The organism is Pseudoalteromonas sp. NEC-BIFX-2020_015, from assembly GCF_012952265.1.
Classification (GTDB): domain Bacteria; phylum Pseudomonadota; class Gammaproteobacteria; order Enterobacterales; family Alteromonadaceae; genus Pseudoalteromonas; species Pseudoalteromonas neustonica.
Genome location: NZ_JABCJL010000021.1, coordinates 1 through 57,671, shown reverse-complemented (window position 1 = coordinate 57,671; position 57,671 = coordinate 1). Strand labels below are relative to the sequence as shown.

Sequence of the window (57,671 nt, the reverse complement as noted above, 5' to 3'; positions counted from 1 at the left end):
GTTGTTCCTTCGGATAAAATTGAACTACATGCTGGGGCCCATGTATTACATTATTCAAGTACATGTTTTGAGGGCTTAAAAGCCTTTCGCCATGAAGATGGCTCAGTGTATATTTTTCGTATGGATGCCAATATAGCCCGTATGATACAAAGCTCGCATTTATTAAGCTTACCTGAGGTCGATGGACCCATGCTTGAAAAAATGATCATTGATATTGTACGTCAATATGCAGATGAAACACCTTTACCACCTGGCTCTATGTATATCCGCCCAACACACATTGGTACTGAGGCGGCAATAGGCAAAGCAGCGGTGCCGTCACTCAATTCGTTATTATATGTATTGTTATCGCCTGTAGGGGATTACTTTGCGGGTGGCGCGACTGCGCTGCGCGTTTTACTTGAAGAAGACGGAATGCGTTGTGCACCACATATGGGCATGATCAAAAGTGGTGGTAACTACGCGAGTGCATTAGCACCAATTACTGCCGCACGGGTTAAGTACAAAGCAGATCAAATATTGTTCTGTCCAGGCGGTGATGTACAAGAAACTGGTGCAGCAAATTTTATTTTAATTGATGGCAACGAAATCATCACTAAAGCGCTAGACAGTACTTTTTTACACGGTGTTACGCGCAGCAGTATTTTAACGATTGCAAAAGATTTAGGTATGACGGTATCTGAACGCAATTTCACTGTAACAGAGCTACTAGAGCGTGCTGCAAAACCAGGCACAGAGGCTGCGCTTTCTGGCACTGCAGCTGTATTAACGCCAGTAGGTACTTTTATCCATAATGATATAGAGTACAAAGTAGGTAGCGGTGAGCCTGGTCCAACAACCATGCGTTTGCGCCAAGCTCTTAACGATATTCAGTGGGGCAAAGCACAAGACACTCACGGTTGGTTAACTAAAATAGACGTGTAAACTCTAGGGCAAGTTGACCTTTCGTGATTAATTTTACAGCAGTGTGTTTGGTATTTAGGCAAGGGGCTTGAGCAGGACGCACAAGCTTTGCTCGGTTTTAACTTAGCCCGCTCGATTACAAACCTCGCGCCGTGATTAAATCGCCCCTAGATTGAACAAATTTCAATCCACAAAGGTCAACACGCCCTAGCTACTTGTTTTACATTAAGCCTAGACTATTTATTAGCCTAGGCTTTTTTATGACCTATTTAATGTAAATAAGTAACACGAGTATGAATATATGACTAATATTAATAAAGTAACAGCAAGGTATTTGATTTTAACTACATAATAAAAAACAATTTTTTTAGCTGCATGATTCTTGCAAAGTAATTTCATAATTATGAGATTAATATTCGATATTAAAACGGACACTTAAAAGGAGCATGTATGTGGGCGGCAATAAGTTATTTACTGTTAGCAATCGTTTTTATAATAATGGGGTGGCAAGTTAGCCCAAGTTATTTTTCGGTTCTGTTTTACTGGACAGCCTTATCATTAACGCTGGTCGGTTGTGCATATGTTTTTAATATAGCAAAAATTTTTCGTAAACGTGAAAACGGCGTTATTCCATTTTATATACGCTGGGCATTCATTCCCTTTTTACTCGGCGCGCAGGTTTATAATGCGTGGAGTCGTAAGCACGATAAAGTGCCACCACTGCAACAAATAAATGAGCATTTGTTTTTAGCCTGTCGTTTGTTTCCCTCAGATATAGATACGCTAAAAGATAATGGCATTACGGCTATTTTAGACGTTACGTGTGAGTTTGATGGTCTTGAGTGGAGTTCAACGCAAGAAAGCATCAAGTACCTCAATATTCCTGTACTTGATCATCGAGCACCTACACGCTCTCAGCTAAATCAAGCAATTAACTGGATTGCACATCATGTTAAAGAAAATCGTCGCATTGTAGTTCATTGTGCGCTGGGAAGAGGGCGTTCGGTATTTGTCATGGCAGCATATTTGTTAAGCCAAAATAAATATGCAGATGCACATCAGGTTTTAGCGCAAATAAAAGAGACTCGCTCTACAGCAAACTTGAACAAACATCAGCTACGTCAATTATTAAAAAGCCACAAAAAAGGGGAGCTATTAATTAAAAATAAAGCAATTTTGATTGCTAACCCAGTCTCTGGCACCAAGCTGTGGGAGCAAAAAGAGCATGCAATTATTGCTCGTTTATCAGCGTATTATGATTTGAAAGTGATGACAACAAGCGCTGAACACAATGGTACTTTGCTTGCGAAGCAAGCAATCAAAGAAAATCCTGATATGATCATCGCGTGTGGTGGAGATGGAACCGTTGCTGAAGTAGCCAGTGTGCTCGTTAATCAAGACTGTAAGTTAGGGATTATTCCCTTAGGTACGGCTAATGCGTTGGCACATGTATTAATGGGAATACAATCGAAATTGATTCCGGTTGAGGTCGCGTGTGATTTGATTATTGATGGTCAAACTAAACAGATGGATACCGCATATTGTAACGGCGAACTAATGTTGTTACTTGCAGGAATTGGTTTTGAACAGCGTATGATTGAAAAAGCCGATAGAGATACAAAAAATGCAGTAGGTCAATTTGCCTATTTACAAGGGTTTTGGCAAGCACTGGGTACACAAAAAGCACAAGATTATAGTGTGCAACTAGATGACAACGCACCTCAAGTTATTAATACAAACAGTCTCGTTGTTGCTAATGCTGCACCCTTTACAACGTTGCTCGCGCAAGGAGGAGGGCAACCAAATCATTATGATGGTTTATTAGATGTGAATTGGCTAACCCCTAATCAAGATGCATCAGCAAATGCACTCAGTATTGCTGAACTAGTGTTTAGCAGTGTTACTCAAGCCCATTTAGCGCTTAACTCACATCATACAAATGCTAGGCGTGTGGAAATATCCGCCACTGATACTATAAAATACGTGATTGACGGTGAGGTAAAAGAAGCTGATAAGCTCATAATTGAAATTGAGCCGAAGTCATTAGCGGTAGTGTGTGCAGAGTAAGAGGTTGTCATTAACATGGGCGCACCGAGTGTGATTAAACCCAAGCCATCTCAAGATGCAGAATTCAGCGGTTCACAGGGGGCTCTTTGTAATAATGGCAGTCCATTTTAAGAAGTACAGCGATGAGAATAGGTTTCTGTAAAACGCCCAGCGGGTTGGTTTTAAAGCAATTTATACAGTGTTTTATAAGAGATTGATTTTAATAATAGAACTACTATTACTTGCAATCAATGCCTCGCCTAAATCGCTTTAAATTCCAATGACGCTCGGCATCTTGAGGTGGTATATGTTTATTTCTTTTTAATACTTGGCCATACAAAACCGCTATTTTGTGGTTCTGTTTCTACACAGTTATCAAGATATAACTGCTCTACTTTTGTACGGGCCCAAGGTGTTTTACGCAAAAATTTAAGGCTGGATTTTACACTTGGGTCTGATTTAAAACAGCGAATATCAACGTGTTCTCCCATCGTTCTCCACCCGAGTGTTTGCTCAAGTTTCGTCACGATCTGCTCTAGGGTTAGGCCATGTAATGGATTGTTTGGTTGTTGATTCATAATTCACTGTTTGTCGTTTAAAGTCAGCACTATTGTAACGTAACTACTGCTCGATACCAATGTGTTATAACCCAACACCGTGAATATATACCCAAGCCACCTCAAGATGCGAGTTTCAGTTGGAGTTAAAAGCGATTTAGACGAGGCATTGATTGCAAATAATGGTTGCTCCCTTGTTAAAATCAATAACGCAGTATAAATCGCTTTTAAACCAACCCCCTGGGCGTTTCACAGGCGCTTACTCTCTACGTTGTTACTTCTTAAAAGGGACGCCATTATTGCAAAGTAACGCCTTGATATTAAGCCCCTGTGGAACGCTGAATTCTGCATCTTGAGGTGGCTTGGGTATAGGTGTCGGACTAGGCAGTTAAAGTTAATTAATGCTAATTTTGTTAACTTTCTTAGGGTAAATAACGTTGCCTTTTTCATCAAGCATTAACCAACTAAGGGTGCTGTTACTCTGGCTAGAGTTTTTAGGTGTACAGATAACGCGGGTATCAGACATATATATGATTGCCCCTTCACTGTATCGCTTATCATCAAACCAACATATATTTTGGTTGCTTGTTAATGCATTGGGGTTGATAAGTAAGGTCGCTTTTTGATTATTACCCATACTATTTGTTGAGTAAATTACACTGATAAAACAGAGGCCTATCACAGTTAAAATTCGCATTTTATACCTTTGCATTTAGAAATAACTACACTAAGCTTAAAACGTGTTAGGGTAAATAACCAATAAAAGAATAACAGATAGTAATTTTATTAAATCACAGTGCATTTAAATGATCTAAATCACTTTTGTAAATCAGTTATTTAATACAATTAGCTCAACAAAACAATAACAAGGTGAACACATGCAATTTAACCAAACAATGATTGACGAATTTACACTTTTAGCTAAATTTCCTCTAAGCACTAAGATGCAAGGCCTTAAACTTCATAGTGACGCAGAGGAAAGTTTAAAGCAAGCCGCACAGCGTTTATTTGAAAAAGGGGTTATTGATAGCCCTGACGGGGGGTATTTAACAGAACTGGGTTTAGATTTAATAGAGCACGTTACCGTGCTCCATAGCGCATTAGGCAGTTAAACTTAGGATTTGGTTAAGCTGCATCTGGTTGGTTTTGTGGTGCAGCATCAATAAACGCATCAAGCTTATTACAGCGTTCATAAATGGCTGCTATCTTTGGATATGCGGTCATATCGACTTTGAAGCGATAAGCATTAAATACTTGTGGAATTAAACAGACATCAGCAAGGCTTGGTGTGTTACCTACACAATAGTCGTTATTGCCATCAAGTGATTTTTCAATTTTTTCAAAACCGATTTCTACCCAATGACGATACCATGTATTTTTAGCATCATCGTCAGCACCAAGTTCGCTGCTCAAGTATTTTAGTACACGTAAGTTATCGATAGGGTGAATATCGCACGCGACGGCATAACATAAGTTACGAATTTGCGCTTTTTGCCAAGCGTTACCAAACAGTAATGGTGTTTGTGGGTGTGTTTCTTCTAGGTATTCTAAAATAGCCATTGATTGTGCAAGCACACCTTCATCGGTTTCAAGTGCAGGTAGTAAACCTTGTGGGTTTTTATCAAGGTACTCTGCGCCTTGTTGTTCTGACTTTAATAAATTAACGGTCACTAACTCATGGCTAATATTTTTTAAATTAAGCGCAATGCGCACTCGGTATGCGGCAGATGAACGAAAGTAAGTATACAGTTTCATTATTCTATTATCCTTGTGGGGCCGTGAAGAGTTTTTTAATTGTACGCCAGCAATCAGTGTAATTTGGTTGGCGTTCTTTGCCTTCAAGGGCATATTTAGTTGGTGAAATAACATAACGAGATTCGAACATAAACGCGAGTGTATTGTCGTAACGTTGCGGCTCAAGCTCTGCGTTAGAGGCTTTTTCAAACACATCAGCTTCTGGACCATGCGGTGACATACAGTTGTGCAAGCTCATGCCACCGGGCACAAAACCATGTTCTTTAGCATCGTATACACCTTCAATTAAGCCCATAAATTCACTCATAATATTACGGTGATAATACGGCGGGCGGAAAGTGTTCTCTGCAACCATCCAGCGTGGTGGGAAGATGGCAAAATCAATGTTTGCCACGCCTTCTGTGCCTGATGGTGAGGTTAAAACAGTAAATATAGAAGGATCTGGGTGATCAAAACTCACTGTATTCATCACATTAAAGCGTGCTAAGTCGTATTTATACGGAGCACTATTTCCAGTCCATGCGACTACATCTAATGGTGAATGACCGATATCACAACGGAACATATTACCGTTAAATTTAGCAATCAATTCAAAGTCGCCTTCTTTATCTTCAAAGGCTGCGACAGGGTATTGAAAATCTCGGTCGTTGGCATATCCGTTAGCACCGACTGGACCGCGCTCAGCTAAAACATACGCATGGCCGTAGTTTTCACAAATAAAACCACGCGCTGAATCAGTTAATAATTCAACTTGAAACTTAATGCCGCGAGGGATCACTGCAATTTCGCCTGCTTTAATTGTTAAATTACCGCACTCTGTTTTTAACAGCAATTCACCTTGTTGCGGTACAAATAACATTTCGCCGTCGGCATTATAAAAATAGCGGTCAGTCATTGATTTATTAGCGACGTAAACATGGATACCAATACCCGTTTGAGCGTTGGCACTGCCGTTTGCAGCCATAGTGATCAAACCGTCAATAAAATCGGTTGGTGTAGCTGGAATATCAATTGGGTTCCAACGCAGCATCGTTGGTGGAGTCGGCACTTCAGTGATGGGGGCTGTACGAATTAGCCCATTATCAATCGATGTGTAATCACCCTGTACAACAGATGGGCGAATGCGATACATCCAAGTACGACGATTATCAGCACGCGGCGCTGTGAACGCGGTTGTACTAAATTGCTCTGCATATAAATCGTATTTTACTTTTTGAGGACTAAACTGCCCAATAGGTAGAGCACCCGGTAAAGCTTCGGTTTCAAACTCATTACCAAACCCTGTCATGTATTTTAATTCGCTTGTCATCACTCGACTCCTTTGTGTTTTACTGTAAGATACTCTCAAGTGAGAGTAAATTCAATCATCAAGCTTTTTATAAGTGTACATATTTATGAACAGTTAAAACATGGTTGTAAATTAATAGGAGATGCAGATTAATGGCGCTCGATTTAGAAACCTTTTTACCCTACAGATTAGCTAATATAGCCAGTAAAATGAGTGAGGAGTTTGCATGTGTTTACCAACAGCAAAGTAATTTAACTATACCCCAGTGGCGTATTTTATTTAACTTAGCTCAACTTGGCCAAAGTCATGCAAAAGAGTTATGTATGCAAGCTTCTATGGATAAATCGACTGTATCTCGTGCGATAAAGGCACTCATTGATAAGCAATATATAATCAGTATTTTAAACCCTGAGGATAAACGCGCGAGTCTATTAGAGTTAACATCAGATGGGCATGAATTATATAAACAGCTAGCACCAGATGCATTAGCATGGGAGCAACAGTTATTAGTAGTATTAGATGAGCAAGAATATCAGGTGTTACAACAATGCTTAGATAAGTTAAGTATTAAGCTAAACACGCCTTAATCATGAGTAAATAAAAAGCCCATCAAAGATGGGCTTTAGTTAATTTAGAGTAATATCACTTTAAATTAGAAAGTGTATTTAACACCAATACGTACTTCCCACAATGACGGTTTAACGTCTACAGTTGCACCTGATGGGTTATTAAAGCTATTAAAAACATATTTACCATCTACAACTTCAGCTGTCACTGCGCTTTGAAGTGAGCTACCAGTCTCTAGTACGCCCCAATCATCATTAAGCATGTTGCCGATGTTTTTAACCACAAAGTAAGCAGAACCTTTTTGATCTGCAGTAATACCTGGGAATTCTTGTTCAACTTTAAAGTCTAACGTCACCCACCAATCACCATCAATGCTGTTACGGTTTTGAATTTTACCGCGTGTTAAGCCTTCGCTTTCAACCCACTTGTTAAAGTCTTCCTGATTGAAGCCATCGGCATATACAACTTGGCTATCATCAAGTGTCGGCACGTATAAAAGTTGACGACTGTTATCATTGAAGCCTAACCCGTTTGTATCTCTATCAAACGTGTACGAGTAAGGGCTTGTTTGTGATGCTTGTCCAAATAGATTGAACTTAGTATCGTAGCCATCAAAAAATTCATGGCTGTATGACAAGCTCATGGTAAAGCGATGTGGGATTTCATAATTTGATGGCGCAAGACCAGGATTTTGAGGGTCAGATACCGCGATACCGTGATAGTTAGAAAACGCAACAGAGCTAGTCATCGGGTGAATATCTTTTGCCATTGTATAAGCATAAGAAAGCGATAAATCAATACCGTTATCAAACGATTTACTCATAGCTAATGATAAAACTTGCGAATAGGCATCAGTGCCTTTTACATTTGTAAGCATTAAATCTGAATTACGAGAGTGTAATTTATCGCTATACACAGGACGGCCATCAGGCGCTACAGATGTTTTAACGTCCGCAAGGTTACGAATAACAGCTGAGTTTTGCTTGTCTGTATATAGGTAATCAACATTAAAGACATACTCATTTTCAGTGATATACGTACCACCTAGAGAAAGCTTCCACTCTGAAGGAATTTTAAAGTTAGGATCTGTCACATTTGTGCTTGCGTCTGCGCTGCCACTTCCAACATCATCATAAAGTTCTTGAGGAATATCAAAACCAGGTTGGCCAGTGCCGTTGAACGCTACTGCATCAGGGCCAAGTAACTGCATATTCTTTTGATTAATTTGAATATTACGTACGCCATCATTTGAATAGCTGTTTGATACCCAAACGTTAGGATTGCCACCAGAGTACAAGCCAATACCACCACGAAGTTCTAATTGGTCGTTATAAATCCAATTAACACCTAAGCGAGGCTGTAATAAATCAATACCATCTAAGTTTTGGCTATTTGAGAATCCAAAGCGGTCTTCAAAATTTTGGTTATGTGTTGGTAGGTCATTACTGGTGTAAAAATCATAACGAAGGCCCACAGTAAATGACAAATCGTAGTCAATTAAATCAAATTTATCTTGAGCGTATAACGTATTTAATGCGTACTTAAACTCACCTGCTGCGTCACTTGTATTATGGCTTGCTGCATTGCCGTAATAAACACGGGCTACACCCTTTTCAAAGTCTTCAATAGAACTAAAGCGGTATTCACCTTCATTATGCTGTACAAATAAGTTAAAAACGTCTAATTCTTCACGTTCATAGCCAAATGAAAGTTCATGATCTCCTAGGTAATAAGTACCTGCAAATTTAAGTGATAAATTGTCGTACTTAAGTTTATTTGCTTGGCGAGAATCATCAGGACCTAAATAGACGTTAACGTCACCAACATCAACATTAAACTCACCAAATCCAGATGCAGCATCGAGTGAATTTTGACGATTATCTAATTTCGAATAACCTACACGGATTTCAGTTGAAAAGTTGTCGCTCCAATCAGAATAAAAAGATGTTACATAAGACTGTAGTTCAGCGCCGCGCTCATAAAAATGGTTTGAAAGTGATAAACGGCTAGAGCCCGTATCTGATTGAGCAAGTGAAAAACCATCGTTGTAGTTATATACAAAGCTTGCTCGGTGAGCATCGCTAATATTCCAATCTAGCTTGATTAAGATTTTTTCATCTTCAACAGGCATACTTGGTACCATATTGCCTGGGTCATAGTTGTATTTATCTTTTGAAATTTGGATAACGCGGTCGATAGTAGCTTGATCTATACGCTCATTAGCGAACGGGCTATAAGAGAAAATTTCTGCGCCTTCAAGTTTTTCATATGAAGTAAACAAAAATAATGTGTCTTCAATTAGTGGTAGACCAACGTTGAAGCCATAACGTTTTTCAGAGTAGTTACCAATGGGTTCATTTTTGCCTTTAATAGAGTCACCAGACATTGAGTCATTGGTATAATCGTAAAAGAAGCCACCAGTGAGATCGTTTGTGCCTGATTTTGTTACAGCGTTGATGTTACATGACGTAAAGCCACCATAGTGTACATCAAAAGGTGCCAGTTCTACGGCAACCTGTGCAATTGAATCAAAAGAGAAAGGCATTCTTTCAGTCGGGTAGCCACTTGAATTTAGGCCAAAGTTGTCGTTCATACGAACGCCATCTACGGTAAGGCTATTAAAGCGAGGATTGCCACCACCACAGTTAATCGCACCTGCGTTTGTCTCATCAATATAAATACGCGGGTCGGCACGGATTATATCTTTTAAGTCGCGGTTGATAGCAGGTTTACTTTCTAAGTCATCTAATGAAAAATGAGATGCAGGGCCTGTGCTACCTGATTGTGAGCTTATTGGCGCGCCGCTAACAACAATTTGTTCCATTTGCTGTGAACGAAGTGCAACTGATACAGGGTAAGTTTGACCTAGAGTTAAATAAATGTCATCAAGTTGAGTATCTTGATATGTATCAGAATCAACTATTATTTTATACGGGCCGCCAACACGTAGGCCTTTAGTTGAAAAGTTACCTTGGTTATTCACAGTTGCTGTTTTAGTTGAGCCAGACGGCACGTGAATAATCGTTATTTGCGTGCCAGCAGCTGGGTTGCCATTAGGTCCCGTTATTTGGCCTTTTACAGATGATGCAGTTTCATTTGCAAAAGCGGCACCACTGGCACCAACACATGCAGCTATCGCAAGCGATATAGCTGTTTTGCGTAATTGAATTTTCATTATTAATTTCCCGTGTAAGGTTATATATTTTATATTTTTTTTGAACTTTATTTGCTCAGGTCAGACCAAGCAAATGAATTGTACTCTATTTTTTGATTACATTTAAATTACAAAGCACATAAATTTGTAATAAAAAGTATTTTAGAACACATTTTCATTTTATCGAGCTTAAATAAAGTTATGATATAAATTAATAGTTAAATATGACAATGATATGAAATAGCAGGCAATGGGCATAAAAAAGCCCGTTAAAAACGGGCTTTTAGCATGTTGATACAAAATGTTGGGGATTAGAACTTATAGCTAACGCCAATTTTAGCTTGCCAAGCTGATGATGACGTTGAGATTTTACTATAATTACGTACATCAGCACCATTATAGCGAGGAGCTATAATGTAGCGACCTTCGTCATCTAAGCCTTTAAAGTCATAGACTGCTTGATCAGAAAAACCTAAACGCTTTTCAATTCCCCAGTCGCTATTTAATAGATTAGCGAAGTTATCTATCATGAAATAAACTTCTCCGCTATGACCTTCTGCGAATCCTGGGATTTCTTGTTTAATACTAATATCCATTGTTGTAACCCATGGTTGAGTGCCACTGTTACGGTTAAGGATTTGTCCTCGCTCAGAGATTCCAGCGCGATTAAGTAAACCTTCAAGTTCGTTCCAGCTCATATCTGACTTTTCCCAATTGACATTTGTATCATCTGCACCGGTTGGGATATAAGCTAAATAAGCTGAACTTGAGTTAAAGTCACGAGAATCACCTAAACTTCCTTCTTTAAACATGCCCATTGTGTAGCTAAATGGACGGCCAGAGCGACGTTCAAAATACATGTTAAACTTGGTTTTATAACCTGCAAATAGTTCAGTGTTATAACTAAGATTAACTTTAAAGCTGTGTTCAACTTCATATGAACCGCGTTGCGCTAAATCTTGATTACGGTTTTGGGTAATATTATATTGGTAATTACTTTGCGCACGTGAAGATGAGCCTGAAGCTGCTTCAGTTATATTTTGGTGTGCATAGCTAGTTGAGATGTATAAGCCATTATCCCATTCCTTTGCAAGTGCTGTCGAAAATACCACTGAACGGCCATTGTCCGATGAGTTGGTCATAGCAATATCAAAATTATCTTTTAAGTCGCCTGTGTAGATACTTTCTTGAATTAATCGCTCGCCGTCAGCCGCTGTGCCAACAGGGCGAATCGCGGTGTTATGCCAAACAGCTTCGTTTTCTTTTTTATGGTAACCAATTTCAGCTTGCCATTTGAAGCCATTACCTAGTAAGTCTGAGTTAAAATCGTACTCAAAACCAAGCTGGGCTCTAATACTTGACGGAAGTTTAAAGTTAGGGTCAACATAGTTGGTACTACCAGCGCCTTGTACTAATGTGCCTTGGATTTCGTCAGGCACTTTTGTAATATCAGCTGGGTTATTTGCAAAATAAGCGTCTATCGCTTCTTGCGGAGCTGCTACAAAAGTAATACCGTCATTTTGGTATGAGTTATTATACCAAACGTTAGGTATACCACCTTGGAAACGACCCACTCCACCGTTTATAGTCAGAGCTTCTGTTGCATAATATTTAAAACCAACACGTGGTAAGATGATGTCTAATCCATCTAAGTTTTCTTGATTAGTAAACCCGTAAGTGTTGGCAAAATTTGTATTGAGTGTAGGCTTATCATCTGACGAAAGGCGCTCATAACGAATACCTGCAGTCATTTCTAAATCATCACCGATATAGAAAGTATCTTCGATATAAAGTGCTAACTGGCTGCGAGTCGCATCGTATGCAGTATCTGCTGGGTTATTTGTATATGCGTTGCCGTATGAAAAATCATATTCGCCTTTGTAGTTACCTACTTCGCGATTTTCAAATCCCTCAAAGGTATCAAACTCCCAAGAACCTAATGAGTTAGCGGCAAATAAATTGTATAAGTTTAATGATTCATAGTGGGCACCAAAACTGATCTCATGCTCATCCATAAGGTATGTCGCATCGAGAGTCAGAATTAGGTTTTCTGTTGATGAAGAGTTAGCATGACGAAATTCATCAGTACCAAACTTAAACGCAGGTCCACGAAAACGTTCTTCAACTTTAACACTACCAATATTTGAATTAGTAATACTATTAGAGCTTACGTCTTTATATGAAACACCAATCTCAGTCGAAAAATCTTCATTCCAATCAGAATAAAGCTTTGTAGAAAAGTTGTTGAACTTAGTTGCATAGGTATAGCGTGATGAGGCCAAGTTAACTGTACTACCACCGGTGCCAAAATTTTTCTCAGCTTGGTCATCTTGCCATTGGTATGTAAAATCTAAACGGTGATCATTACTAACGTTCCAGCTTAATTTAACTAATAATGAGTCATTGGTGTCTTCTGGGTCACCACCAAGAGAGTCTTGCATGCCGTAAACAGAATCTAAAATTGAGATGAATTTATCATAACTTTCTTTAGAAACATCATACTCGTTTACGGTACCTGAGTCTTCAAAGCCGTAATCTAGGCCCAGCTCACTTCTCCAACTATTGTAATTAACAAAGTAAAATAACTTATCTTCAATTAATGGGCCACCAATGTTAAAGCCAAAACGCTCTTCTGTTTGTATTGGAGCAACTTTATTAATCTTATATGTTCTATATCCATCTTCGTCTAAAACTGGGCGACCATCTTCCGTTATTTGTGAAATCTTATCAACATCACCAGCAATATCTGGAGTTGATGTTTCGTAAAAGCCAGAAAACTTAAATTCATTAGTACCTGATTTTGTTACTGCATTAATAGTACCGCCACCGAAGTTACCTTTTGAAGCTGAAAATGGTGAAATATCGACAGAAATTTGTTCAATAGCATCAAGGGCGATCGGTGGTTGCTCGGTAGGGTAGCCACCATAATTCAAACCAAAGTCATCGTTTTGGCCAATGCCATCTACAGTTAAGCTGTTGCTTCGAGGGTTACTGCCCGCAAAAGTTAGTTCGCCATTACCATTGATACTTGCAAGCGGGTTAAGACGTGCAATATCTTTAATGTCACGGTTAAAGCTTGGCATATTGTCTATAGTGTCTTCACCAAACACACTGCTAGAACCACCTGACTGCTGTACAATTTTAAAGCCAGACACTTCGATTTTTTCCATATTCAACGGCGTTAGCTGTGAATTTAAACGATATGTGTCGCCAAGCTGTAAGTAGATGTTATCTAACGTTGTATCGTTAAAAGTATCTGAATCGACAACCACGGTGTAAGGGCCACCGACGCGAAGACCGTTGGCGATGAAAGTACCGCTTTCGTTGGTTGTTAACTCACTAATAGTACCAGTAGGCTGGTGAATTACTTTAATCTTAACGTTGGCAGCAGCGCCACCTGATGGTGTTGTAATTTTACCACGCATTGCTGATGATGTGTCTGCAGCCATAGCACTCGTTGAAACGCCTAGAGCAAGTATTACTGCCCCAGTTAATTTCGAAAGACGAAGCTTGTTCATTTTGTTGATTCCCGTGTGAAGGTTATTTAAGGTTTATATTTAATTAATGTTAGCTGGCATCTTAAGTGCCTTTTCTAACGGTTTTGCCGTATTGTCAAATAGGTTATTTAACAATCCAGCGAGTCTGATCCCAGCCTGTTGTAAGCGCATTTTAATAATGGGAGTATTTTGGTAAATATAGCTATATCCAATTTCGTCACTTTTAAGTTTATATAATTCAGATGCAAAGTTATGTGACTCTGTTAACCATTGCTCCGGTGAGCTTGCAAGATACTCGGAAATTATTTCAGCGTTGTTACTATCTATAAATTGTGCAAACTCAGTGAACGATAAATTTTCATTTTCGATTAACTTCGTGTCCCACAGTGAGTGTAGGTTGGTATTTTGGCCAAAAAAAGTGACTTTAATTTTGTTTCCGCCTCTGTCTTCTTTACGACCGGCATGAAATGGTTGGTGGCTATCGCCCACTAGATGGACAAGAAACCGCAAGCTGAAACGTTTCGCTTCAAGTGAACTTTTATCATCTTTTAATGTGTTAATTGCGAAGTACATGCCATCAAGTATATTTTTAACGTTCTCTTTATTTAATGTATGAGAATGATCGTGCGTAAAGTGATTACTATTACTTGGGGCGTTTATATAGTGCCAACGTGAGGATTTTTTTTGCCAAAACTCACTCGGGTCTGAGCGCATTTCATCTGCCCAAGTTGAAATTTGCGGTAAACTTTGATTTTCTAACAATGGCGTTAATGCAAGTCTTGTTTGCTCAGTTAAATGATTTTCAGCAATTTGGCCGATAATCCTATGACCATTTTGACCCCAAGCAAGTGCATTGTTAGTGATTAAAAGTAGAGTTATGGCTAAGAAGTAACTTGTTCCGTTTACTATTTTGCTTAACATTTTCATTTTCCTAAAAATAATTTATCAGCTAAGAACAATATAATTAGAAGTGGATTGTCCTGATTTTCAGCGAAATAGGAAGGACTCAATAAGATTCATAATTTCTTATTTAATAATATTAAAAATCAAACGCTTAGTTCTTTTGAGTAAAATTACCTATTGTAATGAGTAATTAAAATTGGTCAAATAGAGATACTTTTAGTTTTGGATTGTTGAACTTTTGAAAATTAAGCATCTTGCCTTGCAGCAAAGTACCTTTGTTACTGTTTTGTTACTGTTTTTTTTACTTACTTGGCTTAGTGGGCAAATAAATACGAATGCATTGGTAGGAACGTTAAAGCCGTTGATTGAGACTTCCACCCGATGCCAAACGACAGCATTGCAAAATAAAGAGCATTTAATTGTGTATGCGCCTTCAAAAAATGTAGCGTCTTCATTAGTTCAAAGTTTGTGTGAGGATGCCGTTGTTGCAAAACAATATGGCGAGGTTGTAGGTTTTTGGGGCTACAGAACATCAGACAGTATTGAGTTTGTTGGTAAGGGGATTGCTGATCTGATCTTGGCAAAAAACAATATTATGTCTGCATTCAAAGCTGAATCTACTTACAATTATCAGCCGATTGTCGGCTTTCCAAGCTATACGGCTTTTTTTATTTCAGCAAAAGAAAAACCAAAGATTAATAAGCAGTATTTCTTAGGTAAACGAATCGGTTTACTTGATTATCCAACAAGCAGGTCAGGTCATATTTTACCCAAGCAAACGTTTAAAAATTTAGGTGTTAACTTAGAGAATTTAAAAATTACTTACGCAAGTTCCCACAATGAATTAAGAGACTTACTTGCTAATGGTCAAGTTGATTTAATAGCATCATTTTGGAAAGATGAAGACCAACTATCTTTTTCTAAAAACTATATAACACCAATTAGCGATAACATTGTTGGCACGCGCTGGTATTTAAAGATGCAGCATGAAAATACAGATCTTTTATGCGCTATTCAGGCAAGATTGATGACGCTTTCTAAGTTGCAAACGTCTCCTTATTTTAACCATGTTGAACCCTACTGGGGCTGCGACAGTGGTACTAATCGTGTGGATTATTTAGGAGAGCAACGTGATAAATAAGAAAATGATTTATATTTTATTTTTCTCATTTTTCGTTATTTCGTTTGGGCTTTTTAAAGTGTCTGATTATACTCGCTTAAACCATCTTGATGCGTTAGTTATAGCCCAAGCAGAAAAGCGTATTGCGTTAGATTTACCGCGGTTGGATTTATCAAATACATTTTTAAAGCACTCAGGTAATAATGAGGCTATAAAACATTATATTAAGCGTCTTAATTTGCAACTTGCCCCGCATCGAGTGCGTGTGATCGCAATTGGTGACACCGCTATTGATTCTGTATCAAATACAACTAATTCAATACAGCGTCTTCATTATTTGCAAACGAGTGATCAGCGTGTGTCGGTAACTTTCTCTATTAATAACCTCTGGTGGGCATGGAGAGATGTTGTTGTTATTTTGATCCTTTTAACATGCGCGCTGCTTTTAGGGTACTGGGCTGAATTAATTCAATATACACACCGCCAGCGATTGTCCCCGAAAAAACAAGAACTTCAGAAAGCGCTTCCTGAGTTTGTAAAAGTTACGATTGATTTAAATAATAAAACATTAGGCAATACTGAAAATCAAATATTGGCGGTATCTCTTGCTAACAAGCCGTTGTGTTTTTATTTAGCACTAATCGAGTTTTGTATAGATAACCCTGATGTAACGCTTAACCAAAATAAAGATGTGCCAGTTGAGCTCCTTGAACTTGCTAATAAATATTTTTACCGTTTGATTGAGCTAGGACATACAATTCGTAAACGACCTAATTTTACCAATAGTTTAGAAAAAACATTAAGTGAAATTCGTGCTGCGCTTGATGAAATACTCAGTGAGTACCCCGAGCTAAAAGATAAGTATTACCCGCCAAAAGCACATGGAGAAGGATCCCGTTCGCGGCTTCATAGCTATGGGCTAGTCAATATAAAAGCAGATGACATTGTTGTGATCGGTAAATAGTAGAGGTGGGGTTGACTATGGTCAATTTGAGATTTCAAATTGACCATAGTCAACGTCGGTTATTTAGGTGAAAATTCCGCAGCATCTACAGGGCTGTACTCACTAAAAAATCGTTTTAAGGCTTGTGCATCAGTTTCCTCAGTGCTTACAAAGCCCTTTAAATCTGTAAGTACGGGGTAGCCATCACCGCCTGAAGCATTGTAGCTATTAAGGCTCATTCTGTATGTTTTCGTTTTATTTAACTCTTTGCCGTTTATCATTACGTTAATTAGAGAATCATTATTACGCTCAAAGCTTAGCTGATGGTATTGCAAATAAGCGCCAGAATCAGGCGGGAAACGCGTTACAATATCAAGATAGTCCCATAAATCTTGACCTTGCCAATCCATATAAGTAATGCGGTTTTTAAACGGGTGTACTTTTAAAATATCTTTATAGCTTATTTCACCTGCCGAAATGCTGTCTCTAACACCGCCGCCACTAATAAGGCCAAAGTCTGCGTTAACACTGTTCATTTGTGCTTGAATAATGACGCGCGCCAAATTAGTTTGCTGATAACGGACTTTATTACGATCGCCTTCTAATTTTGCATTAACAAAGCCAATTTTCCCCTCGATTTGTTTCGCTCCTTTAGCTTGATACGGTGCTAAAAAGCTCTTCAATTCAGGGTTTGGTGTAATGTATTCGTTTGCTAACTCGGGAACAGTTATACCATTAGCGTTTACTTTATCTATGTATAAATTAACTGGCAGTAGTTCATAGTTGATTAACGTAAGCTGTTTGTTTTCAATTTTGAACATCGCCTTACCAACGTACTTACCCCATTCGTGGGCTTGCATAATCCAAGTACCATTTTGTTGGTCTGGCTTGCATGCCATGCCTGGTTTAAAGTTGTCATCACTTTTATTATCAGCAGTCATACAAATTGGTTCTTGTGAATGACCCCCAATAATCATGTCTAAGGTGCCATGAGGTAATGAGCGTGCGAGGGTTACATCGCCAGGGGCGTTAATACCATATGAAGCATCAACATAGTGACCCATATGGGTGACGGCAATTGTGATATCTGGTTGATATCGGACTTTAATTTTTTGAGCTACTGCTTTGGTTATTTCAACAGGCTCTTTAAATTCAAGGCCACCAATAAATTGGGGGTTACCAATTTTTGCTGTATCGGTTGTGGTTAAACCAATAACAGCGATTGTTAATCCTTGTTGCTTGAAAATTTGATAGGCTTGAAAAGCATTTTCTCCAGTCTTTTTATCGAAAATGTTCGCCGACAGCAGAGGGAAATTAGCCCATTGTTGTTGTTTTTTTAAAATGGATAAAGGATTGTCAAATTCATGATTGCCAAGGGCCATTGCATCATAACCAATAAATGACATACCTTTAAAATCAGGTTCTGCAAATTGCAAGTCTGACTCCGGTATACCTGTATTAATATCACCGCCAGATAAAAGTAGTACGGCATGACCCTGAGCTTTTGCGTCATTTCTAAGTTGGTCAATCAATGTTTTACGTGCGGCCATACCATATTCGCCTTTTTCATTGTGCCAAAAGCGACCATGATTATCATTGGTATGTAAAACAGTGAGATATTGAGTTTCGGCTGCTGGTTTTTTTTGAGTTGGGGTATTGTTATTACTACATGCACTGAGGCTCAGTAATAAAAAGAGTGTAATAAATACGCGCATAATGTGACCCGTGTTGTCCATATTTGCTGGTGATTAAGCGCGTAGTTTAACCTAGTTTGTTTTTAAAATAACGTAATTATTCTAATTCAAATGTAGTTTCTGCAGTTAATTTTCCTGTTGCAGCAAGTTGGCGTCTTTGTAACTCTTGATGTGCAAACGCTGATTTTTCGTGATTATTACCAACCATCCAGTTTAAAAAGCTGGCGGGCAGTTTGGTGTATGGTTCGCCTTTGTGCAATCCAAAATCACAAATATGCTCAGTAGTGTATGACATTGCTTTGTATCCTGTTACGACTAGTTTTTATTATTTGAGTAATACTAACAAATAAGAAATAGCCTGTTCAGACGATTTAGACTTAAGAAGAACCTAGTTATAACATGAAAGAATAAAGAGATAGTGTAAGGCTCTGCAATCAAAATGTAATTAAGTTGTAATCAAACTGCTCTTATTTGTATAAACAGGCTCTTAGCTATCGCTTTCGCTGCAAAGGTTTATTATCATTTCATAAATGTTAAATAATTAAAATAAATTTGGGAAACATAACAAAAATGAAAAAATTATTACTATGTAGTTTATTAGCCGCAGCATCTTTTAACAGTTATGCGACGGTTGTTGAAATGCAAACATCGCAAGGGACTATTAAGATAGATCTATTTGATCAACATGCACCTAAAACAGTCGCTAATTTTTTAAAGTACATCCAAAGTGATGCATATAATCAAACGGTAATACACCGTTCTGTTGATAATTTTATTATCCAAGGGGGTGGCTTTACTTATGATGAGGGTTTTAAAGCAATCACTACATCTGCTGCTGTTCAGAATGAGCCCGAGCTGTCTAATGTAAAAGGCACTATTGCGATGGCAAAACTCGATCGCAATGAAAATAGTGCAACCAGTCAGTGGTTTTTTAATTTAAAAGATAACAGTGCAAATTTAGATATACAAAATGGTGGTTTTACGGTTTTTGGCCAAATAAGCACTGACAGTTTTGCTGTGCTCGATACCATTGCTGAGTTAGTGCATTGTGGTGAAGTACCCGTTGTCAATGTGACTAAAGAACAGTGTGCCAGCACAGATACTGTACTTACTACAGCAAACTTAGTATCTATAAATAGTGTTGTAGTATTAGATAACGATGAAAATTCATCAGTTAATTTAAACCCAACTAAAAATACACTAATAGATACAGTTGAAAAACCATCGACGGGTGGCTCAGATGGAGGCAGCATGGGCTGGTTATTACTCCCTTTATTATTTGCTGGTTTTAAGCGTCGTCGCGCAGCATAGCCATCCAAATTTTATGTATATTTTGCTATCAGGTTTATTGATAGCAAAATATAAAAATGCTCGTTACATCAAAAAGACTTGTGTAACTATTTGAATCCACATAGCTAATACACATAAACAACTGACTAAAAAGCTATAATAACGCATCTTAACGCGATTGCCTCCCAAGTGAATTATACTGTGTATTATTCGTGAAATTACAAAGCACCACGCCAATACAATAAGTACATATCCCGTAGCATTGAGTTGTAAAGCCGCTAAGCTGGCCACAAAAAACAATACGGGCATTTCAAATTGATTAACAAAGTTACGACCTGCTACATGAACATCATCACCGGCTTTATCTAATTTCATAGTGACAAAGTCTTGCATCGAGATTGTCTTATTACGCGCAGCGCTAAAGCGGCGACGCCCCATAATGATCATAACCGCAAACGTCAGCAATACCTGACAAAACATAGCGAGCAATAAATATTTTTCCATTGTTATTACCTCTTATAATTACAGTCTCTTAAGCCTAACAGTTTGTTTTTACAATTCACAATGTGTTACAAAGTATTTATGAAAATGATTGCAAGCCCTGTTGGGTTTACCGATCATACTCACAAGACAACAAATATGGATTATATTCCCGTTATGAAAAAAATTATTACTTTAAGTGCCATTGCGCTAGCTGTATTAAGTGGTTGTGGTACAACAACGACGCCAGTTCAACAGCAAACCTCTTTGTTATCAGACACGCTAGTTGTCAGCCCAAATGATAACCGTGAATATAAAACACTCAAGCTTGCTAACGAAATCGAAGTAATTTTAGTCTCTGATCCAAGTGCTGAAAAATCAGCTGCAGCATTAAGTGTTGGTGTAGGTCTATTACATGACCCAATGAGCCAGCAAGGTATGGCGCATTATCTAGAGCACATGCTGTTTTTAGGCACCGAGCGTTACCCTGATACAAAGGGTTATTCTGACTTTATGACCAAAAATGGTGGCGCGCACAACGCGTACACTTGGCTCGATATCACTAATTACATGTTTAAAGTAAATAACGATGCCTACGATGAAGGACTTGATCGTTTTGCTGATTTTTTTAAATCACCAAAGCTTTACCCTGAGTACACAGACAAAGAGAAAAATGCCGTCAATGCAGAATGGTCAATGCGTCGTGAAATGGACTTTTTTGGACAGTTTAAACTTGCCCGTAAAATGATGGGCGATCACCCTGCAAACCGCTTTTTAATTGGTAACCTTGAAACATTAGGCGATAAAGAAGGCAGCTCACTGCATAAAGAAACCGTTGATTTTTACAATAAGTATTACTCTGCAAATATTATGAAAGTGGCGATGATTTCGAATCTTCCACTTGCAGAAATGGAAGCGAAAGCACAAAAATATTTTGCTGATATTGAAGACAAAAAAATTGATAAGCCCACTGTTACTAAAAAGTTAGACTTTGATAATGTTGGCGGAAAACGCGTACATTACGCACCAAATGAAGATGTGAAGCAGCTACAACTAGATTTTACAATTACAGATAATAGCGATGAATTTGCTGTTAAACCAAACCGTTTTGTCGCTTACTTACTTAGCAACGAGATGCAAGGAAGCCCAGCACAAATTTTACGTGATAAGGGCTGGGTATCACAACTCTCTGCAAGTAGTTCACCGACACATTATGGTAACTATGGCATGCTTTCGGTTGATATTCAGCTGACAGATGAGGGCATGAAAAACCGCGAAACAATTGTCGCGACTATTATGCAATATATTGACTTGATCAAGCGTGAAGGGGTTGATAGTAAATACTTTAATGAGATCCGCACGTCGCTTAATAACGAATTTAAATTTTTAGAAAAAGGCGATGAATTTGGGTATGTTAGTAACTTAGCGGGCAGCATGCAAGATTACCCACTTAATCATGCTATTAATGCGCCATATCATTATGCACAGTTTGATGCAGATGCAATTAATGAAGTACTTGCACAATTAAATGCGCAAACACTGCGTATTTGGTACACCTCACAGCAAGAAGAAACGGACTCAAAACTGCATTTTTATGATGGTAAATACCGCATAGCAGACATTGGTGAAAGTGAAATTGCTAGCTGGAACAAACCAAGTGAATTTGCCTTAGCATTACCAACAGTTAATCGTTTACTTCCAGAGAGTTTTGCAATTAAAACCACGCAATTTAGCGAGCAAAAACACCCAGAACTTACATACGATAAAAACGGTGTAAAAGTATGGCGTCAAGCGAGCCAAAACTTTGCAGAGCAACCAAAGGGCCTTGTAGAAGTTTATTTAAATACTCCTGATGCACTTGTGGATATTAAAGCGAAAGTGTTGTATTCAGTATGGGCAGATTTATATAATCTTCAGCAAAGTAAACTCAGCACTGAAGCAGCTGTAGCCGGTATGAGTGTTGGCCTTGAAGACAGCAATGGCCTTATTTTGTCAATGAGCGGCTTTACAGATAAACAAAATGTTTTACTTGCGCAAGCACTTGAAAGCATAGATGTACAAGTAGCAGAGCAAGGTTTTGCTCAAGCACTCGATCGCTACCAACGTGATTTACTCAATGCACAAAAGCAGTTCCCTTATTACCAAGCTTTTGGTGAATATTCAAAACTAGTACGCACTGGTAGTTTTGATACGGATGCATTGATCAAAACAGCCCAAACACTGACGATTGCTGATTTTGAAGAACTAAAAAATCAAACGTTTAGCCGCAATGAACTGCGTGTATTTACTTTTGGTAACTACAATCAACAAGATGTTGAAGCAATTGCAAAAGAGCTGACGGCAATATTACCGAAAGATCATAAGTCAACGTCATTTACGCGCAGTAAAGCGTGGTTACCGCAAGTAGGTGAAACTATCGTTTTACAAAAAGACATAGATGTGGCTGATGTTGCCATTATTGATATGACAGTTCACCCAATTGCAGGTTATAAGCAAAAGGCGCAAGCACAAGTATTGCAAGATCATTTTAGAACTATTGCCTTTGATAAGATGCGCACAGAAGAGCAGTTAGCCTATGCTGTTGGCGCACTTGCACGTTCAGTTGAAGATTACTCAGCAATAGGTTTGTTTATCCAAACCCCTGTTAAAGGGCCGAAAGAGATGCAAGCGCGTTTTGAAGCGTTTAAAAAACAGTATGCAGTGGAGCTTGAAGCCATGAGCGAAGAGACCTTTGCGCAGCTTAAAAATGCCACACTTGTCTCGTTAAAAGAGCAGCCTAAAAACCTTAGCGATGAGATGGGCCCGCTGATTGGTGATTGGTACCGTGAAAACTTTGATTTTAACTCAAAACAAAAGTTAATTTCAGAGGTAGAAAAGGTCACACTTGCCGATATTAAAGATTACTACAAGCAAACGATGTTAAACCCACAAGCAGCGCGTCTAAATGTGCAGTTGCGTGGCAGTAAATTTGCAGATACTCCATTTGCCGATCTACCAAAACAAACACTGGTTACTGATTTAAAAGCGCACTTTAATGGTATTAAACTGCAAAAGTAACAAATGCTAATGTAAGTAGTATAAAAACATTAAGCCCAAGCAATTTGCTTGGGCTTTTTTATTGCAAAATAATACTTTTTATAAATAAATGTGAAGACTAATTTTACTTTCTTATAATTAATTCAATTGTTTGGAATTACTTTTTAGATACGCTACTATGCAAAGTCACGGATGAACACATAAAAATTTAATATGGATGTTTTTGTATGCCCTCACATAATGAAAGGCTTCGAGCTTTACTTGATAGCACTAAACAAAAGTCAAAAAATGTCACAACACAACAATGCTTAAGTAGTGTGATTGAAGATGCCATCGCATTTGATGGGCCTATTGCGTTCAACAATACTATGATGTGGGTATTATCAGGCTTATGCCTATTTACTGCGTGTGTTTTTTATTATTTAATCGCCCCTGAGTTTAATTATAATTTCTTTTTCTACTACGAGCAGTCAATTATTAAGTGCATGCCAATCATACTTTCACTTATTGGGTGCGGTACTTTTATTTGGCTTGGACTTACTCGCAATTCGGGAATTGATACCTTATCAGATGAGCTCTATAGAAAAGACCTTTTCGTAGATGCTGCTATGACACCTCAAAAAATGAATGGTACTGAGCACGCAAAAAAGATGGCTAAAGTGCTTAATGATTTCCAACGAGGCAACTATTCCTGGAACACCGAAGAATTATTCAATGCAAACTTTAGTGGGAGTGAATATTCATTTGCGTATCAATATTACTGTTTTCATTATGTTACTCAACGCCGAGAGGTTGTAACCTCTACAGATAAAGAGGGGAGGATGACAACACGAACCGTAATAACTTATGAGCATGCAAGGCGTTATGGGATCCTATTTGATTTTAATTTTACCAAAGAAATTGAAATTAAAACTGGCACGGCTATTAAGTCTCAAAAGTCGTTTACACCCGCTTCAATAGAGTTTAATAAAAGATTTTGGGTTAAATGCAAAGATGACAAACGCGCAAGTAAATTTTTAAAGCCAGCTGTTGTGGTCGCTTTCGAAGATTTAGACGAACAGCTTAAAGGCGTTCATTTTGAAGTTAACAGCCATGGTAAGGCGTGTTTATCTACTGTGGTTGAATTATTCGAAAATACGCGTAAATTTGGGCTAGAGCAACCTCAGGAATTCTTATCCGAGATAAATGAAAAAAATGAAGCTAATAGACTTAATGAGCTACTGCTTTTTGCGCATAAATTAATGACTTTAACAGATAATAATTTTAAATAAGGGAGATCTTCTGTGGAAATTTTAGCGATTTTAATCCCATTGACGATCGTGTTTATCGTTATAGTGAAAATTTATAACGGTATTATCCGTCGTCATAACGCGGTTAAAAGGGCGTGGGCGAATGTTATTGCTCAGCAGCGACAAAAAAATAAAATCATTCCTTATCTAGAAAGTTCACTCAATAAATACGGCGATTATGAACAAGCTTTGCAAAAGCAAATCACGCAATTACGTGAAGCGATCAAAAGTTTATCAGAATCAGATATTGATCATAGCCGTTTAAAAACCACGCAAGAAAGTACTCGGGCTTTAGTGAGTGGCATTAGAGTTGCTGTTGAAGCATATCCCGATTTGAAAGCATCTAAATTGTATATTGGATTTATGAAGGAGCTAACAGAACAAGAAGAAAATATTGGCGCTGCTGTACGCATTTTTAATCAAAATGTTGAGTCGTATAACAATGGGATCCAAACATTTCCCAACTCACTTGTTAATGCTATTTTAAACCAGCAAAAGCTAATCAATGTGTTTATAGACAGCGAAGCTGAAGCTGATTTTGAATACAAACTAACATAAATTTTATAAGTGAATGTTATGATTAAATTAGGCTTGCTTTTTCTATTCTTACTTTCTTCAATTGGCTACGGTAATACATTTACTGAAGACTTAGTTATTGCTGTGAATGAGCGAACACAGCACAATGTCCGTTACGACGGTGCATATCATCGAATTGCGTATCCAAATGGTGATGTTCCCGCCAATATTGGCGTGTGCACTGACGTGGTTATTCGTAGCTACCGTTCACTGGGGGTTGATTTACAACAGCGAGTGCATGAAGACATGCGCGATAATTTTTCAGCGTATCCATCAAAAAGAATATGGGGACTCGCTAATCCCGATAGCAATATTGACCATCGCCGCGTACCAAATTTACAGGTGTTTTTTGAACGCCATGGCACAGTACTTCCTATTACAAATAAAGCACAGACATACAAAGCGGGTGATATTGTTACGTGGATGCTACCGGGTAATTTGCCGCATATCGGCATTGTGGTAAACACATACGCAGTAGATAATAAAACGCCGCTGATAGTACATAACATAGGCGCAGGCCCTCAGCGTGAAGATGTGTTGTTCCGTTATAAAATCACCGGGCATTACCGGTATGAGCCCGTAGTTAATTCGATAGCAGGTATCTGGAAACATTCAGAAAAGCCCGCATGGCTAGAAATCACATTTGCAGCGGATCTAGGTGGAATTACAGTAAAGCGCCATGATGGCAATTCGAACGCTGTTGGGTTAACGGTTATTAAGGATGTTATTGCAGCAGCTAAGCAAACCAATTTGTCTCAGGAGTTACAGTGGCAGGGAAAAATGTTTTCAGCACAGGTAAACGGCTACATTGATGTGAGTTTATTTTTAACTAATTCAACTACACTTGAAATCTATGAAAGTACAGACTTAGATAAACAAGTAAATATACTTACGTTAACGAAAGAACATGATTTTTCGACTCTTTAAGGGTAGCTAAATGCAAGATAGCGTTAAACAAAAATTTATGACGTACCCTGAAAGTATCGCGGTTGTATTACATGAAATTAGAGACTTAATTTTTCAGGTAGCTGCGCAGAATGGTATTACTACTGTCGAGGAAACTTTAAAGTGGGGTGAGCCAAGTTATATCTCAAAAAGTGGTTCAACAATAAGATTCGATTATAAAGAAAAAGCACCGCAGCAATTTTGTATTTACTTTAATTGTAAAACAAAACTAATCGATACATTTAAAGAGCTATATGGCGATACCTTTGTCTATCAAGGTAATCGTGCTTTGGTGTTTGAGCTTGAGCAAGCATTGCCGAACAAGGAACTTGCGCATTGTTTGTCGTTGGCTTTGCGCTACAAAAAAATAAAGCACCTGCCAATGCTAGGTGCTTAAATTTAAGAAGTTATTAGCGCGGCATAAAGCCGATTTTATTTAGCTCTTGCAGCGCGTGTGGCGTGGAGTTTTTTGTAGCTGTCAATTAAACGCTGATGACGCTCTAATCCTTCAAGTTGCATATTGGTCGGTGTTAAACCGTAGAACAATACATCGCCATTGATTGAACCTACCACGGCATCCATTACTTCTTGTCCAAACATGCGGGTGAAGCTGTGAATATAGTCTTCAATTTCTAAATCTTCACTCAGTGCAACTTCGAGTGTGGCATGCATTGCTTGGTAAAATAACCCGCGTTCAACGGTGTTATCGTTAAACTGTAAGAAGGTTTCAACCAGTTCCATTGTGGCTTCTAAATCACCTAATGCTAAGTAAATAAGTAATTTAAGCTCAAGAATTGTTAGCTGGCCCCAAACTGTGTTTTCATCAAACTCAACGCCAATTAAGGTGATGATATCGATGTAGTTATCAAGTTGGCTGTCTTCTAAGCGCTCGACTAAATCGGCTAGTTGATCTTCATCTAAACTGTGCAGGTTTAAAATGTCTTCACGGTATTTAAGGGCTTTGTTGGTGTTATCCCAAATTAAGTCTTCTACAGGGTAAACTTCTGAATAATCAGGCACTAAAATACGACACGCGGTGCCAATATCTGAAAACTCCGCTATGTAGGCTTCTTTACCTAAGTCTTTCAAGATGCCGAACAGACTTGCAGTTTCTTCTTCGTTAGTGCCCGAGAAGTCCCATTCAACAAAGTCATAATCGTGTTTAGCACTGAAAAAACGCCATGAAATTTTACCGGTTGAGTCTATAAAGTGTTCAACAAAGTTTTCAGGCTCAGAGACGGCCATACTGTTAAAGGTAGGTTTTGGCACGTCATTTAAACCTTCAAAGCTGCGTCCTTGTAATAGCTCCGTTAAGCTGCGCTCAAGAGCGACCTCAAAACTTGGGTGCGCGCCAAATGAGGCAAATACACCACCTGTTTTTGGGTTCATTAGGGTAACGCACATAACCGGAAATTGACCGCCTAACGAGGCATCTTTAATTACTACAGGGAAACCTTGCTCTTCTAAGCCTTTAATACCGGCAACAATAGCTGGGTATTTAGCAAGTACTGCGTCTGGCACATCTGGTAATACGAGTTCTTGCTCAATAATTTGGCGTTTAACTGCACGTTCAAAAATCTCTGATAAGCACTGCACTTTAGCTTCGGCAAAGTTATTACCTGCGCTCATGCCATTACTTAAAAATAAGTTTTCAATTAAATTTGAAGGAAAGTACACAGTTTCGCCGTCAGATTGACGAACATACGGAATTGAGCAAATGCCGCGTTCAACATTACCTGAGTTAGTGTCGATAAGGTGTGAGCCACACAGTTCGTCTTCAGGGTTATATATGCTTAGCGTGTAGTCGTCTAAAATACCTTCAGGTAGTGAGTCATCATCGGTAAGTGCAAACCATTTTTCATTTGGGTAATGGACAAACTCACTGTTGGCAATTTCTTCACCAAGGAATTGATCATTATAGAAAAAGTTACAGTTCAAACGCTCGATAAATTCGCCAAGGGCAGAGCACAATGCGCTTTCTTTGGTGGCACCTTTACCATTGGTAAAACACATTGGAGAGGCGGCATCACGAATATGTAACGACCATACGTTTGGTACGATATTACGCCACGATGAGATTTCAATCTTCATGCCTAGGTCAGCTAAAATCGCGGTCATATCAGCAATGGTTTGCTCAAGCGGTAAATCTTTACCTAAAATAAAGGTGTTTTCGCTACCTTCAGGCTTTGCCATTAGCATGGCCTGTGCGTCATTATCTAAGCTCTCTACCGCGTCGATTTTAAATTCAGGCACAGTTTGAATAACGCGCTTAACTGTACAGCGATCTACTGAACGTAGGATACCGGTACGGTCTTTTTCAGAAATGCTTTCAGGCAGCTCTACTTGAATTTGGAAAATTTGGTTATAACGATCTTCAGGATCAACAATATTGTTTTGCGCAACACGAATACCATCTGTCGAGATGTCACGGGCATTACAATACACTTTTATAAAGTACGCAGCACATAACGCAGATGATGCTAAAAAGTAGTCAAATGGACTTGGCGCAGAGCCATCGCCTTTATAACGAATTGGTTGATCTGCGATCACAGAGAAATCGTCAAACTTGGCTTCTAGTCTGAGGTTGTCGAGAAAATTAACTTTAATTTCCATTAAATAGTTCCACTTAAATGCGCACTGACAAGTAAGTTTAGCAAAGGCTAAAAAATTACTTAGTGAGTGTATTAATTATATGGATGCAATTATCTGCTTTTTCAGCCCTTACATACAAGTAATAGTCTTGGCTTAGTTAAAATAAATCTCGTAGTGGTTGCACTTTGAGTAATTGATATATTTGTAGATGCCCCCCATTTTTATCAAAAATAGAAGTTAAGATTGTTTTTACTGTACGCTTATAAAGCATTTTGATCGTTATATTGATGTGATTTATGATGGAAAAAATAATATTTAATACTTAATTTTAAAATAATTTTTTATAAATAATGAGCAAAATTTTCACGGTAAGCTAGTTTTATTACTGCATATTGCAAAATACTAATATCATAAGGTAACGCAAATGATGAAAAAGCTGTATTGGTTATTAACTGTGAATTGCATTTTATTTACAGGTGCTTCTTATGGCGAGATTAACTTCTCAGGATTTACCAGCATCAATGCCGGTAAGGTTTTATCTGGAAGTGGAGTCCCGCAATACGATATACCCCCTACCTTTTTAGCTGACTATCCGATTGTTTCAGCTTACTCAGAAGATATTTCATTTAAGCCTGAAAGCTTATTCGGCCTACAAATTAATGCTGATTTAGCCGAAGGTTTATCCATGACAGGTCAAATTGTTGCCCGAGGGGCTAATGATTTTGATGCAACAATCGAGTGGGCATACATATCTTATGAAATAAATGAACATTGGACGATCCAAGCAGGTAAAAAGCGTTTGCCGCTGTTTTATTATTCAGATTTTTATGACGTAGGTTATGCCTATGTGTGGATGCGTCCACCTGCAGATAATTACACATGGCAAATATTTAACTACAACGGTGTTAACGCACTCTATAGTGGTGAGATTGGTGATTGGTCTGTCATGGGTAATCTTTACTACGGTGAGGAAGACGATAAGGAAAATAAACTGCTCAGTGAGTTTTTTTTCAAAGAGCCTACGCGTGAAATTTGGCGTGATATGCTTGGTGGAGTACTGCAGTTAAACAAAGATTGGTTTGAAGTTCGCTTAACTCATATGACATACAAAAATGAGCGCTACCGTAAAGGTGAGCAAGTATTATTTGATGGTGAAACTAGTCGAACAGGTAAATTTTATGGTGTTGCGGTCAATTTAGATTTTGATAATTTATTTATACTAACAGAGCTAAATCGGTTGGATTTAAATGGCAACCTTGATACCTCAATGATTACCTTAGGCTACCGCTTCGATACCATCACTCCTTATGTTACCTATTCTCAATTTGAAGAAGATGCCGAGGATGGTGAACAACATGATACAACGTCTGTTGGCGTACGCTGGGATTTTCATTCCTCTGCGGCTTTTAAAGTCCAATTTGACAAAGTGAATGATGAATCCTTTGATTTGGCCGTTGCAGGTGATAGTGAGTCGATCACATTTGGCATTGATTTGGTATTTTAAGGAATAAGTTATGATATTGTTTAAAAAAGTATTCTTATCGCTTTTATTGCTTAGTTGTTACTCAGTAAATGCCGAGGTTATTATTATTGTTCACCCATCAAATAGTAGTAGTTTTGATCAATCTGAAATTTCAAAGCTTTTTTTAGGGAAAGCGAAATCATTTTCCGATGGGAATCAAGCGGTGCCATTAAATCAAGATGAAGGTTCTGCAGCGCGTAAAGAGTTTGATAGTAATGTGCTATCTAAATCGGGCAGCCAATTAAAAGCTTATTGGTCAAAATTGATTTTTACGGGTAAAGGGTCACCACCAAAAGAAGTAGGAAATGATGCAGATGTTATTGACTTAGTCAGTAAAAACCCGAGTATGATCGGCTATGTTGGGGCGGCCTCATTAACGGATTCAGTAAAATCAGTTGGAAAATTTTAAACGTTTATTTTGAGTGTATGTAAAATCGATTACATTAGGGGTTGTTGACCTTTCAGGATTAAAATTTGTTCAATCTAGGGGCGATTTAATCGCGGCGCGAGGTTTGCAACCTAGTGGGCTAAGTAAAAATCGAGTAAAGCTTCCGCGTCCTGCTTACGCCCCTTACCTACATCCGTGTAGGTAACAAAGAGTTAATCGCCCCTAGGCAGAACACTTCGGGCAGCATGTTTGGCATTTATGCTACGTTATCGCCTATGTACGGGGAATAACCACACATCATAGGCTCTGCCTTGCCTAAAAACCAAACATGCTGCAAAATCAATCACGAAAGGTCAACACGCCCTAGCAATATTGTTATCAACCAACAAGCCACCAAAAAAGACCGCCCAGGTAGATAAAGGTACGAGTACACAAATTGGCGCAGCGGTAGAGTCAACCACATAAGGGAGCATTTCACGGCTGATTTTAAATTTATCGGTAATGCGTTTCATGGTTTCACCCACGGTAAGTGCATTGAGGTAATCGTCGATAAAAATCACGATACCGAGGATAAAAGTCATCATTAATGATGAACGCGGGCCTTTACAAAAACGCAGTGCAAAGCTGCCAAATGCGGCTGCGCCACCAGTACGCACCAATAATGCGATTAACGCACCAAAGCCACCACACACTAAAATAAGCCAGCCAATGGTTTCATCGACCATCACTTTTAAAGACGCAGCCGCAAAATTACTTAACATAGCAACAGGATCAAGCATGGCAAGGCCAACTAAGGCACCCATAAGTAGAGATAAAATAGGACGGCGTAAAATGATCGCCAATATCACCACCACAATGGGCGGCACAAGACTTAGCGCAGAAGGTTCAAGCATTTAAGTATTCACAAAATAAAAAGTACTTGAGTGATTGGCCCAAGTGACTTAACAAAAAATGTTAGCTCAAAGGCTTATATTCCAAGTCACTGCTTTTGCACGCAAATGTCACTTATAAATACAGTGAAGTGCGTTGGCTTATCGCCAGACGGTACAGAGGGTGCACCGCTATTGTTGTGCCGATAAAAACATCAGCGAGAAAATAAGCTTGAATAAGGTTTTAGTCAACTAAAAAATATTATAGTTATGCCGTACTTTTAAATCTTTTCGGGTTTATTCCCCGTCGCTTGCGGCGTAAAGGTTTTTTACCTTAGACTAATTAAGATACCCCTCTTCGCGAAGCGAATTTGAGCCTAAGCGAAAAGCCTTGGCGCGGGGTAGTTCATTATTTAACGCCCATGCGTACATATTTAGTTTTATTCGATCGCAGGTTAAATGCGTAATTTATAGAGCAACAGAGTTAATGGTTATCAAGCTCATCAAGCAAATTCATCACGCGCTCACTAGCAGCTTCCATTTTATTTATATGTTTGATTGCTTTACTTCTTTCACCGTTATGTATTAGTACTAACGCTTCAACACCATTACGGTGTACCTCGCGGTGTGGCTCTTCAAGTTGTTTAAAAGCATTAAGTTTTTTGAAGTTCTGAGCTTGTTCAGAGTTATACCATTTTCCTAAGCGGCACATTGTGTGATCTGTAAAGTCGTCGATTGATTTTTTACTAGTACCGTTTGCAACAGCATAAACATCGCCTTTCCAAACTATATGGTCTAGCTTAACGGTTTGAATAAATGAGCGCGTTGCAGCACTCGTAATAGTATCTTTCATTTTGGTGCAGTGACTGATAATTGCACTGTAATCGTTATTTAAAGAATCGAAATTGGTAGAAAGCTGGGCATTATTTTGTTGAATATCTGAAACAGACTCTACGGTTTCACCTGTTTTGGCAATAATTTCTTTGACCAGTTCAGACACTTCCTGTGCAGATTGATTTGTATTAGTGGCAAGTGTTCTAACTTCATCAGCAACCACACTAAAGCCTCTACCAGCTTCACCTGCACGTGCAGCTTCAATTGCTGCATTTAAAGCTAGTAGATTTGTTTGATCCGAAATTTTCGAAATGGTAACTACAAACGTATTTATGCTATCAGCCATACTTGAAAGGCCTGAAATGTTTTCGGTCATACTTCCCATTTTTTTTGCCATAATTTCCATTTCGTGAACAATATGCTTAAGTGAAACATTTGAGTTATCAAGTAGTTCATTGATTTGGTAGCTAACTTTACTTTCTTCATCAATGGTTAAATACGACTCTAAAACGGTTTGACGAACTCCTTCAATTTGAGTGATACAATCAATAGAGCTTGTAAGTAAGCTTTCTTGAAATACTTGTATGTCGTTTTTTCTTTGATCATTAAGTTGTGTTTGTAAATGCTGCTTTTCATCAAAGAGGGTTTTGTTTTTCGCTTTTAATGTTTCGATCTCCTTTACTAGCGCATCATTTTGATTTTTTATTGATAAATACGTTTTACTCGAGACGAACATGCAGCTTTCCTGTCTTTTTTATTAAAAGAGAATTTAAAGTTAACTAATCTGGATTCTAAACGGCTTTGTTGAATTAGGCAAAAATGTTGTTATTTATTTAATAGCAAATTCTTTGGTGAAACGCCAAAATATTGCTTAAATAAACGGCTAAAATGACTGGGGTTCGTAAAACCAATATCATAGCAAATTTTGCTTATTTGTTGCCCTGATAGCAGAAGTTGACGCGCTTTTTTTAATCTAAGTTGTTGTTGATATGCAGCAGGGCTTTGCCCAAAGGCCAGTTTGAATTGTTGATAAAACTTACTACGGCTCATGCACGCTATTTTACAGATCGTATCAATATCGAGTGTTTGATTAAGGTGCTCTTTCATAAAATACAGTGCATCAGTTAATGGACATGGAGCAGCATGTTGGCAATTAGCGAGCATTAAATCGCGGCTTTGTTGCTGTAGCAGGCGGGTGATTAATTCATTGACGGATAAATCAATTAAGTAATGACGATCTTGCTCGTTTTCACTGAATAGACCAATCATACGCTCCAGTAATTGTTGAGTTTGTTGATTGTGCTGTGCGTGCACTAGGTTAGGTATGTACTGAAAAAAGTCATCATTGCTTATTTGTTGTTGCATATTTAGTGCATCAGCCACTTGGCTAATTTTATCGCAGCTTATTTCAATAGCTAAACAAGTCGTGGGCTGCTGCATTGATGCCTGTGGAAAATCAATTAATACACCTTGCTCGGGGGCGAGTACAAATGATTGTTGAGGTAAAAATTCTTTATGGTAGTCACTATCAGCAACATGCATCACTTTTTTACCACTAATCATCCCGCAAAACAGTAGTTCACTTGAGTGCAGGGCAACTTTTTGTGCATCTTGGTAGGTATCGTAAATACTGAGTTCGGCATTTTCTGCTGCAAAGGTGACTTTATTTTCAATAAGCACATCAACTGCTTGGCGTTTTCTCGTGAGGTTGCTCGTTGGTAGTGATGCAGTCATTTTATCTCCTTTAAACAATGGACGCACAGACATGTTTTTTGGACAGCTAATCAAGTTTTTAAGCTTCTTATAGGCTAATGTCAACAGGTGGCGGATAAATAAACAACAACTACTCGCTGGACGTTAATTAACCCAGGTTAAGTCAAACTCAACAATTTGAACAGGAATCACACAATGATTTATGCAAACCCCGGTGCTGATGGCGCACTCATTAATTTTAAACCTCAATACGGTAACTACATTGGCGGACAATGGGTTGAGCCTGTAAACGGCCAATACTTTGATAATATAAGCCCTGTAAATGGTAAAGTGTTTTGCCAAATTCCACGCTCAGATAAAGCTGATATTGAATTGGCTCTTGATAAAGCACACGCAGCAAAAGCGTCGTGGGGAACAACCTCAGTGACTATACGCAGCAACATACTATTAAAAATAGCTGATCGGATAGAGCAAAACCTTGAGTTACTGGCCGTGGCCGAAACATGGGATAACGGCAAAGCGATTCGTGAAACACTCGCAGCAGATATTCCATTAGCAGCTGATCACTTTCGTTATTTTGCAGGCTGTATTCGCGCACAAGAAGGCAGTATTGGTGAGATTGACGAGACCACAGTCGCTTATCACTTTCATGAACCTCTAGGTGTGGTTGGGCAAATTATTCCGTGGAACTTCCCTATTTTAATGGCTGCGTGGAAGTTAGCGCCAGCGCTTGCGGCGGGTAACTGTGTGATTTTAAAGCCGGCAGAGCAAACACCGGCTTCAATTTTAGTGTTAATGGAACTTATCGGCGATTTACTACCTGCAGGCGTTCTAAACGTTGTTAACGGCTTTGGTAAAGAAGCCGGCGAAGCACTGGCGACGAGCACCCGTATTGCTAAAATTGCCTTTACGGGCTCAACGCCAGTTGGCTCGCATATCTTAAAATGCGCAGCTGATAATATCATTCCATCATCTGTAGAACTTGGTGGTAAATCACCGAACATATTTTTTAATGACGTAATGGAAAAAGATGATTCATTCTTAAGTAAAGCAATAGAAGGCGCGGTACTTGCGTACTTCAACCAAGGCGAAGTGTGTACTTGCCCATCGCGTTTGTTTATTCAAGAAGATATTTACGAGCAATTTATTGAACGTATTTTGGCGCGTACTTTGCAAATCAAACGGGGTAATCCACTTGATAGCGAAACCATGGTGGGTGCACAAGCCTCAAAAGCACAGTTTGATAAAATCCTTAGCTATATCGAAATTGGTAAAAAAGAAGGCGCAGAAGTACTCACCGGAGGCAATATTGAGCAATTAAGTGACGAGTTAAACGGTGGCTACTATATTCAGCCAACCTTGCTTAAAGGCACTAACGATATGCGGGTATTTCAAGAAGAAATTTTTGGCCCAGTTATTTCAATGTCGACCTTTAAAGATGAAGCTGAAGCGCTGGAGTTAGCTAATAGCTCAGAGTTTGGTTTAGGCGCAGGGGTGTGGAGCCGCAACATGAACCGTGCCTATCACTTTGGCCGTAAGATAGAGGCAGGGCGCGTATGGACTAACTGTTATCACATGTACCCAGCTCACGCTGCTTTTGGCGGCTATAAAAAGTCAGGCATCGGCCGCGAAACCCACAAACTCGCGCTTGATCATTACCAACAAACTAAAAACTTGTTAGTAAGTTACAGCGAAAATCCGCTTGGCTTTTTTTAAAAAGAGCATAAGTACAACTAATTAAGTAAAGCGCGGCTCTTAGCTGCGCTTTTTGCTATATTAAAGTCCTTAAGGTTAAATACTCATTAAAGGTTCGAAAGTGATTTTGGAATGAGTTAATTGCACCGAAGTTGTGCCGCTTACTAAGGAGATGGAATGAAAATTTTAACGAATATATGCTCAGATAATTTACCAGAAAGTAAAAACTTCTATGTAGAATTACTTGGTTTTATTGTTAAATATGAGAGTGATTGGTATGTACAACTTTGCTCGCCAGACGATCATTCAATTGAATATGGTATTATTCAAAAGGATCACTCCTTAGTGCCAAAAAATTTCCAACAGTCGCCAACGGGTATGTACGTTACTTTTGTTGTGGCAGATGTTGATAGCACTTATGAAAAAGCGCTGAGTATGAAGATACCTATTTTGCAAGCGCCTCATAATGAATTTTACGGGCAGCGTCGTTTTTTAATTGAAGATCCTAATGGTTGTCTAATTGATATTTGCTCGCCATGGGAGACTCTATAAAAGCGTAACCTTTACGCATATACGAAAGTAAACGAGCATATAAATCTACGTTGGAGCGATAATATGAATCAACTAACTGAACAAACAATAGCATGCCCATATTGTGGCGAGAGTATTGATGTGCTGCTCGACCCAACAGATGTTGATCAGCAATATATTGAAGATTGTCAGGTTTGTTGTAAGCCCATTAACTTTTTGGTTTTTGAAAATATGGATGAAGACTTAAGTGTGACAGTGTCTAGTGAGGACGAAAACTATTAAAAGATTAGGCACCCGATAATAAATAAAACAAACACAGCTAAATATACTGAGTGGTGCCAGTTTTCGTTGCGATTTTTGAGGTAAGCGTTGCGCATTTTCCATTTATCTTCATGGGTAAAAGTGTGAAAGCAGCGTTCACACTATTTAGCACTGAATTCTTCCCAGTAACCACATTGCGTACAGGCATATCTCTTTTTTAAATTTGGTCCAAGGTTACTATTGCGCTTAAACATTTTTATCACAGCCTTTGATAATTTAAACAATGGATTTAAAACGCATACTGGTAAATATCTCCTTGGAGTGCCTTCAACCGAACCCAATAAATATACTGTTGATCAGGCGATATTGTATATTGATGGATAAAATCATCCGTTTTTGGCAACAGCAATTGTTCAGTGTGTGTGTCAATATTAAATGCCCATACACCGGTTTCTTGTCTGTAGAAATACAGCTGGTTATTGATGATTTGCCAATTTAACCAATTAATACGATTAAAGTCTTTAATTATCAGCTCTTCATTTGGATGGTCTAATTTTTTTCGCCATAAGCCATCGACCGTAAATTTAGAGTAATACAGGTATTCACCAATTATTCTGCCACTGTAACCACCATTTACGGTAAGTTGCGTGTGTTGGCCACTACTTCTTTGGTAGTACCATAGTTGCCAATTACCAGAAGAGTTGCCACTGTAAATAACATTATTATTCGCATCGTAATTGGCAACATAGCTATTTTTTGATTCAGTGAAAACGTGCTGATACGTGTTTTCATCAATATTTAATTCATATATATCACCATGCTTGCTAAACAGCACACGCTTACCATCATCTGAAAGCTCATAGCGAACAAACTGTAATTCAAACGGTAAATCAACATTAATTAGTTGGGCGTTGTCACCTTTTATTCTCCACCAATGATGACTTTTATAGCGTGTTGATAAAATAAGTTGTGTGTCAGCTTTCATTCGAGGTAATAATTCTGTTCGAGCGCTTTGTTGCCATGTAATGTGTGTTTTTTGTTTAATATTATACTTTGCAATGTCACTTACAGCGTTGAGATTACTGATCAATAGAGAAGGGCCATTATCACTTTGCAAAAGAGCCAATGAGTTAATTTTAAAGTCTAATTTTTTAAGTAATGAGTAGTGGCTGTTAGCGGTTTTTAGAGTGTACAGGCTTGCACTATCAGCAATAATTAAATCGTTATTATTAGGGTGCCATAGCAGGTTATTTATTCGCAAATCAACAGTGTGCTCTGTTAAGACATGATCTTCGTTGATGATAATAATATGAGATTGGTTTTCATTTATATAACGAAGAACGGCAAGCTGATTGGTATGACGGTTGTAATTAAAATTAAAATCACCTTTGGTGTTATTTTTGCTGGTGGGGTTGGTTATTTGTTTTAACCTGCCTGTATTTACGTTATAGCTAAATACCTGATACGGATGCGATTTACTAAAGCGCTTAGTAAAGTAAAAGGTGTTATTTTCTCCCCATACTAATGATGTTGGTATTTCATCACAGGTAAATAAAGGCTGCTGCTTTTGTGTTGCGACATAATAAAGAGCAATCGAACATTGTTTATCAATGTTCGTTGCATAAACAAGTTGCGTTCCATTGGCGTTAATGGCGGCGAATGAATCTGTTAATACTCTCTTTTTTGAATGTGTTTTTGTATCATATAAATACACTGCTTGGTTATTATTTTCATCTAGGTGATGAAATAGAATGTGTTGGCCAGAATCCGTTGTAGATAGTTTATACTCCGATCCGTTGAGTGCAATTAATGGGGCGCTAATAAGTGATAGCGTGTTTGAATGAGTAAAACTATTTGGTTTAATAAAATAACTAATAAGCGCCACTAAAAAGAGTAAAATGAAGGTAATAACGCAGCTTACTTTTATGAAAAACCATGTGCTTTTTTTATTTTCAGTAGCGGTAATTTCATTTAATACGGGCTCAATAGGGTCTTTGCTCAAACCTTCAATACAAGCAATGAGCCGGTAACCTTGAGTTGGTACTGTTTCAATAATGTTTTCATCGGTTAATGCAGCAAAATGCCCACGTAATAAAGACACGGTTCTGTTTATTGCGCCTTCACCTACAACACGGTTGTTCCACACTTTTTCTATGAGTTGATCACGACTGACAATCTGCCCATTAGCCGCCAATAAAGCTGTTAAAAAGTTAAATACTTTAGGTTCAAGATTGCGACTTTGAGTGCCCTTTACCAATGTTCGCTGGTTTGCATCAAACATTACACTTGCAATGTGTACCGTCATACTAATCTCTATCATATTGAAATAACTTTATATTTTAAAACATAACACAAACATAACAAAAACATAAGCTCGAACTATGTGAGCTGATGTAAATACATGATTTGCTAAGCTTCCATGTTTAATAAGAGTAAAAAAAATGCGTAGTTATCTATATTGTTTATTAAAAATAGTCGCTATAACATGGCTATTATCAGGTTGTAATGGCACCGACAATAAATCGGCTTCTCCTGTATCTAAGCCACCAGAGAGCGATGTAAATAAAACAAATTTAAATGGGCGAAGTTATTACCTTTCACTGCCAGCTAAAAACTTTGACTCAAAAAAAGCCTATAAATTACTATTGGCTTTTCATGGCTCCGGACAAGGGGCACAAAGCATGCGTAGTATGTCGGCTCTTGAATCTGCATCAGACAATTATATTGTTGTTTATCCGCAATCAAAAGTTGAAGAATGGAATGAAGGGTGTGATTGCAATAAGCCACACCGGCTCGGAATTGATGACTTAGGTTTTGTAGATGAGGTTGTTGCAGATGTTAAAACAAAATACAACATCATAGATGATGAACTTTATGCTGTTGGATTTTCTCAAGGGGGGCTTTTTGCACAAAATTTAATGTGCAATAGTGACTTAAAGTTTAACGCGATAGCGTCGGTTGCATCGCCAATGTCGGTGCAATTATCACAAAGCTGCTACATTGAAAATAATACACACTATATGATGGTGCATGGTAAAAATGACAAAACATTGCCCTATTATGGCCTAACTCATTCAAATTTTGGGCTTATAGCCAGTGAATATGCAATAGAACTTATTGCTAAAGAAAACGATATAGAGTCGCCAGTCGAAGTTGAAAAAACCAATGCAACGACCAAATATGTATATAAAAATGACACACACATTAATCAGTTAGTGGCTATTGAAGGCGGAGGGCATAGTTGGGGCTTTACTGGCTTTAATACCACTGAGGAAGTGATCAGTTTTTTTGATTCAGTCAGCTTAAATAAGCTAGATATTCACTCAAGTTTATACCGTGTTGGCTCGCAGCCAAGTAAAGATGTGCATGTACGCAGTATGGGCCTAGAGCATAGCGGCCCTGCCATTATTTTACTCTCAGGGTTTAATAAAAACTTTCATAGTGACAGTGCATGGTTTTCATTGTTGCAGCCGTTAATTGCAAAAACGCATCGCGTACATGTTATAGAGCGCTTTGGTAATGGGTTTAGCAGTAATGTAGATCAACCATCATATGCATCGTTTGTGTCTGCATTAGATAAAACCCTTAATATCCTCAATGAAGATGAGCTAATAATGGTGAGCTTTGCAAGCGCAAATATTTTGGCTCATTTGTGGCAAGTTTCTCCTGATTCACACGCGTCAGCCAATCTTAAAGGCATGCTCTGGATTGATCCTGATATTTTATTACCTCATTCAATCAGTCTATATCAAGACTGGCCAGTATCGTGGTACAGAGAAGTTGGGGACGATCTTATTGAACATATACAGCAGGGTAATTGGACCGAAAGAACATTGGGTAAGTTAGCCGCTGAACGCGAAGAAATGAATGCACTTATTCCTGTAGATTATCAAATTGATATGAATTGGCCGTATTTTGATCTCATTAGCCAAGACAGAGCACAAATTGATAAACAAGTAACCCGGGCAAAAGAAATCATGAATTACCATGATGACTTAGCCAGCGTGCTCAATAGTGATATAGCCACCTCAGTGCCTATTACAGTCATAGATACTGACTTTGAGTCGCATGATATTGCAAACGCAGAGCCCGAGTATGTTGATGATCTCATTAAATGGCAGCAAGAAGGAACACAATGGAGTCACTTGATCAGTGAGCAATCAGGCGGTCAATATGTGCCATTGAACAACAGCGATCATATGGCTGTATTTCAGCACCCGGATGAAATTATAAAAGCGATAATTAATCTACATAATCAATAATGTAGCAAAAATTAGCTTTTAATTACCCTAGCCAGATGGCTAGGGTTTATGCTTGCTAATGGGTTTAAAAGTTATCACATACTTTTTTACTGCAAAAAAGCAGAGAATATAATTGAGGTAAAAATAGGGTTGTAAGATTGTTTTTTTTTCTAAATTAATGTGGTTGACTTGTTACTAAAATGTGGTTTTATTGTGTTTTTCCATACAAAGGGATGATTGTAGATGTTAAATAAAAGTAATAACATCCGCCTGTCATTTTTTAAGGAAAAAATATGTTTTATAGGGCTAACAAACGAACAATTTCATCACTTCTATATCTATACTTACTGATCTTCAGTTCCGTTAGCTTCGCTGGTGGGTTCCCCTTCCCAGGTGGAGTGGATATATTTGAGACACCTAAAACGCCCACCAATTTTAATTATGCCCTTGACGGCAGTAGCATTAATATATCATGGAACGGAGGAACTGATGGTGGCAACGTCAGTTTTTCTTACGGTTCCTCTACTGGGCTTTTAACTCGTTCTTTTGGTTCATTACCGTGTAATGGCAGTTGTGACACTTCTAAAACATTTACGGTTGAGGTGTCTGAAAACGCAGGTGCTTACCGTGTTCTTACATCAAGTAATACACATAATAATTATCGATTCGAGCTAACGGGCAAACAAAATTATCGCTTTAGAATTAAAGTAGTTAATGTGTATACGTTCACCACCCCGTATACCTATAAAAGCAGTGGTTACTTAGTGAGCCCACTCATTGCAGCTCCTACTCAAAGTAAATTAAACAAACCGGTTATTTCTCCCAGTAGTACAAGCATTTCAGCAAGCACTGCAATATCAATCAGTTCATCGCAAGGTGGCTCGCACTACTATAAATTAGTGAATAAAGGCACCGTATGTGGCACATCAGGTTTTAGTCAATACATGGGTACATTTACGATAAGGGCAAGTAAACGCGTATGTGCAAAAGCGATAAAAAGTGGTTGGATAAATAGCGATGTTAGCTTTAAGGACTTCGATACAAGCAATATTAAAAAAGTTATTTTTATTCATACTGATTTGTTAGGTAGTCCAGTAGCTGAAACTCAAGGAGATAAGGAATGAGTAACACGTTAAATACGTTTTTAGGTAAGCTGGTTTTTAAAGGAATATTATTAATTCACTTTTTAATGCTTGGACTGAATGTACAAGCAGCTGATCCAAGTTTATCTGAAGATTTTCAATCTAATTTTTATGCTCTAAAGCATCATAGGCCAAGTTATGAAGTGGCAACTGACGGGCACTTATTTGTTGGTGACAATATAGATTTGAACCAAGGCGTTGTATCTATTAATCATACAGATGTTTCTATTCCTGGGATTGGGGGGTTGGATTTCTCTTTTACGCGGACTTACAATAGCTCTGAATTATGGCAAGATAGTTACGAGCTTGGTGATTGGATGATTGCAATTCCGAATATAAATACAACTATTTTGCAAGGTTCCGGTAGTGAAAATAATAGTGCTTGGCACTTAGGCACATTATGTACTTCACCTCTTAACCCACAATTAATTAATTTACAATCGCTGACAAATATTGCGCCACATGAATATTGGTCAGGCGTTAATGTCGCTATTCCCAATGTGATTAACCAAAAGTTAGGGGAATCGATAGTTAATAGGAAGAAAAAAGAATTAGCCAATTGGAAAGTTGAGTGTATACAGACGGGAGGTCATGAAGGTTTTAAATTAACATCACCCCAGGGAATTACCTATGAATTTACAGAAAAGCATCTTTATCAAGAATTCCCATTTAGAAAGTATTTCGATGAGCGCGGAGGTGGGCAGTTTTGGTATGATTTAAAACGTTACAAGGCATATCTATACGTTAGTAAAATAACAGACCGGTTTGGTAATTCAATAGACTATATATATGAACAAGGCAAGCTGATCAAAATGGAAGCATCTGATGGGCGTATTTTAGATATAAACTGGGAGAGTACACAAGGAAAAGATAGAGTAAAATCAGTAGTCTCAGATGGGAATGAGTGGCGCTATAGTTATTCAGGTGGTCGACTTGTCTTAGTGAGCTTACCTAATAACCGCACTTGGCAATATGATTTACGTTTAAGTACAACAAATGGGGGATTCCCCATTGCAAAGCATACAACAAAATTGACTTATTATAGCGGTACAACCGAAGCTCATTGTCTTGAGCAAGATAAAAACGCGCGCACCTCTACTATAACAACACCTACAGGGGCAGTAGTAACGTACAAAACTGAGCCTACGTTATTTGGAAGAACGGGAGTCCTGGGGCATAAAGGAAGTGATGGCCTGCGGATTTTAAATAAATGCACTGCAAGTTATGCATTGGTGAGCAAAACAGTCGCTTTAGAGCAATCCAATTATACGTGGTTATATGAGTACAGTGAAAATCCGGGTCTTTATTCTACTGAGTCCCCAGCAGACAAACATAAAATTGCAGTTCCATTCACAATTCCAATGTCTTATCAATCACATCAATTACGCAAAACCATGGTTACTGAACCTAATGGTAGTAAAAAAGAGTATTACTTTCTGCGGCACTATGATGCCTATGAAGGGAAAAAAATAGCGACTATCTATAAGAATGATAGTGGTGTAACCGTTAAGTCTGAATATATAACTTATGAAAAACAACCATTGGGAGTCACTCCTTCTTTTAAAACACATCATTTAAACAAATCAGGTGTTCCACTTTATACTTATGATTTAGATAACGCAGCCGTCCATGAAAATCGAGCAGTTCAGCTTAAAGTCATCACAAAACTCTTCACTCTTGGCGGCATCGATACATATTCAATTGATTACAGGGATTATAATCGGTATGGAGTATCAACATCAGTCCAGCGCTCTAACTCAATTAACAATGACTCCCTATCAATACGAACTGAGTACGTGCATGACTCAATTAATTGGGTATTAAATTTGCCAGGGAAAGTGTACGTGACGCAAGGGGGGAACGCTGAAACTCTGGTTAAAGAAACAACGTACACCAGTAAAAGTTTACCTTTGATGAAGAAGCGATTTGGACAAAATATATCTACCTCTCAGTATTATTCAGATGGTAATTTAAAGCGAATAGGTTATGCAGGCACAAATCGGTATGAACAATTTGATGATTACTTTCGAGGTAAAGCACGTAAAATCACAGTACCATGCTCTAAATTAAATGCGTGCGATACAGCCAATAGCAGTGCAAGAAATACAATGATAGCGACATTCGACATTAATAACGATGGTACGGTTAGCCGCATAGTCGACTTTAATGGCACAGCAACCAATTATACCTACGATGCGATTGGCCGTATTAAATCAGTAGATTTAAGCAATGATGCTGCTTATGGTAATTGGTATGACACATTATATACGTGGAATGATAATACAAATACGCGGACTATTTCAAAATGCACGCTAAATAGCGCAGGAACCGCTTGCAATGATGCGGTTGCCTTTAAAACCACTGAGCAATACGACAACCTACTACGGCTTACTCAACTAAAATTGGAAGATAGCGCAAAGAGTGCCGCAGAAAATAGTATTCGCTATCAAAATTATGAGTATGACTACTTAAACCAGCCATTATTTCAATCACACATGAGCAGTAACGCGCAAGAGAATAAAGGTGTTCGCTCGGTGTACGATGCGCTTGGCAGAATGAAAAGCCGAACAACCAGCGGCATGGGGACAGTCAATTATGCATACCTATCAGGAAACAAAATTGAAGTAACGGATGCAGAAGGCAACGCAACAACCACGACCTATCAGGCATTTGGTTCACCAACTTATCAGCGTGCAATTTTAATAGAGTCACCAGAGCAAGTTACCACATCACTCGACATTGATGTCTTTGGCCTGACTCACTCTATACAGCAAACAGGCCCTAATAAATCAGGTGCATTAACGAGCATCACTGAAAACCGCTACTATGATAGTAATAAGCAGCTTTGTTTAACAACCCGCCCAGATACCGGTAACACGTTATTTAATTACAATCTATTAGGCGAATTAACATGGAGTAAAACAGGGGTTAGTAATACCGAGTGTACCTCTGTAGTACCAAGTCAACCTACACGCTATAGCTACGATAATTTAGGTGATTTATATCAAGTTGATTACCCAGATAATTCAGGCGATGTAACGTATGAGCGCGACAATAATGGCAATATCATCACCTTAACAGCGGGAGACGTGACGCACCGCTATAGCTATAATAATCAAAACCTATTGGAAGATGAACAGTTATTAGTAGGTAGCGAGCAGCCTTTAATGCTCAATTATAGTTATAATGCCTTACAGCACACATCGCATATAGGCTACCCTGATGGAACAACCGTCACGTTAAACCCCAATGGCTTTGGTGCACCAACAGAAGTACAAGCGTATAATAGTGGCAACGTTGCCTTAAGTTTTGCCAGAAACGCTGAATATTATGCAAATGGCATGCTTGATTCATTCACTTATGGTAATGGCGTTACCCATAAAACCACCTTGCATGCAGATAGCTTATTACCCAAACAGCTTAAAGACACCGGCCCCACAGGGTCAAGTATTCCAAGCACAGTGATGTCACTCACTTATGACTACGACCATAATGCAAATGTGACGTCTATTGTAGATGGTCAAAACAGTGCCTATAGTTTAACCAATTTACAGTATGACGGCCTCGACCGCTTAACCCGCACCACAGGCGGCGCCGGTATAGGCTCAAGTACCTTGCGCTACGATGGTTTAGGCAACATCACCTACTACCAAAGCAAAGGTAAAACACTTAATTATACCTACGACTATACAAAAAACCGCTTAAGCAGTGTAACCGGCGTAAGTGGTCGGTATGGCTCAATAGGCTATGATACCCGCGGAAATATTACTAACAACGGCGCATATAGTTTAGATTTTAATGCGGCCAATCAACTTAAAACCGCGAAAGGTAATAGCTATTTATATGATGGTCACAACCGCCGCGTAAAACAGAGCGATGGCAATGGCACCAGCTATTCAATGTACAGCCAAGATGGCACATTACTGTACAGAGAAAAAGGCGACACCATCACAGGCAACGGCACTAACTATATTTACTTAGGTAAAAAACTGATTGCCAAGTACGGTGACGTAACACCGCAAACCGTGAGTGAAAGCCGTCAGCACAGCCGCCCATTTGGTGAATCGATAGAAGCACCCAAAGACGACGTAGGGTACACAGGGCATAAATTCGACACCGACTTAGGGTTGAGTTATATGCAGGCACGATACTATGATCCAGTTATCGGGCGTTTCTACTCGAATGATCCTATGGATTACATAGAACAACTAGCTAAAGGAGATGCAGTCCATGGATTCAATAGATATGCATATGCAAACAATAATCCTTATAAGTATACTGATCCTGATGGAAAAGATGCTAGCTTATATCCAAAAGATAAAGCTGTAGCAGATCCTTCAGATGTAGTTAAGTCTTCCCCGAAGTTTGAATTTAAATTAAAGGCTACAATAGAAAATAAAATGGAAACTGTAGAACAAGCTGACAAAATGGAATCTACTAAAGAAGCGGTAACAAATACTACTTTAGCTGTAAGTAGCGCAGCTCTTACTTTCTTAGCTCCGCCAACAGCACCATACGTAACGGCTGCTGGAATAGCTGTTGCGGCAACTGGCGGAGTTGAACCAGTTCATAAAGGTGATGTATTCAAAACAGAGGTTTCTATTGAAGCGACCAGTTTAACAGAGGAACCGAAAATTGAAGTGAAGACAACTCAAGAGCATAATCATGACAACTAGTATTTTCTTATATGTTCTTTTAGTAATAATATCTATCGTTGTACCTATAAAGTTTAAAAGCGATAGTCGTTTATTGTTAAGCATATCTTCTTGTTTTATTGGTGCCGCTATAATAACTGCTATTTTTCATAGTGATATGGATAAAGCCAAGTGGATTATTGTTGGCTTAAATTCAATAGGGATGATGTCATATTATCTTCGATATAGGGTTATTAGAAACAAAAGGTAGCTATAAAAGTCCCTTATTTTGAATCCAAAGCCTCTTGTGAAATGACCCCATATGGTGACTTATTAAGGGCTTTATTTTTGGCTGCTTTTGTAAAACCAAAGGGGGCACCCATAAATAAAAAGGACATAAATAAAAAGGACACCCACCCTAAAGTTTGTATTTTTTATATTTTGCACTAACGTTTAATTAGTGCGAAATATAATCAGGGTGTCACATGGCAATTGCAAGAAAGCGTCAAATAAGTTTGGTTGATACAAAGTATTATCACTGTATTTCACGTTGCGTTCGTCGTGCTTTCTTGTGCGGTGAAGACCGTTTTACAGGGAAGTCTTTTGAGCATCGCAGAGGCTGGGTTGAAGATAAGCTGCTTGGATTAGCCAAGGTATTTTGTATTGATGTGTGTGCCTATGCAGTCATGAGTAACCACACCCATTTAGTGCTGTATGTAGATGATAAAAAAGCGAATCGACTAAATGATAAAGCCATTGTTATTCGCTGGCATAAGCTCTGTAAAGGCACCGTATTAACACAAAAATACATACAGGGTGAGAAGCTAACTAAAGCTGAACTTATCTTTTTTAATCAAACAGTAAAACAATACCGTGAACGGCTAGCAAGTATTAGCTGGTTTATGCGGCTATTAAATGAAGATATTGCTCGTAAAGCCAATAAGGAAGATAACTGCACAGGCAGGTTCTGGGAAGGGCGCTTCAAGTCACAAGCGCTTCTTGATGAAGCAGCATTGGCAGCCTGTATGGCATACGTTGATTTAAATCCTATCAGGGCCAAAATGGCACACACGGCAGAAGAGTCATCACATACGAGTGTGCAAAAACGATTAGAAAGCGCAACAGAAGGCAAGCAACCAAAACAACTATTACGCTTTGCCGGCATGTCACGTCAAATCATGCCAAAAGGGCTACCGTTTGAACTTAAATCCTACCTTGAACTGATTGAATTAACAGAGCGTTGTATACAAGAAGGAAAACGCGGGTATATTGAAAGTACACATTTACCTTTACTCGAAAGAGTAAATATCTCCCCAGAAAACTGGTTAAAACTGACCACGCAATTTACACGCGTATTTCATGGCGCAGTAGGTAGGACGACCTCACAAGAGAGTTACTGTGAACACTTGAACAGAAAACGGCGTAGCAACGTCAGTAACAGCGAAAAGCTACTGGCATAAAGTTAAAAGTCCTTAGTAAAAAGTTAAAACTGCAATTATGCAGTTATTTTCATGCGCGTAATTTAGGTTTCACAGTATAGGCGCTCGCTTAATGAACGATGAACGAGTGATGATATAAAAAGAGATAAGTTTTAGCCCAAAAGAGTAAACTTAGTAGCGCAGTTTTATTTACTCAATTAAAGTGGCTGTCTAGTTTATTCTGTATGTTTGTAGCTAGCCCAACCACATAAGGCACTGATGGGCAGTAAAGATAATAGCTTAAGGGCATAGAATCTAATATTTAAAGGTAATGCCACATCATTTTCTTTTTCGAACAAGGATTAAAAGTTAGATTGAGAGCTAAGTAACCTGAACTCGGCTTAATAAATAGTTTTATAACAGCTATTTATATTTACCTCTGCGTTAAATTTACTTGCAATAGCTCCCTATTGACGCGAAATTTGCCTTTAAGTAACTAAAACTTTCAAGCTAGAAAGAAGTTGTTCAAGTTAATCTTGTAAATTTCAAATGACTACCTTATCTCTTAAACCGAGTACAGGTTAAGTAACAAGGGTCGGTACTTGTCACTTAGCTTAAAGGTGGCATTTAGACTGTCTAATACTAAGGGTGAATTAGACACTCTATTTTATGACTAAATTGATAGCTCGTATAACTATAATGAGTGAAACTAGCTGATTTGGCTAAAACTGACCGCGTAGCGTCAGGTAAAATAATCGTGGATAACGGTGCCTCCTGTTTTCATATCGTAAAATACTCCCCTCAGCAATGCTTTGTTCATATCTCACTCTTCGCCTTTTTTCTTTGCCTAATAATAGCTCGGAACCTTCTAGGCTAATTTTTAATGCTGGGGTTATGTTGTACTCAATAAACGCTTCTGCATCGATACTTGATTCATAAGTGCCAACCATATCGAGTCGGTTTAAGTAGCTATCTGATTCTGAAAATATGCGAAAACCGTAGGCCATACCCCATTCCATAGCGTCGTGGTTTAGCTCAAAAGACCACTCATTTTTTGGTGTTTTAAAAATTACCTGCTTAGTTTGACTTAAAGGATCAATAAACTCAGAGTCTGTGTAACTGTAATTTGTACTAATCAAGGTGTTTTCTAATCCTAAAGCGGCCAATCGTAAATTGCTTTCAAATATAAAACCATACCTTTTGGCACTTCCTGCATTACCGGTTCCAGACCAATCACCTAAGGGTATTTCGGTTAAATGGTCTTTTATCTTATCGTTAAATAGCGATAGGCTAATATCACCGAGGTTGCTATTTAAGTTGTACTGATAGGTCAACTTTGTTGCCCAAGTTTGTTCAGGACGCAAATGTGGGTTACTCGGCTCTAAACGAAATTCTTCGCCGTTAAAGGCTGGGAGAAAATCGAGCAGATCTAATTGGCTTACTTCTTTCTCAATGTTTAAGCGAATTTGAGCGTTTTTACTATAGTCATAGCGAAAATTAAATCGTGGCTTTAAATATTGGAAGTTACGGTTTAGTGTGAGCTCAGTGTCTAATACTGGGTCTTCACCATACTGGCTACTATAACGGGTATCCAAGTCAACCTCGGACCACTCAGACGTTATGGATGTTTGCATATTGACTGAACTTGAAAAGCTAAAGTTATGACTTAAGTATGCTTGATAGCGCACTTCTTCAATGGTGGAAGATTCAATGGTTAAAGAGGGAATTTCGTCGAAAGAGTGAAAACCTACTTCCCCTTCAACGGTATTTATCGCGACTTCTAGCCCTGATTCAAGAGAATGTTGTTCGGTTAACTGGCTGTTTAGTGAAGTACGAAGCACTTTTTCTTTCGCGATAGCTTGATCGTTTAGTCTAAAAGTCGGGGTAAACTCTTGGTGATCCAGTCGATATTTCTGCCTAACAAGTTCATCAGCATTTTCCTTATTGCTAATAAACATCACTTTCATTTGTCCTAAGTGGTCAAGCTGTAGATTAAAGTCGCCACCTAATTCCCACTCTGTTTTGTCTTGGTTAATATTATTTGTCTCATAATAATTTCTTCCTTGTTCAAGCGTTAGCTGTGGGTATAGGTAATGAATAGGATTGCTTTCTGTGATTTCGCTTTGCTTGTAAGCGCCATTTAACCGAATAGAACTGCTCTGTGATGACGCATAATCGAGGCCAGCAGAGAAATTATTGCTGTGCCATTTAGTTTTATTGTTACGGGGGCTTATCCTGAGCAATTCTTGTGCTAGTGAAGTAAACACTTCTTGGCTAATGAAGTGATCAGGCTGTGCTTCTCGTTCTACACCTAAGGTGTATTTCAATGTGCCAGAGGTGGCAGTGTGGCTGAGACTGCCAATGGGTAGGGCTTCAACGCCTGAAATATATGCCAAACCTAAGTTCCATAATGTAGAGCTGGTATTGTTATCCTCTAGCAATACCACATTAATGATCAGTCCTTGTGACTGCACATCTAAGCCAGCTACTGTACCGCGAATTAATTCGATATGGCTGACACTACTAGCGTGAATTCGGGTTAACTCTGCGGCGATACCGTTGTTCTTTCCAGAAACACGTTTGCCGTTGATTAATATTTGATCGTTACCTGCACCTAAACCACGCTCACTATCTTGGTTGTTATGGGTAGAGCGTAAAATGGCCGATGCACCGGGAATTTTCTCTAAAATGTCTTCTATATTTTGTGGTGAAAATTTACTAAAATAACTACTGTCGTAGCGGGTGACAACGTTATCATTACCCGCCAACCCGTTAAATGATATCATGCCGAGAAAAGTTAATCCGAATAGCTGAATTTTTTTAGTTGTTAAAAAACCTTTTACCATCATTATATTTCCTTAAAGCTTGCAAAAAGTGGTTATTACTATCATCGAAATAACCGCCTAGTGTTTAAGCTTGTTTTATTGTTTAAGTTTTAATGGCGACTATTATTCATGACCGCGATTACTTTAATTTTGTAATAGCTGATTTAAAGCTGATTTTTTGCTGATGGTCTATTTTATAAGGCCTGCGAAGTACACAAAAAAGATGAGAGTTCATTATTAATGAAAGAATTTAAAGACACTTATGCTGTTTTTTTTAACATGTCAGTTCAATGGTATTACTTAAATGATTAAGTTTACCGTTGAAGATTATCAAGTTGACTTGGCTCGTTCACAAATTATTCATCAAGGTGATGTAGAAGCCGTAGAGCCGAAAATTTTACAGGTTTTATTGGTGTTGGCGCAAAAGCAAGGAGACGTTGTTAGCCACGAAGAAATTTTAACCCAGGTTTGGCCAGATACCTATGTAGCACCGAATGCCTTACAAAGATGTATTGCTCAATTACGCAAAGCTTTTAAGGATGATGCTAAAAAGCAATGGATGATTAAAACGCACCCTAAAAGGGGGTATAGCTTAATTGGTCAAGTTACTTGGCATCAGCCAGAGCAAGATAAGATTATTGCTATTGATTCACCAATAACAAACTCAGATCAAGGCAGGATAGCTGACACAGATAATAAGACAGAAGTTGATGCCCTACCGACTGCAGCGAACAAAAGCTGGCGCATGTTTTTTGGTTTAGCTCTAGCTTTATTGGTGCTTATAATTTTGGCTAGTATTAGGTGGTGGCCAACGAATCATAATACGTTACCCATAAAACACATGACGGCACTAACAACTACGCATAATAAGGAGTATTCACCTAGCTTTTCACCAGATGGGCGCTATATTGTTTTTGAGCGGCATATTAACCCTTGTGAAAATCAAATATGGGCAAAAGACACTAACGATAATAAAGAGTATTTGTTAACGAAAAAGCCAAGCCTTTATGGCCCGCCTGCTTGGTCTCCCGATGGTAGTCAAATAGCTTTTGCTCAAGAAAATCATTGTGGTGAGGAGCAGATACCAGCGTGGTGTTCAGACATTCAAGTATTATCATTTGCTTTGGCTAAAAGTAAACCGCAGTTGACTCGCTCTTTGGTGCCTTGCGGAGAAAAATATTATAAGGAAGTGGTTTGGTTATCAAATGAGAAAATTGCCTTTGTTGTTAATGAACAAGGACAAGGTAAAGTGGTAGGTTTAAACTTAGCTACAAAGCAGCGCAGCACTATATACTCGGCAGGTAGTCAGGTGATCACGCAAATGGATTTTTCTACTAAATTCAATTCGATTGCGCTCATTCAACATGATGAAAAACGTATACCTAAACTGGTATTAGTTGATCCAGAAAATAAAGAGTTTATACAAGTAGCTTTACAGCCGCCACAAAAATTTAAGCATCGTGTTTATTGGCCGATTTCTTGGCATCCGCATAGACAATTATTACTTAGTACAAATAAAAATTCGTTATTTGAAATTGATTTACAGGGACGGTTTACTGAATACTCCATACCAAGCATGCATGGGTTTTATGGCGTAGATTACCACCCTGATGGTAACAAGCTCCTTTCTGTAATGAGTTTTCTTGACTTTGATATTGCAGAATTTAGCTGGCATGAATTGCCTGATGAAAAAGAGAGTGCTTTAACCTTTACCCAAGAAGCAGAACACTATCAAGTATTTCATCGCAGTATAGTGAATGAAAAGAGCGCACAGTATCAACCAAGGGGGCAACATATTGCGTTTTTATCTGAGCGCAATGGCCCAGCGCAGATATGGTTATCGTCGGCAGATAAGTCAATATTGAGGCAGCTGACAGAACTTTCATTAGAGGAGAGTGTGACTAGTTTTCGTTGGACTCCTTCAGGGGACTCTTTAATAATGGTTGCCAACAGAAAGCTATATTTAGTTAATTTATCGGGTAATGTTCAACCGTTAACTGCACCATTTGAAGTGATAGAAGTTTATCAAGTGATGGACAATAACCAAGTGTTATTGAGCATAATTGAGCAAGGAAAAATTAAACTAGTTAAGTTTAATATAGAAACTTTTTCGCTAGTAGAGCTGTATGAAGGTGATAGTATCTTGGCGCAGTTAACGGATAAAAAAACTTTATTTTTTGTCGATCGAAAACATAACCTAAAAGAGTTAGTTGATGGCAAAGTCAGTAGTGTGAATCTTTTTGAGCAGTTTTCAATTTTTTCACTATTTTATCGAAATAATAACACTTTGTTTATTGAAGATAGCAAATCAAATGTTTGGCAATATAATGTTGACGAGCAAACAAAAAAAATGGTGTTACCAAGCCTTAATGAGGTCTATGAAGTTACCGATATAGATATGCAAAATAAGAGGTTATTGTTTTATCGTACTTCAACATCAAGCAAGGAAGTGGTGTTGTTTCATCAATAAACAATAAGGCTTGGATGCAAGCAGTGTTATAGAAAAATAGCTAGGTAAGAAGCAAGCTTACTTGTTACCTAGCGTTTAGTTAGCTCTACGTGAACTATTGCAAATGAAGTTATTTAAAAGTTATAGCTTATATTAAGGTTAATGGCGCGTGGTTCACCGTAATAACCTGCGTTATAGCGAGGTACTGTGCTGTAGTACTTTTTATCAAACAAGTTACTAATATTTAGGCTTGTCGAAATACTGTCGCTAAGCTCGTAACCCATACGAAAATCAACTACCATATAGGCGTCTTGTCTAGCTGTCTCGCCATTAGGACCAGAATCTAAAGTGTAGATTTCATTTTGATAACGTAGCATGCCACCCATAGTCAGGAAAATAAAAAGGACACCCACCCTAAAGTTTGTATTTTTTGTATTTTGCACTAACGTTTAATTAGTGCAGAATATAATCAGGGTGTCACATGGCAATTGCAAGAAAGCGTCAAGTAAGTTTGGTTGATACAAAGTATTATCACTGTATTTCACGTTGCGTTCGTCGTGCTTTCTTGTGCGGTGAAGACCGTTTTACAGGCCAGTCTTTTGAGCATCGCAGAGGCTGGGTTGAAGATAAGCTGATTGAATTAGCCAAGGTATTTTGCATTGATGTATGTGCTTATGCAGTCATGAGTAACCACACCCATTTAGTCCTGTATGTAGATGATAAAAAAGCGAATCGACTAAATGATAAAGCCATTGTTATTCGCTGGCATAAGCTCTGTAAAGGCACCGTATTAACACAAAAATACATACAGGGTGAGAAGCTAACTAAAGCTGAACTTATCTTTTTTAATCAAACAGTAAAACAATACCGTGAACGGCTAGCAAGCATCAGCTGGTTTATGCGGCTATTAAATGAAGACATTGCGCGTAAAGCCAATAAGGAAGATAACTGCACCGGCAGGTTCTGGGAGGGCCGCTTTAAATCACAAGCCTTGCTTGATGAAGCCGCATTGGCAGCTTGTATGGCATACGTTGATTTAAATCCTATCAGGGCCAAAATGGCAAACACGCCAGAAGAGTCATCACATACGAGTGTGCAAACACACTTAGAAAGCGCAACAGAAGGCAAGCAACCAAAACAACTATTACGCTTTGCAGGCATGCCACGTCAAATCATGCCAAAAGGGCTACCGTTTGAACTTAAATCCTACCTTGAACTGGTTGAATTAACAGGGCGTTGTATAAGAGAAGGCAAACGCGGGTATATTGAAAACACACATTTACCTTTACTAGAAAGAGTCAATATCTCCCCAGAAAATTGGTTAAAACTGACCACGCAATTTACACGCGTATTTCATGGCGCAGTAGGTAGGACGACCTCACAAGAGAGTTACTGTGAACACTTGAACAGAAAACGGCGTAGCAACGTCAGCAACAGCGAAAAGCTACTGGGATAAAGTTAAAAGTCTTCAATAAAGAATTAAAACTGCAATCATGCAGTCATTTTCATGCGTGTAATCTAGGTTTAGCAGTGATAGGTGCACACTTAATGAACGATGTGCGATGAACGAGTGATGATATAAAAAGAGATAGGTTTTTAGCCCAAAAGAGTAAACTTAGTAGCACAGTTTTATTTACTCAATTAAAGTGGCTGTCTAGTTTATTCGTGACTTATAGCGCCCTTCCCAGTCCCGCTTTATTAGGTGGAGAGTTCTTTGCATTAGGTGAAAAAGCCTTTTCTTACGCTAGTTCTAAGATAATTGGAACTGCTCAATCTACAGGTACATTAGGGCACGCTACATTATCAAATATATACGCTTATGCTTATGCAATGAACCCTAGAGTAACTAGAGTCACTATGGATTTGGGCTATAAAAAACTGATGGATGGAGTGAAAAGTATGAGGCTAAAGTATGGTCCACGCCCTGATGTCGCAGCAAGGTATAATGATGGTTCAATAAGAGTGAAAGAAATAGCATCTAAAACGGATAAACCTGCTCAGTTAATTCAGAGAAACGTTAGTAAGATGAGAAATGAGGCTATTAGTGGTAATGTAAGTGTTTGTTGCTACTCAACTACAAAAATGGTTTGGTAAATAATTATGTTTTTCAAAAGTAAAATTAAGTATAACGTTACTAAAGCATATTTCTTGGTAACAGAAACAAACTCGCTCAATCTTGATAGCTTGTTTGATACTTTTCTGCAATATAGCGATTCTGAAGTTGTACAATTTTCTTTAAATTATGAGGAAGCAAAGGAAATAAAGTGTTTTTCTCAAAAGAAGGTAGCGTTGTGTGTTGAGCAGTTAGAAAGTTTGGATTTTTATGACGTAAAAAGCAGGGCTATCTTGACAGTGAATAAGGTATTCACATATTTAAACTTTAAGTTTTCAGTGCTCGAATTTACTGTTGTAAATAGCTTTCGTGAAGATTTTAAAAAAGAAGTGCAGCTGTTTAAAGATATCTCAAGTGCTGGGGATTTAGTATATGGTTATAGTCGAGTTTTGCGGAGTGACTATTTACCTATTACAGAAAACAAAGTGCAAAAAAAACTATTTGGCGGTATATCGGTAACAGTTGAAAGTGAAGAAGCTAAGTGGTTAGTACACCCAGAAGGCATAGAACAAGGAGCAATTAAAGGCTTGTACCCTCTAAATTATTTGAATGATAAAGCTTTTAGTATCTTACAGGAATATTCAGGTGGCTTTTTTGATAGCCAAGACAGTGCTGGTAATATCTTATTAATAGATCAGCAATCTCAAAAAAAGTTGTCTAATATATCGTCATTGGAAAAGTTCATGCATTTTTCTGAAACATAGTAATGCGATGTATTTGAGCTTACAGTTATCTGTGCAAACCTAAACCACAGCTCATAGGTTGGATCTTAAGAAAACTTGAAAATGAAAATAAAGAAGACATATATGGTCACTCCGCCTGAGTCAAATTTTCTGGTGGTTTTTTATTCTTTTACAGTACATTTTTGTTATTACATGATGATCACCGCGCCAGCGAGTTTTTACTAATAAAGGTAACGGTCCTATGACATATATCCGGCGTATAATGGCTATTTCGTTGCCGCGCCCTCATGAGATCCAAGAGGTCTTATTTACCTTTGCACCCACGATGCCTCTAGGGCAGCTGTCATACTGAGGTTTCAAATAAGACAATACCGTTTAATTCATCAGTGCTTATACCCGTTTGGTCCTATAAATTTTAATAAAATTAATCTGTTACTAATAATAAAAATTGAAAATAAAAAGGACACCCACCTTAAAGTTTGTACGAATTTAGAATAATTAAGATGGGTGTCAACTTAATCCTTTCCAATTATGCAGTTATTTTCATGCGCGTAATTTAGGTTTCACAGTATAGGCGCTCGCTTAATGAACGATGAACGAGTGATGATATAAAAAGAGATAAGTTTTAGCCCAAAAGAGTAAACTTAGTAGCGCAGTTTTATTTACTCAATTAAAGTGGCTGTCTAGTTTATTCGTCATTCAACGACTGAAAAGTTCCACGTTTCTTTTTACAAAGGTGCCTATAAAGCCTATTTGAATGGTTCTCCTGCAGATACATCTGCTGGATACCACGCAAATTTAAAGCCTGGACTTCATGCTGTAAGAGGGTTGATAGTGCATGAAACAGGCCATTCGATACCCAGAGTAAATATTAGTGTAGTGAACGGCAAATTTAGGCGTATTAAAAGCAGGAAACAAGAGAGAATGACAGATGATTTTCTCAAATCAGTTTATCCAAATAAGTATTAGAGAGGTTTTATGTTTCTTAGTATCAGCAATAAATATTTCCCATTATTATTCTTATTTTTTGTAGGAACTGGTGTGCAAGCTCAAGAATTCAAATATGTCAGCATTAATCCTTTTAAATCACAGGATGGCAAATATGATGTTGCCAAAGATACATTTAGGATTAATAAGGAAACTAAAAGTGTCTTTTGGGGGCGTTCTGGCTATACATATACAGGTTGTGGAAAAGATTGGTTATGTATTAAGAGCTTCGCATTTAACTTTGCTGTACCATTAGTTGATAAAATGCCTCGTAAATGGCAAAAGTTTGGTTTCGCATTTTTAAACAAGGGTAATGAAAAAATTAGTATTTTTGGAAAGAGTAAAGATGTAGTAAAGATAGAAGTAATAAATCTTGAAAACAATTTCGCGACATCAGATCCTATGATTATTTATTACTCTGTAGAAAGTGGGATTATTGGTTTTACACAACTAATTTTTGATGAAGAGCTAAACGTAAATATTCCAGAAACTTATTTTTCAGTTGCTGAGTTAGGGTTCGGTCATAAAATAGAGCTTTAAATGGTTTTAAAAAAGAAAAAATCATAGGGTCTTGCATTGCAAAAACCCCTTTAAAGCCTATAACTGAATCGCCCCGTGTTTGCCAGAGACTCAATAACTTGAGAAACTGGAACTATGAAAAAATCAAATCGCTATACATCAGAATTTCGTGAACGTGCAATTAGGCTTGTTACTACACAACAACATGAATA

Annotated in this window: 41 protein-coding genes and 2 pseudogenes (1 of these 43 running past the window's edge); 26 read left to right on the top strand and 17 right to left on the bottom strand. The window is 38.3% G+C overall.

What is annotated here, in order from left to right:
- Both HH219_RS15255 and HH219_RS15250 read left to right on the top strand, forming a co-directional pair.
- A protein-coding gene (locus HH219_RS15255) for a branched-chain amino acid aminotransferase (RefSeq protein ID WP_169327957.1) crosses the window boundary here: on the top strand, positions 1 to 924 show its 3' portion. The gene continues 78 nt to the left of window position 1, outside the view; 924 of the gene's 1,002 nt are visible here — the last part of the coding sequence; its start codon lies beyond the left edge, outside the window; it ends in the stop codon at positions 922 to 924.
- 429 nt (positions 925 to 1,353) lie between these two features.
- Complete coding sequence (locus tag HH219_RS15250; RefSeq protein ID WP_169327956.1) at positions 1,354 to 2,970, top strand: diacylglycerol kinase family protein; 1,617 nt, start codon at positions 1,354 to 1,356, stop codon at positions 2,968 to 2,970.
- 290 nt (positions 2,971 to 3,260) lie between these two features.
- On the opposite strand, the gene HH219_RS15245 is transcribed toward HH219_RS15250, so the two are convergent.
- Together HH219_RS15245 and HH219_RS15240 are read right to left on the bottom strand one after the other, a co-directional pair.
- Positions 3,261 to 3,527 (bottom strand): VF530 family protein, encoded by a 267-nt coding sequence (locus HH219_RS15245; RefSeq protein WP_054205952.1) that lies wholly within the window; start codon positions 3,525 to 3,527, stop codon positions 3,261 to 3,263.
- A gap of 373 nt (positions 3,528 to 3,900) precedes the next feature.
- The gene (locus tag HH219_RS15240; protein WP_169327955.1) at positions 3,901 to 4,203 is read right to left on the bottom strand and encodes a DUF1496 domain-containing protein; all 303 of its coding nucleotides are present in this window, start codon (positions 4,201 to 4,203) and stop codon (positions 3,901 to 3,903) included.
- A gap of 181 nt (positions 4,204 to 4,384) precedes the next feature.
- On the opposite strand from HH219_RS15240, the gene HH219_RS15235 reads away from it, so the two are divergent.
- Positions 4,385 to 4,618, top strand: a complete 234-nt coding sequence (locus HH219_RS15235) for a TIGR02647 family protein (RefSeq protein ID WP_054455730.1) — start codon at positions 4,385 to 4,387, stop codon at positions 4,616 to 4,618.
- Positions 4,619 to 4,631: 13 nt separating this feature from the next.
- Here HH219_RS15235 and maiA read toward each other — a convergent pair whose 3' ends face one another.
- On the bottom strand, positions 4,632 to 5,261 hold the full coding sequence (maiA, locus tag HH219_RS15230) for a maleylacetoacetate isomerase (RefSeq protein ID WP_054205955.1): 630 nt from the start codon (positions 5,259 to 5,261) through the stop codon (positions 4,632 to 4,634).
- Between the two features lie 7 nt (positions 5,262 to 5,268).
- Entirely contained in the window at positions 5,269 to 6,570 is a 1,302-nt protein-coding gene (gene hmgA / locus HH219_RS15225; protein ID WP_169327954.1) for a homogentisate 1,2-dioxygenase, read from the bottom strand.
- Between the two features lie 131 nt (positions 6,571 to 6,701).
- On the opposite strand from hmgA, the gene HH219_RS15220 reads away from it, so the two are divergent.
- On the top strand, positions 6,702 to 7,136 hold the full coding sequence (locus tag HH219_RS15220; protein WP_054205957.1) for a MarR family transcriptional regulator: 435 nt from the start codon (positions 6,702 to 6,704) through the stop codon (positions 7,134 to 7,136).
- Positions 7,137 to 7,201: 65 nt separating this feature from the next.
- Here the strand turns inward: HH219_RS15220 and HH219_RS15215 are convergent, their stop codons facing one another.
- From HH219_RS15215 to HH219_RS15205, 3 genes are all read right to left on the bottom strand, one after another.
- Positions 7,202 to 10,291 carry a TonB-dependent receptor gene (locus HH219_RS15215; RefSeq protein WP_169327953.1) on the bottom strand — a complete coding sequence of 1,030 codons (3,090 nt, stop codon included), beginning with the start codon at positions 10,289 to 10,291 and terminating at the stop codon, positions 7,202 to 7,204.
- Positions 10,292 to 10,581: 290 nt separating this feature from the next.
- The gene (locus tag HH219_RS15210; RefSeq protein ID WP_169327952.1) at positions 10,582 to 13,788 is read right to left on the bottom strand and encodes a TonB-dependent receptor; all 3,207 of its coding nucleotides are present in this window, start codon (positions 13,786 to 13,788) and stop codon (positions 10,582 to 10,584) included.
- Between the two features lie 39 nt (positions 13,789 to 13,827).
- Positions 13,828 to 14,688, bottom strand: a complete 861-nt coding sequence (locus tag HH219_RS15205; protein ID WP_064435969.1) for a S1/P1 nuclease — start codon at positions 14,686 to 14,688, stop codon at positions 13,828 to 13,830.
- Positions 14,689 to 14,908: 220 nt separating this feature from the next.
- Between HH219_RS15205 and HH219_RS15200 the strand changes: the two genes are divergently transcribed.
- Both HH219_RS15200 and HH219_RS15195 read left to right on the top strand, forming a co-directional pair.
- The gene (locus tag HH219_RS15200) at positions 14,909 to 15,811 is read left to right on the top strand and encodes a PhnD/SsuA/transferrin family substrate-binding protein (protein ID WP_169327951.1); all 903 of its coding nucleotides are present in this window, start codon (positions 14,909 to 14,911) and stop codon (positions 15,809 to 15,811) included.
- Positions 15,801 to 16,754 (top strand): hypothetical protein, encoded by a 954-nt coding sequence (locus HH219_RS15195; protein ID WP_169327950.1) that lies wholly within the window; start codon positions 15,801 to 15,803, stop codon positions 16,752 to 16,754. Before HH219_RS15200 ends, HH219_RS15195 begins: the two co-directional genes overlap by 11 nt.
- 59 nt (positions 16,755 to 16,813) lie before the next feature.
- Here HH219_RS15195 and ushA read toward each other — a convergent pair whose 3' ends face one another.
- Together ushA and HH219_RS15185 are read right to left on the bottom strand one after the other, a co-directional pair.
- Positions 16,814 to 18,448, bottom strand: coding sequence for a bifunctional UDP-sugar hydrolase/5'-nucleotidase UshA (gene ushA, locus HH219_RS15190; protein WP_054205961.1), 1,635 nt, complete (start codon positions 18,446 to 18,448; stop codon positions 16,814 to 16,816).
- A gap of 76 nt (positions 18,449 to 18,524) precedes the next feature.
- Positions 18,525 to 18,722, bottom strand: coding sequence for a hypothetical protein (locus tag HH219_RS15185; protein ID WP_054205962.1), 198 nt, complete (start codon positions 18,720 to 18,722; stop codon positions 18,525 to 18,527).
- Positions 18,723 to 18,997: 275 nt separating this feature from the next.
- Between HH219_RS15185 and HH219_RS15180 the strand changes: the two genes are divergently transcribed.
- Positions 18,998 to 19,738, top strand: a complete 741-nt coding sequence (locus tag HH219_RS15180; RefSeq protein ID WP_169327949.1) for a peptidylprolyl isomerase — start codon at positions 18,998 to 19,000, stop codon at positions 19,736 to 19,738.
- 63 nt (positions 19,739 to 19,801) lie between these two features.
- Here the strand turns inward: HH219_RS15180 and HH219_RS15175 are convergent, their stop codons facing one another.
- Positions 19,802 to 20,221 (bottom strand): MAPEG family protein, encoded by a 420-nt coding sequence (locus HH219_RS15175; protein ID WP_054455741.1) that lies wholly within the window; start codon positions 20,219 to 20,221, stop codon positions 19,802 to 19,804.
- A 153-nt stretch (positions 20,222 to 20,374) separates the two neighbouring features.
- Between HH219_RS15175 and HH219_RS15170 the strand changes: the two genes are divergently transcribed.
- From HH219_RS15170 to HH219_RS15150, 5 genes and pseudogenes are all read left to right on the top strand, one after another.
- Positions 20,375 to 23,254: an insulinase family protein gene (locus tag HH219_RS15170; protein ID WP_169327974.1), complete on the top strand. Its 2,880-nt coding sequence runs from the start codon at positions 20,375 to 20,377 to the stop codon at positions 23,252 to 23,254.
- A 464-nt stretch (positions 23,255 to 23,718) separates the two neighbouring features.
- Positions 23,719 to 24,504, top strand: coding sequence for a hypothetical protein (locus HH219_RS15165; RefSeq protein ID WP_169327948.1), 786 nt, complete (start codon positions 23,719 to 23,721; stop codon positions 24,502 to 24,504).
- Between the two features lie 12 nt (positions 24,505 to 24,516).
- A complete protein-coding gene (locus HH219_RS15160) occupies positions 24,517 to 25,080 on the top strand; it encodes a LemA family protein (RefSeq protein WP_349251624.1) in 564 nt (187 codons plus the stop codon).
- Positions 25,081 to 25,098: 18 nt separating this feature from the next.
- Positions 25,099 to 25,677 (top strand): annotated as a pseudogene (locus HH219_RS22085) (DUF1287 domain-containing protein); the annotation flags it as partial.
- A gap of 358 nt (positions 25,678 to 26,035) precedes the next feature.
- On the top strand, positions 26,036 to 26,440 hold the full coding sequence (locus HH219_RS15150) for a DUF1801 domain-containing protein (RefSeq protein WP_169327947.1): 405 nt from the start codon (positions 26,036 to 26,038) through the stop codon (positions 26,438 to 26,440).
- A 35-nt stretch (positions 26,441 to 26,475) separates the two neighbouring features.
- Here the strand turns inward: HH219_RS15150 and HH219_RS15145 are convergent, their stop codons facing one another.
- Complete coding sequence (locus HH219_RS15145; RefSeq protein ID WP_169327946.1) at positions 26,476 to 28,656, bottom strand: OsmC domain/YcaO domain-containing protein; 2,181 nt, start codon at positions 28,654 to 28,656, stop codon at positions 26,476 to 26,478.
- Between the two features lie 406 nt (positions 28,657 to 29,062).
- Between HH219_RS15145 and HH219_RS15140 the strand changes: the two genes are divergently transcribed.
- Together HH219_RS15140 and HH219_RS15135 are read left to right on the top strand one after the other, a co-directional pair.
- On the top strand, positions 29,063 to 30,139 hold the full coding sequence (locus HH219_RS15140) for a hypothetical protein (RefSeq protein ID WP_054205981.1): 1,077 nt from the start codon (positions 29,063 to 29,065) through the stop codon (positions 30,137 to 30,139).
- Positions 30,140 to 30,149: 10 nt separating this feature from the next.
- Positions 30,150 to 30,566: a phosphate ABC transporter substrate-binding protein gene (locus HH219_RS15135; RefSeq protein WP_211842152.1), complete on the top strand. Its 417-nt coding sequence runs from the start codon at positions 30,150 to 30,152 to the stop codon at positions 30,564 to 30,566.
- A gap of 344 nt (positions 30,567 to 30,910) precedes the next feature.
- On the opposite strand, the pseudogene HH219_RS15130 reads toward HH219_RS15135, so the two are convergent.
- From HH219_RS15130 to HH219_RS15120, 3 genes and pseudogenes are all read right to left on the bottom strand, one after another.
- A pseudogene (locus tag HH219_RS15130) lies at positions 30,911 to 31,438 on the bottom strand (sodium:proton antiporter); the annotation flags it as partial.
- A 460-nt stretch (positions 31,439 to 31,898) separates the two neighbouring features.
- Positions 31,899 to 32,984, bottom strand: a complete 1,086-nt coding sequence (locus HH219_RS15125) for a methyl-accepting chemotaxis protein (RefSeq protein WP_054205969.1) — start codon at positions 32,982 to 32,984, stop codon at positions 31,899 to 31,901.
- Between the two features lie 89 nt (positions 32,985 to 33,073).
- Positions 33,074 to 33,982 (bottom strand): AraC family transcriptional regulator, encoded by a 909-nt coding sequence (locus HH219_RS15120; RefSeq protein ID WP_169327945.1) that lies wholly within the window; start codon positions 33,980 to 33,982, stop codon positions 33,074 to 33,076.
- A gap of 174 nt (positions 33,983 to 34,156) precedes the next feature.
- Here HH219_RS15120 and HH219_RS15115 point away from each other — a divergent pair, with 174 nt between their 5' ends.
- The 3 genes from HH219_RS15115 (at position 34,157) to HH219_RS15105 (ending at position 36,469) form a co-directional block, all read left to right on the top strand.
- Entirely contained in the window at positions 34,157 to 35,677 is a 1,521-nt protein-coding gene (locus HH219_RS15115) for an aldehyde dehydrogenase family protein (RefSeq protein ID WP_169327944.1), read from the top strand.
- A gap of 156 nt (positions 35,678 to 35,833) precedes the next feature.
- Entirely contained in the window at positions 35,834 to 36,208 is a 375-nt protein-coding gene (locus HH219_RS15110) for a VOC family protein (protein WP_169327943.1), read from the top strand.
- Positions 36,209 to 36,271: 63 nt separating this feature from the next.
- On the top strand, positions 36,272 to 36,469 hold the full coding sequence (locus HH219_RS15105; RefSeq protein WP_054205973.1) for a CPXCG motif-containing cysteine-rich protein: 198 nt from the start codon (positions 36,272 to 36,274) through the stop codon (positions 36,467 to 36,469).
- 268 nt (positions 36,470 to 36,737) lie between these two features.
- Here HH219_RS15105 and HH219_RS15100 read toward each other — a convergent pair whose 3' ends face one another.
- A complete protein-coding gene (locus HH219_RS15100; protein ID WP_169327942.1) occupies positions 36,738 to 38,753 on the bottom strand; it encodes a winged helix-turn-helix domain-containing protein in 2,016 nt (671 codons plus the stop codon).
- A 136-nt stretch (positions 38,754 to 38,889) separates the two neighbouring features.
- Here HH219_RS15100 and HH219_RS15095 point away from each other — a divergent pair, with 136 nt between their 5' ends.
- The 4 genes from HH219_RS15095 (at position 38,890) to HH219_RS15080 (ending at position 47,925) form a co-directional block, all read left to right on the top strand.
- Positions 38,890 to 40,710 carry an alpha/beta hydrolase gene (locus tag HH219_RS15095; RefSeq protein ID WP_169327941.1) on the top strand — a complete coding sequence of 607 codons (1,821 nt, stop codon included), beginning with the start codon at positions 38,890 to 38,892 and terminating at the stop codon, positions 40,708 to 40,710.
- A gap of 377 nt (positions 40,711 to 41,087) precedes the next feature.
- Positions 41,088 to 41,813: a hypothetical protein gene (locus tag HH219_RS15090; RefSeq protein WP_169327940.1), complete on the top strand. Its 726-nt coding sequence runs from the start codon at positions 41,088 to 41,090 to the stop codon at positions 41,811 to 41,813.
- Positions 41,810 to 46,507 carry an RHS repeat-associated core domain-containing protein gene (locus HH219_RS22080; protein WP_249118533.1) on the top strand — a complete coding sequence of 1,566 codons (4,698 nt, stop codon included), beginning with the start codon at positions 41,810 to 41,812 and terminating at the stop codon, positions 46,505 to 46,507. Before HH219_RS15090 ends, HH219_RS22080 begins: the two co-directional genes overlap by 4 nt.
- A gap of 443 nt (positions 46,508 to 46,950) precedes the next feature.
- On the top strand, positions 46,951 to 47,925 hold the full coding sequence (locus HH219_RS15080; protein ID WP_169327939.1) for a transposase: 975 nt from the start codon (positions 46,951 to 46,953) through the stop codon (positions 47,923 to 47,925).
- A gap of 680 nt (positions 47,926 to 48,605) precedes the next feature.
- Here HH219_RS15080 and HH219_RS15075 read toward each other — a convergent pair.
- Entirely contained in the window at positions 48,606 to 50,732 is a 2,127-nt protein-coding gene (locus HH219_RS15075; protein WP_169327938.1) for a TonB-dependent receptor, read from the bottom strand.
- Between the two features lie 280 nt (positions 50,733 to 51,012).
- On the opposite strand from HH219_RS15075, the gene HH219_RS15070 reads away from it, so the two are divergent.
- Positions 51,013 to 53,178, top strand: coding sequence for a winged helix-turn-helix domain-containing protein (locus tag HH219_RS15070; protein ID WP_169327937.1), 2,166 nt, complete (start codon positions 51,013 to 51,015; stop codon positions 53,176 to 53,178).
- Positions 53,179 to 53,291: 113 nt separating this feature from the next.
- Here HH219_RS15070 and HH219_RS15065 read toward each other — a convergent pair whose 3' ends face one another.
- Positions 53,292 to 53,600 (bottom strand): TonB-dependent receptor, encoded by a 309-nt coding sequence (locus HH219_RS15065; protein ID WP_169327936.1) that lies wholly within the window; start codon positions 53,598 to 53,600, stop codon positions 53,292 to 53,294.
- Between the two features lie 38 nt (positions 53,601 to 53,638).
- Between HH219_RS15065 and HH219_RS15060 the strand changes: the two genes are divergently transcribed.
- From HH219_RS15060 to HH219_RS15045, 4 genes are all read left to right on the top strand, one after another.
- A complete protein-coding gene (locus HH219_RS15060) occupies positions 53,639 to 54,613 on the top strand; it encodes a transposase (protein ID WP_169327935.1) in 975 nt (324 codons plus the stop codon).
- A 209-nt stretch (positions 54,614 to 54,822) separates the two neighbouring features.
- Positions 54,823 to 55,251, top strand: a complete 429-nt coding sequence (locus tag HH219_RS15055) for a hypothetical protein (protein WP_169327934.1) — start codon at positions 54,823 to 54,825, stop codon at positions 55,249 to 55,251.
- Positions 55,252 to 55,257: 6 nt separating this feature from the next.
- Positions 55,258 to 55,974 (top strand): hypothetical protein, encoded by a 717-nt coding sequence (locus tag HH219_RS15050; RefSeq protein ID WP_169327933.1) that lies wholly within the window; start codon positions 55,258 to 55,260, stop codon positions 55,972 to 55,974.
- A gap of 957 nt (positions 55,975 to 56,931) precedes the next feature.
- Positions 56,932 to 57,480, top strand: coding sequence for a hypothetical protein (locus HH219_RS15045; RefSeq protein WP_169327932.1), 549 nt, complete (start codon positions 56,932 to 56,934; stop codon positions 57,478 to 57,480).
- Positions 57,481 to 57,671: the final 191 nt, after the last annotated feature.

Coding starts and splice junctions, on each gene's coding strand:
- HH219_RS15250 (WP_169327956.1), top strand. CDS start 1,354: ATGTGGGCGGCAATAAGTTATTTACTGTTAGCAATCGTTTTTATAATA.
- HH219_RS15245 (WP_054205952.1), bottom strand. CDS start 3,527: ATGAATCAACAACCAAACAATCCATTACATGGCCTAACCCTAGAGCAG.
- HH219_RS15240 (WP_169327955.1), bottom strand. CDS start 4,203: ATGCGAATTTTAACTGTGATAGGCCTCTGTTTTATCAGTGTAATTTAC.
- HH219_RS15235 (WP_054455730.1), top strand. CDS start 4,385: ATGCAATTTAACCAAACAATGATTGACGAATTTACACTTTTAGCTAAA.
- maiA (WP_054205955.1), bottom strand. CDS start 5,261: ATGAAACTGTATACTTACTTTCGTTCATCTGCCGCATACCGAGTGCGC.
- hmgA (WP_169327954.1), bottom strand. CDS start 6,570: ATGACAAGCGAATTAAAATACATGACAGGGTTTGGTAATGAGTTTGAA.
- HH219_RS15220 (WP_054205957.1), top strand. CDS start 6,702: ATGGCGCTCGATTTAGAAACCTTTTTACCCTACAGATTAGCTAATATA.
- HH219_RS15215 (WP_169327953.1), bottom strand. CDS start 10,291: ATGAAAATTCAATTACGCAAAACAGCTATATCGCTTGCGATAGCTGCA.
- HH219_RS15210 (WP_169327952.1), bottom strand. CDS start 13,788: ATGAACAAGCTTCGTCTTTCGAAATTAACTGGGGCAGTAATACTTGCT.
- HH219_RS15205 (WP_064435969.1), bottom strand. CDS start 14,688: ATGTTAAGCAAAATAGTAAACGGAACAAGTTACTTCTTAGCCATAACT.
- ushA (WP_054205961.1), bottom strand. CDS start 18,448: ATGCGCGTATTTATTACACTCTTTTTATTACTGAGCCTCAGTGCATGT.
- HH219_RS15185 (WP_054205962.1), bottom strand. CDS start 18,722: ATGTCATACACTACTGAGCATATTTGTGATTTTGGATTGCACAAAGGC.
- HH219_RS15180 (WP_169327949.1), top strand. CDS start 18,998: ATGAAAAAATTATTACTATGTAGTTTATTAGCCGCAGCATCTTTTAAC.
- HH219_RS15175 (WP_054455741.1), bottom strand. CDS start 20,221: ATGGAAAAATATTTATTGCTCGCTATGTTTTGTCAGGTATTGCTGACG.
- HH219_RS15170 (WP_169327974.1), top strand. CDS start 20,375: ATGAAAAAAATTATTACTTTAAGTGCCATTGCGCTAGCTGTATTAAGT.
- HH219_RS15165 (WP_169327948.1), top strand. CDS start 23,719: ATGCCAATCATACTTTCACTTATTGGGTGCGGTACTTTTATTTGGCTT.
- HH219_RS15150 (WP_169327947.1), top strand. CDS start 26,036: ATGCAAGATAGCGTTAAACAAAAATTTATGACGTACCCTGAAAGTATC.
- HH219_RS15145 (WP_169327946.1), bottom strand. CDS start 28,656: ATGGAAATTAAAGTTAATTTTCTCGACAACCTCAGACTAGAAGCCAAG.
- HH219_RS15140 (WP_054205981.1), top strand. CDS start 29,063: ATGAAAAAGCTGTATTGGTTATTAACTGTGAATTGCATTTTATTTACA.
- HH219_RS15135 (WP_211842152.1), top strand. CDS start 30,150: ATGATATTGTTTAAAAAAGTATTCTTATCGCTTTTATTGCTTAGTTGT.
- HH219_RS15125 (WP_054205969.1), bottom strand. CDS start 32,984: ATGTTCGTCTCGAGTAAAACGTATTTATCAATAAAAAATCAAAATGAT.
- HH219_RS15120 (WP_169327945.1), bottom strand. CDS start 33,982: ATGACTGCATCACTACCAACGAGCAACCTCACGAGAAAACGCCAAGCA.
- HH219_RS15115 (WP_169327944.1), top strand. CDS start 34,157: ATGATTTATGCAAACCCCGGTGCTGATGGCGCACTCATTAATTTTAAA.
- HH219_RS15110 (WP_169327943.1), top strand. CDS start 35,834: ATGAAAATTTTAACGAATATATGCTCAGATAATTTACCAGAAAGTAAA.
- HH219_RS15105 (WP_054205973.1), top strand. CDS start 36,272: ATGAATCAACTAACTGAACAAACAATAGCATGCCCATATTGTGGCGAG.
- HH219_RS15100 (WP_169327942.1), bottom strand. CDS start 38,753: ATGACGGTACACATTGCAAGTGTAATGTTTGATGCAAACCAGCGAACA.
- HH219_RS15095 (WP_169327941.1), top strand. CDS start 38,890: ATGCGTAGTTATCTATATTGTTTATTAAAAATAGTCGCTATAACATGG.
- HH219_RS22080 (WP_249118533.1), top strand. CDS start 41,810: ATGAGTAACACGTTAAATACGTTTTTAGGTAAGCTGGTTTTTAAAGGA.
- HH219_RS15080 (WP_169327939.1), top strand. CDS start 46,951: ATGGCAATTGCAAGAAAGCGTCAAATAAGTTTGGTTGATACAAAGTAT.
- HH219_RS15075 (WP_169327938.1), bottom strand. CDS start 50,732: ATGATGGTAAAAGGTTTTTTAACAACTAAAAAAATTCAGCTATTCGGA.
- HH219_RS15070 (WP_169327937.1), top strand. CDS start 51,013: ATGATTAAGTTTACCGTTGAAGATTATCAAGTTGACTTGGCTCGTTCA.
- HH219_RS15060 (WP_169327935.1), top strand. CDS start 53,639: ATGGCAATTGCAAGAAAGCGTCAAGTAAGTTTGGTTGATACAAAGTAT.
- HH219_RS15050 (WP_169327933.1), top strand. CDS start 55,258: ATGTTTTTCAAAAGTAAAATTAAGTATAACGTTACTAAAGCATATTTC.
- HH219_RS15045 (WP_169327932.1), top strand. CDS start 56,932: ATGTTTCTTAGTATCAGCAATAAATATTTCCCATTATTATTCTTATTT.